Source organism: Pseudomonas sp. NMI542_15 (assembly GCF_021283425.1).
GTDB lineage: Bacteria > Pseudomonadota > Gammaproteobacteria > Pseudomonadales > Pseudomonadaceae > Aquipseudomonas > Aquipseudomonas fortuita.
This window is the reverse complement of sequence record NZ_JAJSRO010000016.1, coordinates 56,249-110,790: the sequence shown is the minus strand read 5'-3', so window position 1 is coordinate 110,790 and position 54,542 is coordinate 56,249. Positions and strand designations below refer to the sequence as shown.

Below are 54,542 nucleotides of genomic sequence, written 5' to 3'. Positions count from 1 at the left end.
GCGCCGCATCGGCGCGCTTGAGTACCTGGTCGGCGCGCTCCCCGGAGCGAAACGCAGCCAGGCCTATGGAGGTGGTAATGACCACCCGCTCGCCCTTGAAGTGGAACGGGCAGGCTTCCACCGTGGCCCGCATGACTTCCGCCACTTGGGCAGCGGCAGCCGGCGACCTCTGAGGGAGCAGCAGGACGAATTCCTCACCACCGAAACGGGCGATGAAGTCACGACCCTGCAGGCGCTTGCGTAACTGGTCCGCAACAATCTTCAGTACCTTGTCACCCGCCAGGTGCCCATAACTGTCGTTGATGCGTTTGAAGTGATCCAGGTCGAGGATAGCCATGGCCAGATGGCCGCCGTTCTCTTGCCATTCGACCATTTCGCGCTCTACCCGCTCACTCCAGGCCGCGCGGTTGGGCAGGCCGGTGAGGGGGTCAAGCAGGGCTTTCTGGCGCTGCTCTTCCAGGTGCTCGCGGTAACCGAGCGCTTCGTGCTCCATGTTTGCCACCCGCTCGGACAGGCCTTGCAGGCGCCCCGCCAGCTCTTGCTCGCGGCGATCCCGTTCGTGCTTGTGCTCGTCCATGGTGACCAGCAGGCCTTCCAGGCGGTTTTCCAGGATGTGCTTGAGGCTATCGACGTCAGCGGCGCCCTGCACACTGGTTTGCAACCCATCGACATGCTCACGCAACTGGGTATCCAGCTCGCGAGCGGCAAAGCTGTTGTCGGCGTGGCCGGCGCTGGCCTCGTGCAGGTGGCTCTGGAACCCTTCCAGGCGCTCATTGAGCTGTTGCAGATAAGTTTCGAATTCGTGCTGGCCACTGTCAGTGATCGCCAGCATGAGCACGGCAAGGTCATCCAGCACCGGGATCAGCTCGTACCAGTTCAGGCCACGGGCAACTCGCTCGCGCATTTCCAGCGCCTGAGCCTTGTGCCGTTCGGGCAGGCTCAGGTCATCGAGCAGGCCGATCAGGGTCTTTTCGATGTGCGCCGCAACCTGGCTGTACGGCGGTTCAACCGCGTAGGGCAGGGCATAGGGGCCGTCTTCGCCGAAGGTTTCTTCGAGCGTGGGTGCCGGCTGTGCTTCTGCCAGAGGTTCGCTGACGTCAGCCCCCAGCTCGGGCGCATCATCCTGCGGCGGCTGGGCGGCTGGTGTTTCAATTGTTTCGATCAGCGCCGGGCCAGACACCTCCCGATCCGGTTCGGGCAACCCGATCGCTTCGGCGGCCGAAGCGGAAAGCGGTTGCAGCGCATCCACATCGTCACGCTGCGGGGCTTCGGTACTGGCCTGTACAGCCTGGGGCGCCTCAGCAACAGGCACCGGCACCGGCACCGGCTCGCCTTGTGGGTCGTCCTCACGGCTGCCAAACAACCGTTGCAAAAAGCCGGGCCGGGCTTCGTCCGCCTGTTTGCCAAGGGCCGACAGTGCAAGCCCCTGCAGGCCGCTCAGCTCGCCCAACAGCGGCGGCAGATCGCGGGACTGGGCAACCCCACCATCGAGTTTTTTTGCCAGCTTTTTCAACGGCCGCGAGATATCGCTGGGCAGCGGTAAGCCTTGCAGCTGGCCGACCAGCGCGGCCAACGCATCGCTGACCTGATTCATGCGGGTTTCCCGGCGCTGTTCGGAGTCCAGCACCGCTCTTTCCAGGCGCGGAATCAACCCGGCGAGGCCAGCATCCATGTTGTCGCTGCGAATAACCTCGCGCATCTCCTTCATGCACGCGTCCACCACCTTGTCACTGCCTTCGGCAGCCAGGGTGCTGCGCACCAGACCACGACGCAGCAGGTCGAGACGGGCGTCCCAGCGGCGTTCGAGCTTTTCTTGCTGCTCGATGCTTTTAAGGTATTTTTCTTTCCAGCGCTCAGCGTCTTCAGTCATGCCGGGGTCCGCAAACGGTGATGGCAATTAGCTCAAGGCCGGCAGCGTATCCACAGTCAATGCATCAGGCAATCGAATCTCGACAGCAACGGGAAGGTGGTCGGAAATTGGCCGCGCCAACACCTCGACACGCTCCAGCGTGAGGCTTGGGCTGAGCAGAATATGGTCCAGGCAACGCTGCGGACGCCAGCTGGGGAAGGTTGCCTCGACTTGCGGGGCAATCAGGCCCAGATCGCGCAACGGCGAGTGCTCCAGCAGGTCGGCGGCATGGGTATTCATGTCGCCCATCAGCACCTGGTGGCGGTAACCGCCAATCAGCTCGCGGATGTAACCCAGTTGCAGGGCGCGGGTCTTGGCTCCTAGCGCCAAGTGCATCATCACCACGATCAGGGCGTCTTCACCTTCACCAAAACGCACCAGGATCGCCCCACGGCCGGCCGGGCCGGGCAACGGGTGATCTTCGAGCAGTTGCGGCTTCAGCCGGCTGAGAACGCCATTGCTGTGCTGGGCAAAACGCCCAAGGTTGCGGTTGAGCTGCTGATACCAATAAGGGAAGGCCCCCAGTTGGGCAAGGTGTTCGACCTGGTTGACGTAGCCCGAGCGCATGCTGCCACCGTCGGCTTCCTGCAAGGCCACCAGGTCGAAGTCGGCCAGCAATTCACCAATCTTCTGCAGGTTGCCGGCACGCCCGTTGTGCGGCAGCAAGTGCTGCCAGCTGCGGGTCAGGTAATGCCGGTAGCGCTCGGTGCTGATGCCGACCTGAATGTTGAAACTGAGCAGCCGCAGTCGACCATCCTCGGGCAGGCCGGAGGCCTGCAGGTGATGCTCGTTGACCTGCGGCTGGTGCAGGCCAATGCCACGCGTGGTTCTGAAGCGGGGCATGGGTTACGCCGCCTACTTGGCGGCGCGCTCCTTGGCGATCAGTTGGTCGGCGACGTCCAGCACCTCTTTCGGCCCGCCTGCGGTACCCAGGTCGAAGCGGTACTTGCCGTTGACGACCATGCTCGGTACGCCGGTGATTTCATACTTCTTCGCCAGTTCCTTGGCCTGGTTGACCTGGCCCTTGATGGCGAACGAGTTGAAGGTGGCCAGGAACTTGTCCTTGTCCACACCTTGGGTGGCGAGGAAGTCAGCCATGTCCTGCGGGTCGGTCAGGCGCTTTTTCTGGTTCTGGATGGCGTCGAACACCGCGGCGTGCACCTTGTGCTCGACGCCCATGGCTTCGAGGGTCAGGAACATCTGGCCATGAGCGTCCCATGGGCCGCCAAACATGGCCGGTACGCGCTTGAAGTTGACATCCTGTGGCAGTTTTTCAACCCAGGGGTTGATGACCGGCTCGAAGTGGTAGCAATGTGGGCAGCCGTACCAGAACAGCTCGACCACTTCGATCTTGCCAGGCACGGAAACCTGAACAGGGTTGCTCAGCTCGAAGTATTCCTTGCCAGCAACAGGCTCGGCGGCCTGGACGGCAGTCATACCAAATACGCTGGCAGCGACCAGCGCGGCGCTGAGAATCAGTTTACGCATGCTTTACTCCTGAGCAGTCATAGGTCGCCACGACCCTACCTGCACTGAGACAGGCCGGGAAGGGGTCGAGTTCTGTAGTGTAACGGCTGCGGACTGAAAAAAGGGCGGCCCGGCCGCCCTTTCATCATTGGCCTACAACATTAACCGAAAGTTAATGCAGGCCCTGGATGTAGCTGGCCAACGCCTCGATGTCGTGGTTGCTCAGCTTGCCGGCAATGGTGCGCATGGTCATGGCATCACCATCGTTGGTGCGGTTGCCTTCGCGGAAGTCCGTGAGCTGCTTGGTCACGTACTGCGAGTGCTGGCCGCTCAGGTGCGGGAAGCCGGCCAAAGCAATACCTGCGCCGTTGGGGGAGTGGCAACCGGTGCAGGCAGGCATGCCTTTCTCCAGGTCGCCGCCATTGAACAGCGCACGGCCACGTTCGACCAGCTTGGGATCGGCGGCACCCACGCTGCCTTTCTGGCTGGAGAAATAGGCGGCGATGTCGGCAAGGTCCTGGTCGTTGAACGCGGCCAGCATGCCGGTCATCTCCAGCACCGTGCGCTTGCCCGACTTGATATCGTGCAGTTGTTTTTCAAGGTAACGCTGGCCTTGGCCGGCCAGTTTAGGGAAGTTCGGTGCCAGGCTATTGCCGTCGGGGTTGTGGCAGGCGCCACAGACGGCCGTCTTGGCCTGACCGGCGGCGGCATCGCCCTTGACAGTTTGCGCAGCAGTGGCCGCACCTGCGACACCCAGGGTCAACAGCAGACTCACGACTAGTTTGTTCATCAGCTAATCCAACACGGCTAAGGGTGAAATGTTATGTATCGGGACTGCCGCTCATCCAAAGGATGACCAAACGGTAGTCCTCGGCACTGCAGTCCATGCACAATCCACGCGGCGGCATAGCCTTGAAACCCTGGGTCACGTGCTTCACCAGTACATCCATGCCTTGCGCCAGCCTTGGCTCCCATGCTGCCCGGTCACCCTGTCTGGGTGCCTGTGGCAACTGCCCGGTGTGACAGGCCGCACACGTGCGGTTGTACAACACCTCGGGATCCTGTGTAGCCTGTGCGCTGAAAACCGGCAGGAACATACCGACAGCAAGCAGCCATTTCGCCATGCGGAACGACCTTCAGGGTTGGGGGCCGCGCTGCGTTCTGATGCGCGAGCTATTGTTCGACACCCCATGCCCGTTCTCCTTCGCTGGGAGAATGAGCACACAAAAACTGGGGCATTATATACTTCCGCCATCCAAACGGAAACGACACCGCTTGCCAGGCTCGGGCCTTCAGAGTCAGGCAACACCCACATCGGATATCCCATGCAAGTCAAGAACCCCATCCTCGGCCTCTGCCAGAAAGCCACATTCGCCCTCAGCGCTGCCAAGGTCGAACAATGCCCGGACGACCAGGGTTACGAGGTGGCTTTTGCCGGCCGCTCCAATGCCGGCAAATCCAGCGCCCTCAACACCCTGACCCATGCCAGCCTGGCGCGCACCTCGAAAACCCCCGGGCGCACCCAACTGCTGAATTTCTTCAGTCTGGACGATGAACGGCGTTTGGTCGACCTGCCGGGCTACGGTTATGCAAAAGTGCCGATCCCGCTCAAGCAACACTGGCAAAAACACCTGGAAGCCTACCTGGGCAGCCGTGAGTGCCTGCGCGGCGTGATCCTGATGATGGACGTGCGCCACCCGATGACCGACTTCGACAAAATGATGCTCGACTGGGCCAAGGCCAGCCATATGCCCATGCATATTCTGCTGACCAAGGCCGACAAGCTGACCCACGGCGCGGGCAAGAACACCCTGCTGAAAGTGCAGTCGGAAATCCGCAAGGGCTGGGGCGATGGCGTGACCATCCAGCTGTTCTCGGCACCCAAGCGCCTGGGCGTGGAAGACGCCTACCGCGTGCTGGCGGGCTGGATGGAGCTGGAAGACAAGCCTGCTGTTTGAGGGCCCTATCGCCGGCAAGCCAGCTCCCACAGGTTCAACACAGGCCTCAAGGGAAGTGATACCCCTGTGGGAGCTGGCTTGCCGGCGATGAGGCCGGTACGGTCGACCCAAATTCCGGGCAAAAAAAACCCCGGACTTCGTATGGGGAGGGGGAAGTTCGGGGTCCAAGTCCGGACCGCTAGGGCGGGGTCCAGATATCTGCCAACACTTAACACAACATAGGAGCATCGAAGGGCTTCACCAGCCATTCAGTTACTCTGAGTTCCGCTTCACCGGTTTAGTTCCGAAGCCCTGAAAACTATTTGCGATAGTTTCATGAAACTTCCGTACCGACGGCACTGAGCCGTGCCAGGATCCGCGTCACTACGCCGCAGATCCTACACAGCTTTCCGCGCTCAATCAGTGAGCTTCGTCCCAATTCGCACCAATTCCTGCCTCCACCAGCAGCGGCACATCCAGTTGTGCGGCCTGGCTCATGTGCTGGCGAATTTCATCTTTCACCTGCTGCACCAGGTCCTCACGCACCTCCAGGACCAATTCGTCGTGTACCTGCAGGATCACCCGGGCATCCAGCCCGCTCTCGCTCAGCCAGTTATCCACATTGACCATGGCCCGCTTGATGATATCGGCGGCAGTGCCCTGCATCGGCGCGTTGATCGCCGTACGCTCCGCGCCTTTGCGCAGGGCCGGGTTCTTGGCGTTGATGTCTGGCAGGTACAGGCGGCGGCCGAACAGGGTTTCGACAAAGCCTTGCTCGGCGGCCTGGGCACGGGTGCGCTCCATGTAGGCCAGCACGCCCGGATAGCGGGCGAAGTAGCGGTCGATGTAGTCCTGCGACTGCTTGCGGTCGACACCGATCTGCTTGGCCAGCCCAAAGGCGCTCATCCCGTAGATAAGGCCGAAGTTGATGGCCTTGGCTTTACGGCGCTGGTCGGTGGTGACGTCTTCCAGGGCCACACCGAACACTTCCGCCGCCGTTGCCCGGTGCACATCGAGGTCGTTGCGGAAGGCGTGCAGCAGGCCTTCGTCCTTGGCCAGATGAGCCATGATGCGCAGTTCGATCTGCGAATAGTCCGCCGCCAGCAGTTTGTAACCCGGGCTGGCAATGAACGCCTGGCGAATACGCCGGCCTTCGGCAGTACGAATCGGGATGTTCTGCAGGTTCGGGTCGCTCGACGACAGCCGGCCGGTGGCTGCCACTGCCTGCTGATAGGAGGTATGGATACGCCCGGTGCGGGGGTTGATCTGGCCCGGCAGCTTGTCGGTGTAGGTGCTCTTGAGCTTGCTCAGGCTGCGGTACTGCATCAGTACCTCAGGCAGTGGATAACCGAGCAAGGCCAGCTCATCGAGCACGGCTTCGGCAGTGGATGGCTGGCCCTTGGCGGTCTTGCTCAGCACCGGCATGCCTAGCTTGTCGTAAAGGATCGCGCCCAGCTGCTTGGGTGAACCGAGGTTGAACTCTTCACCGGCCAGCGCGTAGGCGCGCTGCTCCAGTTCGGCCATCTTCACGCCCAGTTCACCGCTTTGCACATGCAGCAGCGCAGCATCGACCAGCGCTCCCTGGCGTTCGATCTTGGCCAGCACCGGCACCAGCGGCATCTCGATGTCCATCAGCACCGGCTGCAGGCTAGGCGTCTGTGCCAGGCGCGCCTGCAACGCCTGGTGCAGGCGCAGGGTAATGTCGGCGTCTTCGGCAGCGTAGGGGCCGGCCTTGTCCAGGTGGATCTGGTTGAAGGTCAGCTGCTTGGCGCCCTTGCCGGCGATGTCCTCGAAGGCAATGGTGGTGTGGTCGAGGTACTTCTGCGCCAGGCTATCCATGTCATGACGGGTGGCGGTGGAGTTCAGCACGTACGACTCGAGCATGGTGTCGTAGGCCACGCCACGCATTTCGATGGCGGGTGAGCCATTGGCGAGGATGTTGATGTCGTACTTGGCGTTCTGCCCGACCTTGGCCTTGGCCGGGTCTTCCAGCAACGGTTTCAGTGCCAGCAATACGGCCTCACGGTCCAGCTGGGCCGGTGCACCTTCATAGTCGTGGGCCAACGGCACATAAGCCGCCTCATGGGGCGCGACAGCGAAAGACAGGCCAACCAGCTGCGCCTTCTGGGCGTCAAGGCCGGTAGTTTCGGTATCGAAGGCGAACAGCGGCGCCTGGCGCAGCTTTTCCAGCCAGGCTTCAAAACGGGCTTGGTCAAGAATGGTTTCATACTGCGGCTCGACCTTGGCTGCCGGCTCTTCGACCGGCGCAACGTCATCGCCAGCCCTTGCGGCATCACGCTGCACCTCGGCAACCCAGCTCTTGAACTCCATCTCGGTGTACAACGCCAGCAAAGCCTCGCGATCAGGCTCACCGCAGACCAACGCCTCGACCTCGACATCCAGTGGCACGTCTACCTTGATGGTAGCCAGCTCGTAGGACAGGAACGCCGCATCGCGGTGTTCCTCCAGCTTGGCCGGCAGGGTCTTGGCACCGCGAATGGCCAGTGCCGGCACCTTGTCCAGATTGGCGTACAGGTCGCTGAGGCCGCCGCCGATACCGGTCAGCAGGCCCACAGCGGTTTTTTCGCCAACGCCGGGTACGCCGGGGATGTTGTCGACCTTGTCGCCCATCAGCGCCAGGAAGTCGATGATATGTTCCGGGCCGACGCCAAATTTCTCGTGCACGCCAGCCACGTCCAGCACGCTACCGGTCATGGTGTTGACCAAGGTAATGTGCCCGTCCACCAGCTGCGCCATGTCCTTGTCGCCGGTCGAGATGATCACCGGGCGGCCCTGGGCGGCGCTGCTGCGCGCCAGGGTGCCAATCACGTCATCAGCTTCGACACCCTCGACGCACAGCAGCGGGTAGCCAAGTGCCCGCACGCTGGCATGCAGCGGCTCGACCTGCACCCGCAGGTCGTCAGGCATGCTTGGGCGGTTTGCCTTGTACTCTGCGAACATGGCATCGCGGAATGTGCCGCCCTTGGCGTCGAATACCACCGCGAACAAGCTGTCCGGGTACTGCTTGCGCAGGCTCTTGAGCATGTTCAGCACACCCTTCACCGCACCGGTCGGCATGCCCTTGGATGTGGTCAGTGGCGGCAGCGCGTGGAAGGCGCGGTACAGGTAGGAGGAACCGTCCACCAGGACGAGGGGGGCTTGGCTCATGAGCAGAATCAACCTTTTCGACGGGTCCGGCGCTAGAATAGCCAGAATCATTGACGACAAAGGGACTAGGTTATCATGCGTACACTCAATCGCCTGTTACTGCTCGGCCTGTTGGCAACCACGCCAGTCGTCACCCTGGCGGCGGACGACGCCCCCTCGGCCGATCCCGAGGTGACCATTCGCACGGAAGGCGACAAAACCATCCAGGAGTACCGGCAGAACGGGTTCCTGTATGCGATCAAGATCACGCCGAAAAACGGCAAGCCTTATTTTCTGGTGCGCGCTGATGGCACTGATGCCAATTTCATTCGATCCGACCAGCCGGACATGCTGATTCCGTCCTGGAAGATTTTCGAGTGGTAATCTGACGCGCACCGTTCACATCAACCCGGCGCTTCCCGGCGGAAGTGCCCGTATGGGCAAATTTTCATCATGTCAGTCTTCACCCCCGTGACCCGGCCTGAGCTGGAAACCTTTCTGGCACCGTATGAGCTGGGCCGTCTGCTCGACTTCCAGGGCATTGCCGCCGGCACCGAGAACAGCAATTTCTTCGTCAGCCTCGAACAGGGGGAGTTCGTCCTGACGCTGATCGAGCGTGGGCCAAGCGAAGACATGCCGTTCTTCATAGAACTGCTAGACACCCTGCACGACGCTGACATGCCGGTGCCCTATGCCGTTCGTGACCGCGACGGCAACGGCCTGCGCGAGCTGTGCGGCAAGCCGGCGTTGCTGCAGCCACGGCTGTCGGGCAAGCACATCAAGGCGCCCAACAACCAGCACTGCGCCCAGGTCGGCGAGCTGCTGGCGCACATTCACCTGGCCACCCGCGAGCACATCATCGAGCGCAAGACCGACCGTGGCCTGGACTGGATGCTGGCTTCGGGTGCCGAGTTGTTGCCACGCCTGTCCGCCGAGCAAGCCGCACTGCTGCAGCCGGCGCTGCAAGAGATCAGCGCGCACAAGGCGCAGATCCTGGCTTTGCCGCGGGCCAACCTGCATGCCGATCTGTTCCGCGACAACGTGATGTTCGAAGGCACCCACCTGACCGGTGTGATCGACTTCTACAACGCCTGCTCCGGGCCGATGCTGTATGACATCGCCATCACCGTGAACGACTGGTGCCTGGACGAGAAGGGCGCAGTGGATGTACCGCGTGCCCAGGCACTGCTGGCAGCCTATGCGGCGCTGCGGCCGTTCACTGCCGCCGAAGCCGAGCTGTGGCCGGAAATGTTGCGGGTAGGTTGCGTGCGCTTCTGGCTGTCGCGCCTGATCGCGGCCGAATCGTTTGCCGGGATGGATGTGATGATCCACGACCCGAGCGAGTTCGAAGTGCGCCTGGCACAGCGCCAGCAAGTGGCCTTGCACCTCCCGTTCGCCCTCTAGACCCCGTCTGCCTCTTCGCGGGCATGCCCGCGAAGAGGCCGGTACAGGCTTACAGCTGTTCCAGGCACCCCGCCAGCTCACCACCCAGCTTCTCAAGCAAGCGCTCATACCCTTTGCCATCCACCGGGTCGGTACCGCCTAGTGCATCCAGCTCGGCCAGACGCACCGGCAGCCCGGCAGTCAGGGTCTCGGCCAGGCGCGGTCGCAATGGCGGTTCGCTGAACACGCACGTCTTGCCCACTTCCTGCAGGCGCTTGCGCATGGCCGCTACATGTTGCGCCCCAGGCTGCACCTCGGACGCCACGCTGAACACGCCGGCGTGCTTCAAGCCATACTCAGCTTCGAAATAATCGAACGCTTCGTGGAACACGAAGTACGGCTTGTCGGCAATACCGGCCACCCGCGCCTTGATACGCTCATCCAAAGCATCCAGGCGTTCGTCGAAGGCCTTGAGGTTGTTTTGGTAGCGGGCAGCATTAGCCGGGTCGACCTGGGCCAGGTCAGACGCCATTTTTGCCGCGATTACCCGCGCGTTGACCGACGATAGCCACAAATGAGCATCCAGGCTGCCCGGGCGGTGATCGTGGTCATGATCGTCGTGATCCTCTTCCTCATGGGAATGGCTGTCCTCACCAAAGTGGCGCAGCTTCATGCCGGTCAGCGACTGCACAGCCACCGTCGCCTTGCTACGGCTCGCCAGTACCCGAGGCAGGAAATTCTCCATGTCCGGGCCGATCCAGTACAGCAGGTCGGCATCACCTACCCGCCGCACATCGGAGGGGCGCAATGCATAGTGGTGCGGCGAGGCACCTGGCGGCAGCAATACGTCAGGGCTGCCTACGCCATCCTGCACGGCGGCGGCAATCTGCTGCAGGGGCTTGATACTGGTGAGCACACGCACATCGGCGTGAGCGGAAAATGCGATGAAAGCGACAAACAGAGCTAGGAATCGGGACACGGTGGATACTCGAGTCGTCAGAAACAGGTAACATAATAACGTCTCCATCCAGAACCGTCGCTGCCCATGTCCATCACGCCGCTGGCCAACCGTCCTCACGATCACTCCCATTGCGTACACAGCGCACTGTCTGAAGCCGACGCCTTGTGCACCCGCCAGGGCCTGCGCCTGACTGCGCTACGCCGCCGTGTGCTGGAGCTGGTGTGGCAAAGCCACAAGCCGCTGGGCGCCTATGACATTCTCGCCGTGCTCAGCGAGCAGGACGGCCGACGTGCCGCCCCGCCCACGGTATACCGCGCGCTGGATTTCCTGCTGGAAAACGGCCTGGTCCACCGCATCGCCTCGCTCAACGCCTTCATCGGCTGCAGCCACCCCGAGCACGTGCACCAAGGCCAGTTCCTTATTTGCCGGGCCTGCCATGTGGCCATCGAGCTGGAGCAGAGCAGCATCAGCGAGGCCATCATCAGCAGCGCCAAAGGCGTGGGCTTTGCGGTCGAGACCCAGACCGTGGAAGTGGTCGGCCTGTGCGGCAGCTGCCGGAGCGCGGCATGAGCGATGCCCTGATCCGTCTTGAGCAGGTCGGCGTCACCTATGGCGGCGAGGCGGTGCTCGACAGCATCGACCTGTCGGTCGCCCCCGGCCAGATCGTCACCCTGATCGGCCCCAACGGGGCGGGCAAGACGACCTTGGTCCGTGCCGTACTCGGGCTGCTCAAGCCGCACCGCGGCAAGGTATGGCGCAAGCCGAAGCTGCGCATTGGCTACATGCCGCAAAAGATTCAGGTCGATGCCACGCTGCCGCTGTCGGTGCTGCGCTTTTTGCGCCTGGTGCCCGGCGTAGACCGTGCAGCAGCCTTGTCGGCGCTACAGGAGGTAGGCGCCGAACAGGTCATCGACAACCCGATCCAGACCATTTCCGGCGGCGAGATGCAACGCGTGCTGCTGGCCCGCGCCCTGCTGCGCGAACCCCAGTTGCTGGTGCTCGACGAGCCGGTGCAGGGCGTGGATGTGGTCGGCCAGACCGAGCTGTACAACCTCATCACCCGCCTGCGTGATCGTCATGGTTGCGGCGTGCTGATGGTGTCCCACGACCTGCACCTGGTAATGAGCGCCACCGACCAGGTGGTATGCCTGAACCGTCACGTGTGCTGCTCGGGTCACCCCGAGCAAGTCAGCGGCGACCCGGCGTTCGTCGAGCTGTTCGGCCAGACCGCGCCAAGCCTGGCCATTTACCACCATCACCACGACCACAGCCACGACCTGCACGGTTCGGTGGTCGCCCCTGGCACCCATGTTCACGGAGAGCACTGCAAGCATGGCTGATTTTCTTCTCTACGCCCTGCTTGCCGGTTTGTCCCTGGCGCTGGTGGCTGGCCCGCTGGGCTCCTTCGTGGTGTGGCGACGCATGGCCTATTTTGGCGACACGCTGTCCCACGCGGCCCTGCTCGGCGTGGCCCTGGGGTTCGCCCTGGATGTCAGCCCGACGCTGGCAGTTACTATCGGCTGCCTGTTGCTGGCGATCCTGCTGGTCACCTTGCAGCAACGCCAACCGCTGGCCTCCGATACCCTGCTCGGCATTCTCGCCCCCAGCACCCTGTCGCTGGGCCTGGTGGTACTGAGTTTCATGCACGACGTGCGCATCGACCTTATGGCCTACCTGTTCGGCGACCTGCTGGCCATCAGCACCACCGACCTGGCCTGGATCCTCGGCGGCAGTGCGCTGGTGTTGCTGCTACTCGCCGCGCTGTGGCGGCCGCTGCTGGCGGTTACCGTGCACGAAGAACTGGCCATGGTCGAAGGCCTGCCGGTGGCCGGCTTGCGCCTGGCATTGATGCTGCTGATTGCGGTGGTGATTGCCGTGGCCATGAAGATCGTCGGTGTGCTGCTGATCACCTCGCTACTGATCATCCCTGCTGCTGCGGCGCAGCGACACGCCCGCTCCCCCGAGCAGATGGCCCTGGGCGCCAGCTTGCTGGGCGTCACCGCCGTCTGCGGTGGCCTGGCCATGTCCTGGTTCAAGGATACCCCCGCTGGCCCGTCGATCGTGGTCTGCGCGGCGGTGCTATTCTTGCTGAGCCTGGCCCTGCCGAAACGCTGAAAGACAGGGCGTGTGCAGGCACGCCTTGCAACCTTTTGCCGGGTAAAGGGTCTGTAAGACCTGTTTTCGAGCGTGCGCACCTGGGTGTAGACTTGCTCGCTTTTTGCGCAAATAGAGAGTCGCAGGAATGAAGCCGTTCGCCTCCCGTTATCTGCTTGTTGCCGCGTTTTCCCTGTTCCTGGGTGCCTGCTCCAGCGCGCCGGTCGAACAGGCCACCGCACCTGCCCAAGCCGATGCCTGGCAGCAGTTGCAACAAAACATCGCCAGCAACGAACTGGCCACCGCCGAAGACCAGCTTGCAGCCCTGCAGGCTCAGTCGCCCGACGACGCACGCCTGGAGCAATACCAGCGTCAGTTGGCCGAAGCCTACCTGCAACGCAGCCAGATCGTCTTGCAAAAGGGCGATGTGAACGCAGCGGCTACCGCCCTGGCCCGCGCCCGAGCTCTGATGCCACAAGCCCCGGCCGTGACCGGGGGCGACCCCCTGACCCAGGCACGCAAGGCCGAGCTGGAAAAAGCGGAGGCTGCCTTGAAAGCCGCCGAATCCAAGCCCCAGGCACGCCTCATTGACCCAACGGCGCCAAGTACGGTGGTGGCCTTGAAGACCACTGACAGCCGTGCCATGCGCCGCCAGCTCGATGACATTGCCGCCGATGTGGTGAGCTATGACTGCGAAGTGGTGTTTCAGGTGCCGCGTACCGACGATGCGCAGTGGCTGAAGACCTTGCTGGAGAAACGCGTGCGCAAGATCGACAGCGGGTTCGAGCTGAAGCAGAAGCATGAAATCCAGCGCTCGCTGCCGGCGCAGGTGGTTCTGGTTCCGCACCAGCATTGAGAATCTGGGGGCGCTGTGCCCCCCATCGCGACACAAGGCCGCCCCTACAGGGAACTGCTATCCCTGTAGGGGCGGCCTTGTGTCGCGATGGGGTGTCGAAGCAGCCCTTAGGCCGGCACAGCCTCCGCGGCAGCTTCACGCTCCCACACCCTATGCCCCTCGACCGCTTTGACGAAAGCGTCCAGCGTCTTCTGGTCATCGCCCAGCAACAGCCCCTTGTCTTCCTTGAGGCCCAGTGCGTCCACCAGCACCTTGCCTTCTTTGGCAAAGCCGATCGCCTTCAGGTGCTTGTAGGCCTCGAGCAGGAAGTGCTTGGCCAACCCACTTGCCCCCAGCGCATCCAGCGCGGCCTTGCCGGCCGGTACCAATACCCCGTCGAACATGATCGAAGGCATGCCCTCCATCGACGCATCCACTGGCAGTGCCTTGCCGTCAGCAGCCTTGACCGGTGCCGAGGTTGGGCCAAGCAGCATGATGCGTGCGCTATGCGCCTCAAGCGCCTTGACCAGCCGGTCGACACTTCCGGCATCCACGCCATCGGCCAGCAGCACGGCTATCTTGCGCCCCTTGATGCCCACAACCCCCGGGTGGTTCATCTGGCTCAGCGCGGGGGACTCGGCCAGTTTGCTGCCCTTCACCTGAACGGTGCCCGCCTTGGGTGCCGGCAACCCCAGGTTGGCGGCCACGGCGGCGGCCAGCTTGAGGTCGATGTTGGCTAGAATTTCATTCACCTCACGGGCACGAATGGCCTCGCGCTCCACCTTGCCCAGTTCGAAGCTGTAGGCCTTGATGATGTGCTGTTGCTCTGTCGGGCTCATGCTCTGGAAGAACAACCGCGCCTGCGAGAAGTGGTCGCCAAACGACTCGCTGCGCTGGCGAATCTTGTGCGCATCAACGCGTTCCTGATAGCTCTCGAAGCCGCCATCCTGCGCCGCAGGTGGCGTTTCCTTCGGCCAGCCGCCGTCGATGGAGTTCGGCTCATACGAGGCACGGCCCCTGTGCACGATGTGCTGGTGCAACGCGTCACGCTGGTTGTTGTGGTTGGGCGCCACCGGGCGGTTGATCGGGATCTGGTGGAAATTCGGCCCACCCAGCCGGCTCAGTTGCGTGTCGGTATAGGAGAACAGCCGGCCCTGCAGCAAGGGGTCATTGGTGAAGTCGATACCCGGCACGATATGGCCAGGGCAGAAGGCAACCTGCTCGACCTCGGCAAAGAAATTGTCCGGGTTGCGGTTCAGGACCATCTTGCCCAGCGGGGTAACCGGTACCAGTTCTTCGGGAATGATCTTGGTCGGGTCCAGCAGGTCGAAGTCGAATTTGTGTTCGTCAGCCTCAGGCACAATCTGCACGCCCAGTTCCCATTCCGGGTAGTCACCGGTTTCAATGGCTTCCCACAGGTCACGGCGCTGGAAGTCTGTATCCTTGCCCGCCAGTTTCTGGGCTTCGTCCCACAGCAGCGAATGCACGCCCTGGCTCGGCTTCCAGTGAAACTTGACGAAGCTGGCCACGCCCTCGGCATTGATCAGCCGGAAGGTGTGCACGCCAAAGCCTTCCATCATGCGCAGGCTGCGCGGGATGGCGCGGTCAGACATGGCCCACATGACCATGTGGGCCGATTCCGGTACCAGCGAGACAAAATCCCAGAAAGTGTCATGCGCCGAGCCGCCGGTAGGTATTTCGTTGTGTGGCTCCGGCTTAACCGCGTGAACAAAATCGGGGAACTTGATGGCATCCTGGATGAAAAACACCGGCATGTTGTTGCCAACCAGGTCGAAATTACCCTCGTCGGTATAGAACTTGACTGCAAAGCCCCGCACATCTCGCACCGTGTCGCCAGAACCACGTGGGCCCTGAACCGTGGAAAAGCGCACAAAAACCGGGGTGATCTTTTCCGGATCCTGCAGGAAACCGGCCTTGGTCAGTTCCGCGTGATTGCCATAGCTCTGGAAGAACCCGTGTGCACCGGTACCGCGTGCGTGCACGATGCGCTCGGGGATCCGCTCATGGTCGAAGTGGGTGATCTTCTCGCGCATGATGAAGTCTTCAAGCAGCGAAGGCCCGCGGTCACCCGCCTTCAGGGTGTTCTGATTGTCCGCAATACGTACGCCTTGGTTGGTGCGCAGCGCATGCCCGGTCGCATCACTGCGGTCGGCCTCCAGGCTTTGCAGCTTGGCATTGGTATTGGCCCGGTCAGGGGTCTGGGTGCCGGCGGCTTCACTCTGCTTGGGCGCGTCCGTTTTCTTGCTGGGCATGATCGGCTCTCCTCATCAGTCTTAAGGCTTGCCCGTTCAGGGCTTGTCCAAGTAGTGACTGGAGGGCGTGGCCGAGCGTTCAATCAGGATTACCAGTTGTCGCGATATGCCCGAAGGATTGGTGCATTACGAAATAAATGCTAAGAACAGCTATTGGAAAAGGCTAAAATGCGCGACCCCAGCTAACCGCTGACCCAAATTTCAATGCGCCCCACAAGGTTCGCTACGTGATCGAGTTCCAACAGGTACATAAAACCTACCGCGTTGCCGGTAGGGAAATCCCCGCACTGAATCCGACCAGCCTGACCATCGAAGATGGCCAGGTGTTCGGCCTGATCGGCCATTCCGGCGCCGGCAAAAGCACCATGCTGCGCCTGATCAACCGCCTGGAAGAACCCTCCGGCGGCAAGATCATCGTCGACGGCGAAGACGTCACCGCGTTCAACGCCAGCCAGCTGCGCGGCTTCCGCCAGCAGGTCGGGATGATTTTCCAGCACTTCAACCTGCTGGCTTCCAAGACCGTCGCCGACAACGTCGCCCTGCCGCTCACTCTGGCCGGCGAGCTGTCGCGCAGCGAAATCGACAAGCGCGTTACCGAGCTGCTGGCCCGCGTGGGCCTGTCGGACCACGCCAGAAAGTACCCGGCGCAGCTGTCCGGCGGCCAAAAGCAGCGTGTCGGCATCGCCCGCGCTCTGTCCACCAACCCGAAGATCCTGCTGTGCGACGAGGCCACCAGTGCCCTCGACCCGCAAACCACGGCCTCGGTCCTGCAACTGCTGGCCGAAATCAACCGTGAGCTGAAGCTGACCATCGTGCTGATCACCCACGAGATGGACGTGATCCGCCGTGTCTGCGACTGCGTGGCCGTGATGGACGCCGGCCAGATCGTCGAGCAAGGCTCGGTGGCCGATGTGTTCCTGCACCCGCAGCACCCCACCACCAAGCGCTTCGTCCAGGAAGACGAGCAGGTCGACGAAGGCGAGCAACGCGACGACTTTGCCCACGTGCCGGGCCGCATCGTGCGCCTGACCTTCCAGGGCGACGCCACCTACGCCCCACTGCTGGGCACCGTGGCCCGCGAAACCGGTGTGGACTACAGCATCCTCGCCGGGCGTATCGATCGCATCAAGGATGTCCCCTATGGCCAGCTCACCCTCGCCCTGATCGGCGGTGACATGGAAGCGGCGTTCGCCCGCTTCAAGGCAGCTGACGTACATATGGAGGTACTGCGTTGATGGACGCCCTGAATTTCTTTGCCAACGTCGACTGGGCCGAAATCTGGCTGGCCACCATCGACACCATGATCATGCTGTTCGGCTCGCTGTTCTTCACCGTGCTGCTGGGCCTGCCACTGGGTGTGCTGCTGTTCCTCTGCGGGCCGAAGCAAATGTTCGAACAGAAGGGCGTATATGCGCTGCTTTCGCTGGTGGTCAACATCCTGCGCTCGCTGCCGTTCATCATCCTGCTGATCGTGATGATCCCGTTCACCGTGCTGATCACCGGCACCTCGCTGGGCGTTGCCGGCGCCATCCCGCCGCTGGTGGTGGGTGCAACGCCGTTCTTCGCGCGCCTGGTGGAAACCGCCCTGCGTGAAGTGGACCGCGGCATCATCGAAGCTACCCAGTCGATGGGCGCTACCACCCGCCAGATCATCACCAGCGCGCTGCTGCCGGAGGCCCGCCCGGGTATCTTCGCGGCCATTACCGTCACCGCCATCACCCTCGTTTCGTACACCGCCATGGCCGGTGTGGTGGGTGCCGGTGGCCTGGGCGACCTGGCTATCCGCTTCGGTTACCAGCGTTTCCAGACCGACGTGATGGTCGTGACCGTGGTACTGCTGCTGGTACTGGTTCAAGTACTGCAGAGCGTGGGCGACAAACTGGTCGTGCATTTTTCCCGTAAGTAACCCCAATGGGGTCGGCCTGGCCGACCCGTTCGGGGGCCGTCGCGGCCCTCACAAGGAGTGATCAATGAAGAAGCTGCTTGCTGTTGCTGCCGCTGTTGCGGCCTTCTCGGCCCACGCCGATACCCTGACCGTTGCCGCCACCCCGGTGCCGCATGCCGAAATCCTCAACTTCGTCAAACCGCAACTCGCCAAAGAAGGCGTTGATCTGAAGGTCAAGGAATTCACCGACTACGTCCAGCCGAACGTACAGGTTGCCGAAAAGCGCCTGGACGCCAACTTCTTCCAGCACCAGCCGTACCTGGATGAGTTCAACAAGGCCAAGGGCACCCAACTGGTCAGCGTGGCCGGCGTGCACATCGAGCCGCTGGGGGTGTATTCGACCAAGATCAAGAAGCTGGACGAGCTGTCCTCCGGCGCCACCGTGGTCATCCCCAACGACGCCACCAACGGCGGCCGCGCCCTGCTGCTGCTGGACAAGGCCGGTGTGATCAAGCTCAAGGACAACAAGAACATCCTGTCCACCGTGAAGGATGTTGCCGAAAACCCGAAAAGCATCAAGTTCCGTGAGCTGGAAGCCGCCACCATCCCGCGTGTGCTGACCCAAGTCGATGCCGCCTTGATCAACACCAACTACGCGCTGGAAGCCAAGCTGAACCCGGAAAAAGACGCCCTGGCCATCGAAGGCAGCGACTCGCCTTACGTGAACATCCTGGTTGCCCGCCCGGACAACAAGGACTCGGAAGACATGAAAAAACTGGCGGCTGCGCTGCACTCGCCAGAGGTGAAGCAGTTCATCATCGAGAAGTACAAGGGCGCTGTGGTTCCGGCGTTCTGATCCAACATCCCCAGGGCCGCTTTGCGGCCCTTTCGCGGCACAAGGCCGCTCCCACCAAGTAAGGCGTACGCCGATCCATGTGGGAGCGGCCTTGCGCCGCGAAAGGCCTGCGCAGCAGGCCCGAAATCTCAATCCCGCTTCAAAAGCCCAGGCAACTGCGCCACCAGCTTCTGGTTGTTGAAGGGCGCCCGAATGAACCCACGCTGACTCCTGGTTGCCCGCCCGGACAACAAGGACTCGGAAGACATGAAAAAACTGGCGGCTGCACTGCACTCGCCAGAGGTGAAGCAGTTCATCATCGAGAAGTACAAGGGCGCTGTGGTTCCGGCGTTCTGATCCAACATCCCCAGGGCCGCTTTGCGGCCCTTTCGCGGCACAAGGCCGCTCCCACAAAGTAAGGCGTACGCCGATCCATGTGGGAGCGGCCTTGCGCCGCGAAAGGCCTGTGCAGCAGGCCCTAAATCTCAATCCCGCTTCACAAGCCCAGGCAACTGCGCCACCAGCTTCTGGTTGTTGAAGGGCGCCCGAATGAACCCACGCTGACGCCTGGCTGCCCGCCCGGACAACAAGGACTCGGAAGACATGAAAAAACTGGCGGCTGCGCTGCACTCGCCAGAGGTGAAGCAGTTCATCATCGAGAAGTACAAGGGCGCTGTGGTTCCGGCGTTCTGATCCAACATCCCCGGGGCCGCTTTGCGGCCCTTTCGCGGCACAAGGCCGCTCCCACAAAGTAAGGCGTACGCCGATCCATGTGGGAGCGGCCTTGTGCCGCGAAAGGCCTGCGCAGCAGGCCCGAAATCTCAATCCCGCTTCAAAAGCCCAGGCAACTGCGCCACCAGCTTCTGGTTGTTGAAGGGCGCCCGAATGAACTCACGCTGACTCCTGGTTGCCCGCCCGGACAACAAGGACTCGGAAGACATGAAAAAACTGGCGGCTGCGCTGCACTCGCCAGAGGTGAAGCAGTTCATCATCGAGAAGTACAAGGGCGCTGTGGTTCCGGCGTTCTGATCCAACATCCCCGGGGCCGCTTTGCGGCCCTTTCGCGGCACAAGGCCGCTCCCACCAAGTAAGGCGTACGCCGATCCATGTGGGAGCGGCCTTGCGCCGCGAAAGGCCTGCGCAGCAGGCCCTAAATCTCAATCCCGCTTCACAAGCCCAGGCAACTGCGCCACCAGCTTCTGGTTGTTGAAGGGCGCCCGAATGAACCCACGCTGACGCCCATCCGGCCCGACAACCGCCAGGTTGCCGCTGTGGTCCACGGTGTACCCCGGCTTGCTGGTATCGGCCGGGATGAACGGAATGCTCAAGGCATTCGCCAGCTTCTGGGTATCTTCGATCGACCCCGCCACCCCGACAAAGTCCTTGTCGAAATAGCCCAGGTACTGCTTCAGCTGGTTCGGCGTATCGCGGTTCGGGTCCACGCTCACCAGCACCACCTGCAGCCGGTCGACGGCTTCCTTGGGCAGCTCGCTCTTCACTTGGCGCAACTGGGCCAGAGTGGTCGGGCAGATGTCCGGGCAGTAGGTGTAGCCGAAGAACAACAGCGACCATTTGCCTTTCAGGTCATCCAGCTGCACGGGCTGGCCGTCCTGGTTGGTCATGGTCACGTCGGCCACGCTGCGGCTCTGCGGCAGCAGGATGATGCCGGCATCGATCAGCTCGGCGGGGTTGGCCTGGTCGCGGCCATTGAGCACCTTGTTGACGGTAAGGCCCAGGATCAACGCGACCAGGGCGACGAGGATGAAGACGGTTTTCTGGGTTCGGGTCATAGGTTCAGCAACAAGTAGTGGTCGAGGAGCAACGCGATGAACAGCGCGAACAGGTAGCCAATAGAGTACTTGAAGGTACCGATCGCCGCGTGCGGCCGGCTGCCACGGTACAGCACCCAGGCCCATTGCAGGAAGCGCAGGCCCAACGCCAGGGCACAGGCCAGGTACAGCAAACCGCTCATGTGGATGGCATACGGCAGCAGGCTCACCGCCAGCAGTATCAGGGTGTACAGCAGGATATGCAGCTTGGTGTAGCGCTCCCCGTGGGTCACCGGCAGCATCGGGATATCGGCCTTGGCGTATTCTTCCTTGCGGTGAATGGCCAGCGCCCAGAAGTGCGGCGGGGTCCAGGCGAAGATGATCAGCACCAGCAGCAAGGGTTCAGCGCTGACATGGCCGCTTACCGCCACCCAGCCGAGCAGCGGCGGAGCGGCGCCGGCCAAGCCGCCAATGACGATGTTCTGTGGCGTGGCCCGTTTGAGAAAGCCGGTGTAGAGCACCGCATAACCCAGCAGCGAAGCCAGGGTCAGCCAGGCAGTGAGGGCGTTGGTGAACACCAGCAGCAGGGCCATGCCCAGCAGCGCCAGCGCCAGAGCGAACAGCAACGCCGGTAGCGGTTCGACCCGGCCCTGGGCCAGCGGCCGCTTGTGGGTACGGGCCATCAGCGCATCGATGCGCCGGTCCACCACATGGTTGACCACCGCCGCAGCGCCAGCGCACAGGCCGATGCCCAGGTTGCCGAACAGCAGCACGCTCCAGCCGACACCCGCCCGTGTGGCCAGGAACATGCCTGCCAGCGAGGTGATCAGCATCAGAACCACCACCTTGGGCTTGGTCAGCTCCAGGTAATCGCGCCAACTGGCCCGCCGTGCGCTCAGAAGCGTCGCCACGAATCGTTCCTCATGTGATGGGAGATGCCCACACCGGCCACCGGCCGCAGGCGCCAGCCTTGGCCGACGCCCACGCGAACCTTGTCGACCACTCGAATGCGGTAGTTCACCAGCACCATGCTCAGCAGCAACAGCGCCCCGCCGGCATTGTGCGCAACAGCTACCGCCAGCGGCAGGTGAAACACCACGTTGCTGATACCCAGGCCCACTTGCAGGGCCAGCGCCAGCATTACCAGCCGCGCCAGGCCGGGGAGGCCACAGCGGTGCAGCTTCCAGCTGAGCATCAGCAGCACGCAAGTCACCAGTAGCGCGCCCAGGCGGTGGCTGATGTGGATGGCCGTGCGGGCATCACTGTCCAGTTGCCCGCCCAGGTAATTGGGGCCGACGTGCTGCGTCAGGTGGAAGCCATTGCTGAAGTCCGCCGCCGGCCACCACTGGCCGTGACACGTAGGCAGGTCGATGCAGGCGACTGCTGCGTAGTTGGCACTGACCCAGCCCCCCAAAGCGATCTGGCCGATCACCACCAACAAGGCCAGCGCAGCGATCCGCCGCAGGCTCAACGGCAGTTTCGGCAAAGGCGCAAAGGCACGGGACAGGCGCAAGGACAACAGGAACAACAAGCTCAAGGTAGTAAAGCCACCCAGCAAATGCGCCGTGACCACCTGCGGCCACAGCTTCAGGGTAACCGTCCACATGCCGAAGGCTGCCTGGGCCAGCACCACACCCAGCAGCAGCACCGGCAGGCGATACGGTTGGCCATCGCGGGCATGCCGACGCAGCGCCTGGAAGGCGAGCAGGGCAATCACCATGGCCAAGGTACCGGCGAAATACCGATGGACCATCTCGGCCCAGCCCTTGGCCTCTTCCACCGGGTGATCGGGGAAGTGCAGCTCGGCATGGGCGAGCTGGGCCTCGCTCTTGGGTACGCTGATGAAGCCATAGCAACCCGGCCAGTCAGGGCAGCCAAGGCCGGCATGGGTCAGGCGGGTATAGGCACCGAGCAGGACAACCAGCAGTGCCAGCAGGGTGGCGAACACAGCGATGCGGAATCCAGGTCTGGCCATGGCAGGCTCCTAGCCGATGTTGGACAGCTTGAGCAGGTGGCGCAGGTCATCCAGCACATGCTTGCCGTTGGCCTTGCCGTCGTAACGCAGCACCAGGTTGCCGTGGGGGTCGACGATCCACAGTTGCGGGCCAGGCTCGCCCACCTTCTGCAAATAGCGCGGGGCATCCAGCGGGTAGCGTTGCAGCTGCGGGTACTCGCGGCCCAGCAGCGCCTGGTAGTCGGCGCTCAGCGGCTGGGCTGTGGCCAGTGCATGGCTGGCACGGCTGGCGTCGCGGCCCAGGCCCACCTGGATCTGCCGGGCGAGGTACACCAGGCGCTGGCAGGCCTCGGCACAGGCTTCGGGGGCGCTGACCAGCAATTGCCAGCGCTCGTCCTCGCCTGACACGCCGATATCAGTACGGCTCTCACCGTTGCCGATCATATCGCCGTGGTAGCTGCGGCCCTCCGGCACCCAGAACTTCAGCTTGTACATGCTGGTGGCCAAAATCATCGGCCCGAGCACTACCAGCAGGATCAGCAAAAGCTGCAAACGCCCGCGGGCTCTGGGTTTGCTACGTTCAGGCACGTCCAGTGGAGTGGCGGTGGCCATGGCGTTTCTCCTTGTTGTGGTGCCAGCCGAAATAGAGGTAAAGCAGAACCAGTGCACCCGCCAGGGCAAACCACTGCACGGCGTAGCCCAGGTGTTTTTCCGGGCCCATGGCGACAACCGGCCAGTCCAGGCGATAGGCCGCCGGGCCGGGCTCCAGGCGCAACTCATGGGCATAGCCTTCGCGGGCTAGCTGCGGCCATAGCTGCGCGGCATCAACGGCGGTGAGCAGATGCGGCCATTGGCCGCCTTCAGGGTCGGGATGCAGCTGGAATGTGCTGCCGGGCGACACATACACCGAAGCGTCCAGTGCCAAGGCCTGTGGAGGGGTATTGAAATGCACCGGCACGCGGCGGTCTGGCCATGGCAGCCAGCCGCGGTTGATCAGCAGCCACTGGCCACTCGCCTGGTCATGGAAGGGTTGCAGCAGTTCGACACCGGCCTGGCCATCGCGCATGCGGTTGTCCAGCAGCACGCTGTGCTCGGCATCGAAGCGGCCGTACAGGTGCACGCGGCGGAAGGCGTTGTCGTCGTTTGATGCGAGCTGGGCCGTGGCGATCGGCGCTTCGACCCGCCGTTCGGCATAAGTGGCCAGCAGCACGCGCTTTTCCTCGGCCCGGCCGAGTTGCCAGCAGCCAAGCGCGATCAGCCCTGGCAGCAGTGCAAGCACCACCAGGGTCGGAATCCAGCCTGGGCGAAACCGCCTCACGGGCGCCTCGCTATACTTATCCACATCACCGCATCCCCCCGGAGTAGCGCCATGCTCAAGGCCGCGATTGTCCTGATGCTGTTGGCCACGATTGCCAGCCTGTTCAGTGGCCTGGTGTTTCTGGTCAAGGACGACGAAAACTCGACGCGTCTGCTGAAGGCTCTGACCGTGCGGGTGACCCTGGCGGCCCTGACAATTGCCCTGGTCGCCTGGGGTTTGCTCAGCGGTCAGCTGGTTTCACACGCCCCCTTCTGAAACTGCACTCGTTTTGCCGGCGATTGGCCCTACAGCACATACACAAAAATGAACAACCCCACCCACACCACGTCGACGAAGTGCCAATACCAGCTGGCTGCCTCGAAGCCGAAGTGTTTCTCGGGGTTGAAATGCCCGCGCAAGATGCGCACGAACATCACGATCAGGATGATCGTGCCCAAGGTCACGTGGGCACCGTGGAACCCGGTGAGCATGAAGAACGTCGCGCCATAGATCCCCGACCCCAGCGTCAGCCCCAGCTTGGTATAGGCTTCGTGATACTCGAAGGCTTGCAATGCAATGAAGCTGAGCCCCAGCAGGATGGTCAGGGCCATCCAGAATTTCAGCGGACCACGGTGGTCACGGCGCAGGGCGTGGTGGGCGATGGTGATGGTCACACTGGAACTGACCAGCAAGATCGTGTTGATCAGTGGCAGGTGCCACGGGTCGATTACTTCTTTGGGCGGCGGGAACAGTTTCGGATCCGGCGTGTGCAGCAGCGGCCAGGTGAACTCGAAAGTCGGCCACAGCATGTGTGCAACCCCTTTGGCGCCTTCACCTCCCAGCCACGGCCCGGCAAGCACGCGCACGTAGAACAGCGCACCGAAGAAGGCCAGGAAGAACATGACTTCAGAGAAGATGAACCAGCTCATCCCCCAGCGGAACGAGCGGTCCAGCTGCGGGCTGTACAACCCGGCGCGGCTCTCCTTGACCACCGCCCCAAACCAGCCGAACAGCATGTAGGCCAGGAACAAAGCGCCCACGAAGAAAATCAGCGGCCCGTGCGATTCCGGGTGGCCGGCCTTCATGTCGTTGAACCAGGTGCCCAGGCCAAACACCGTGATGAACATGCCGATGGTGGCGATGATGGGCCACTTGCTCTGCGCCGGAACGTAGTAGTGCTGATGACTTGCCATTGCTGTTCTCCTTCCCTTAACGGGCGCCCTGGACGTCCTGGGCCGCAACATGCGCGACCGGCGGGTGGCGAGCGGTGATGTCGAACAAGGTGTAGGCCAGTGTCAGGTGCTTCACGCTGGCCGGCAGGTCGCGGTCGACGATGAAGCGCACCGGCATCTCGATGCGTTCGCCGGGCTGCAGCACCTGCTGGGTAAAACAGAAGCACTCGGTCTTGTGGAAGTACGCCGCGGCCTCGGCCGGGGTGATGCTGGGTATGGCTTGCGCGCTCATCGGCCGATCGGTCGGGTTGTGCGCAACGAATATCATCTGGTTCACCGCACCCGGGTTGACCTCCAGCTGGTCGGCAGTGGAATAGAAATCCCAGACCATGTCGCTGGCATTGGTCGACATGAACTGCACCCGCACCGAACGCGACGGGTCGCTAACCTGGCTGCCCTCGTATTGCCCACCGGTCTTGCCGTTGATGCCAAAGGCCTTGCACATCACGTCGTAGATCGGCACCAGGGCGAAGCCGAAGGCGAACATCACCACCGTCAGCATCAACAGGCGCGTTACCAGGCGTTTCAGCGACAGGCCGTTCATGACAGGTTTCCTATTTCACTTCCGGTGGGGTCTGGAAGGTGTGGTAAGGCGCAGGGGAGGGGATCGACCACTCCAGGCCCTCGGCGCCATCCCAGGGTTTGGCCGGTGCCGGCGCGCCACCGCGAATGCACTTGATGACAATGAACAGGAAGAAGATTTGCGTGGCGCCGAACATGAAGGCACCGATCGACGACACCATATTGAAGTCGGCGAACTGCAGGTTGTAGTCGGGGATGCGACGCGGCATGCCGGCCAGCCCTACGAAGTGCATCGGGAAGAAGGCCATGTTCATGCCGATGAACGACAGCCAGAAGTGCAACTTGCCGAGGGTTTCGTCGTACATGTGGCCGGTCCATTTCGGTAGCCAGTAGTAAGCCGAGGCAAAGATGCCAAAAATCGCCCCGGGTACCAGCACGTAGTGGAAGTGCGCCACCACGAAGTAGGTGTCGTGGTACTGGAAGTCCGCCGGGGCGATCGCCAGCATCAGCCCGGAGAAACCGCCGATGGTGAACAGGATGACGAAGGCGATGGCGAACAGCATCGGCGTCTCGAAGGTGAGCGAGCCTTCCCACATGGTGCTGACCCAGTTGAACACCTTCACCCCTGTGGGCACGGCAATCAGCATGGTGGCGTACATGAAGAACAGCTCGCCCACTACCGGGATGCCGACCACGAACATGTGGTGGGCCCAGACGATGAACGACAGAAAGGCAATTGCGCCGGTGGCGTACACCATCGAGGTGTAGCCGAACAGCGGCTTGCGCGAGAACGCCGGGATGATCGAGCTGACCGCGCCGAACGCCGGCAGGATCATGATGTACACCTCGGGGTGGCCGAAGAACCAGAACACGTGCTGGAACAGCACCGGGTCACCGCCACCGGCCGCGCTGAAGAAACTGGTGCCGAAGTGAATGTCCATCAGCATCATGGTCACCACGCCGGCCAGCACCGGCATCACCGCGATCAACAGAAAGGCCGTGATCAGCCAGGTCCAGACAAACAGCGGCATCTTCATCAGGGTCATGCCTGGCGCACGCAGATTGAGGATGGTGGCAATCACGTTGATCGCGCCCATGATCGAGCTGATGCCCATCAGGTGGATGGCGAAAATGAAGAAGGTGACGCTGGCGGGTGCATAGGTGGTGGACAGCGGGGCGTAGAAGGTCCAGCCGAAGTTCGGCCCGCCACCCGGGCTGAACAGGGTCGAAACCAGCAGCAGGAACGCCGCCGGCAGCAGCCAGAAGCTGAAGTTGTTCATCCGCGGCAAGGCCATGTCGGGCGCCCCGATCATCAACGGGATCATCCAGTTGGCCAGGCCGACGAAGGCCGGCATCACTGCACCGAACACCATGATCAGGCCATGCATGGTGGTCATCTGGTTGAAGAACGCCGGCTCCACGATCTGCAAGCCTGGCTGGAACAGTTCGGCCCGGATGACCATGGCGAACGAGCCACCCAGCAGGAACATGATGAAGCTGAACCACAGGTACATCGTGCCGATGTCTTTATGGTTGGTGGTCAGCACCCAGCGCATCAGGCCCTTGGCCGGGCCGTGCGCATGGTCATGGCCGTGGGCTTGGTCGTCGATCACTGCACTCATGTCCTGTCTCCTGCAACCCATTGGTTGCCGCGAGTAACCCGGTTCACTTGGCTTCTGCCTGCTTCAGCGCCAGCACGTCCTTCGGCGTGACCATGTCGCCTTTGTTGTTACCCCAGGCATTGCGCTCGTAGGTGACCACAGCAGCGATGTCGACTTCCGACAGTTGCTTGCCAAAGGCGGCCATGGCCGTGCCGGGCTTGCCGTGGAAGACAATGCTCAGGTGGCCTTCCTTCGGCCCGGTGGCAATCTTCGAGCCCTTGAGCGCCGGGAACATCGGCGGCAGGCCCTGGCCTTCGGCCTGGTGACAGGCCACGCAGGTGGTGTGGTAGACCTTGTCGCCACGCGCCACCAGCTCTTCCAGGGTCCATTCCTTGCTGGTCAGCTCCTTGAGCTTGGCGGCTTCAGCCTTGCGCTCGCCCAGCCAGGTGTCGTAGTCGGCCTTGGACTTGACCTCGACCACCACCGGCATGAAGCCGTGGTCCTTGCCGCACAACTCGGTGCACTGGCCACGGTAGATGCCGGGCTTCTCGATACGGGTCCAGGCTTCGTTGACGAAGCCGGGGATGGCGTCACGCTTGACCGCAAAAGCCGGCACCCACCAGGAGTGGATGACATCCGCGGCGGTCACCAGGAAGCGCACCTTGGCACCCACCGGCAGCACCAGCGGCTGGTCGACTTCAAGCAGGTAATGCTCGTCCTTGGGGGCCTTGTTGTGAATCTGATCGGCAGGGGTGGCGAGGTTGCTGAAGAACTCCACGTCCTGACCCAGGTATTTGTAGTGCCACTTCCACTGGTAGCCGGTGACCTGGATGTCGATGTCCGACTCGCTGGCGTCGTAGATGTCGATCAGGGTCTTGGTGGCCGGAATGGCCATCACCACCAGAATCAGGAAGGGCACCACGGTCCAGAGGATTTCCACCCAAGTGTGCTCGTGGAAATGCGCAGCCTGCTGGCCAGTGGAGCGGCGGTGGACGACCATCGACCAGAACATCGCGCCAAACACCACGATGCCAATGATCACGCAGATCCAGAAGATGGTCATGTGCAGGTCGAAGACGGCGTTGGAAACTTCCGTCGCCCCCGGGTGCATGTTCACGGTCCAGGCGGCATTGGCCTGACCAAAAACCGACCACAACAGGAGGCCCATCCAGACATGTGGATGTCGCATCATTGCGGGTTCCCCTTCTAATTCTTGTTGTCCCGGAGGCGTGGCCTGCGGCAAGAGGGAACGGCGGTCAAGACTGCCTGGCTTCGACGACCGAGCCCCTGCTAAAAGCAGTCGGGCCTCATCAACGAATCACGTTCAACGGGAGTATAGACAGCGACCAATGGCACGCAATGAAGCGTGTGAAATGAACTTCACGAAATGGCTGAATGGCCTGAAAGCCGCGTGCTTGATGGGAAATGGCGTAATAATGGCACGGCTATATGCCTGATAGCGCACACGTTTGCGCGACTTATAACAAATACGTCTTAGGTATTCTGTATACCGAGCTAATTTAGTGTCTTCCGTTTGAAACGTAATGTCCCTGGAGTTGTCATGAACATCGCTGCTGTACGCGAGCAGGTAAGCCAAGCCCATCAACATGAAGGCCAGACCGGCCAATTGAAAGAGCGTCTCGAGCTGCAACTGCCCCACCTGCATCCCTCGATCCAACTGCCTGAGCAGGACGCCCAGGGTACTTTGGCGCGCTTCGTCAGCGCCTACATCGATCAGGTTCCGGAACTGCTGGAGGCCGCCCACGCGGTCGCCCGCGAAGCCGGGATCGAATCGCAGATCAAACCCGTACTGAAAATTGCCGAAGCCTACTTCCTGCAGCCGCCCAGCGTGATGCAAGGGCATGTCGGCCTGGACTGCTTGCTGGATGAGGCCTACCTGGCGCACCGCCTGGTGGAAGAGGTGAATGACTTGTACATCCGCCACTTCCAGCAGCCATTGATCCCGGTCGACACCACTGTCGCCAACCTGATTGCCCACCAGTTGATTGGCGAAAGCTTTGCCAACCAGCTGGATGAAGTGGTGCACCACTCGGTTGACGAAATGCTCAATGACGAAAGCTTTGCGGTGGAGTCGGTGGAGGCGTACCGCGAGAAGCTGAGCAGCCCGGCAACCGGCGAGGCGTGGAAGCGCTGGCCTTGCCTGTCGCGCCAGCTGGGTGTGGAGCTGGGTCAACCAGCCTGATATTCCAGTAACGGCCTCTTCGCGGGCTCGCCCGCTGCCACAGGTACTGCACAGCATTGAGTGTCTGCGCGGTCCCTGTGGCAGCGGGTTCACCCGCGAAGAGGCCAGTTCAGGCGATAGAAGTTTTCAGGCCCCAACCCCCGCCGTAGTCCGCAACCGCCCCTCGATCCGCCGCTTCAGGCGCCGCTGCTCTATCAGCAACCGTGACCCATTGGCCGAATTGCTGCGGCTCCAGTCCTCCAGCAACTCAAGGCACGAGTGATCGATATAGCTCAGGTTACCCAACGGCACATGCAGCGTAGTGCCCGCCGGTACCGTATCCAGCACCTGGGTCAGCGCCGGCACCTTGAGGAACGTCGCCGCGCCACTGAGGCGCAGTTCCATGTGCCCGGCCTTCTCCAGGCTCACCAGGTTGATCTTCAGCCGCGCCGCCTTGAACGCCAGCTTCAGCAGGGTCAGGGCAAAGCCCAGCAGCACGCCGGTCAGCAGGTCGGTGAAGATGATCGCCAGGGCTGTCGCCGCATAGGTGAACATCGGCATGCGGCCATAACGGCCCAGGCCACGAAACGCCTTGAAATCAACCAACTTCACCCCGGTAAACACCAGCACACCCGCCAGGCTCGCCACCGGAATTTGCTGCAGCACGCTGCTCAACACCACCACGAAGGCCAACAGCCACAGCCCGTGGAAGATTGCCGATGCCCGTGTCTGCGCGCCCGCCTGCACATTGGCCGAACTGCGCACGATCACGCCCGTCATCGGCAGCGCTCCGAGCACGCCACAGAGCATGTTGCCGATACCTTGGGCCGACAGCTCACGGTCGAAGTCCGAACGCTGGCCGCTGTGCATCCGGTCCACCGCCGCAGCCGACAGCAAGGTTTCGGCGCTGGCGATGAAGGCCAGGGCAAAGGCGGCAACCAGCAGGGTAGGGTCGGCCAGTTGCATCAGGTCACCCGGGCGGATCCAGTCGACGGCCTCGGACAGGTCTGCCGGCACCTGCACACGGTTTACCGGCAAGGCCAGCCACATACTGATGACGGTCATGGCTGCAACACCCAACAGGGCCCCAGGGACGAAGCGCAGCCGCTGGGGCCGCAGGCGCTCCCAGCCCCACATGATAGCGATGGTACCCAGGCCAAGCGCACCCGCCATCCAGCCGGAGCCTGAGCGTTCCTGTGGCAGGGCTGCGGCCACGGTGGACGGGAATTCCAGCAGGTTCTGCAGCCCCGAAGGCTGCGGCGCTGTATCGAACATCACATGTATCTGCGACAACACGATCAGCACGCCGATGCCCGCCAACATGCCGTACACCACCGCTGGCGCAGTGACGCGAAACCAGCAACCCAGACGCAGGCGCCCAGCCAGCAACTGCAGCAGCCCCGCCAGCAACAAGATCGGCCCGAGCATGGCCACGCCATGCTGGCGCACCAGCTCGAACACCAGTACTGCCAAGCCGGCGGCCGGGCCACTGACCTGCAATGGCGAACCGGCGAGGAAACCCACCACAACGCCGCCGATAATGCCGGTAATCAGGCCCTTGGCCGGCGGCATGCCCGATGCAATCGCGATACCCATGCACAATGGCAGGGCCACCAGAAAGACCACCACCGACGCCAGCAACTCACGCGGCAGGGCCGCTTTCAACTGTGTAATGTTCACCGTGTTTCTCCTTTCTTTGTCACACGGTCATTCCTCTGACCGTGGGCACGTTTGCCCCTGACTAGCGCGCAAGCGCGGGCCGCCAGCGGGCTTGCCGGCAGGGCAGTCAGGGAATTCAAGGCAGCCGAAGGCCGCGCCACACCCCAGCAGGGTGCAGCCGGCTATCAAGGTTCTAGCGGTGGATGGGTCGCTTAGTAGCGGCCTCTCGGAGTAGCGCAGGGGACCGGCTCGCCAGCAGCCAGGGGCAGGAAGCTGTCGCTGATGGCGTCGTAGGCTTCGATCTTGCTGGTTTCGATGTCGTAAACCCAGCCATGAATGAACAGCTCACCGGCTGCAAGGCGCGAGGCAACCGAAGGGTGGGTGCGCAGGTGATGCAACTGGGCGATCACGTTTTCCTTGGTCAGCACCTGCATGGTTTCGTGTTCGGTACCGCACGAGCAGTTGTTCTCGACCACGGTACGCGCCACTTCGGCATGGCGCAGCCAGGCAGAAACAGTCGGCATCTTGGTCAGCGATTGCGGGTTGAGTACCGCACGCATGGCGCCACAGTCGGAGTGGCCACAGACGATGATGTGGTGCACTTTCAGCGCAAGCACGGCGTATTCGATGGCGCTGGAAACGCCGCCGTTCATCTGGCCGTAGGGCGGTACCACGTTACCCACGTTACGGGTTACGAACAGGTCGCCGGGCGAGCTCTGGGTGATCAACTCGGGGACGATGCGCGAGTCGGCGCAGGTGATGAACATGGCACGCGGCGTTTGCGCAGTGGCGAGCTTCTTGAACAGCTCTTGCTGCTCGGGGAAGACGTCATGGTGAAAGCGCAGGAAGCCGTCGACGATGTGCTTCAGGGCGGCATCGGCGCCCTCGGCGGGTACATCCGGAACGACCTTGGATGGGTCCTTGACGGGCATGATTCATCCTCTTGACGGTGTGGTGGTAAATCCATTTTACCGGGGAAAGATTATGGCTATGCAGGGTTTTAGATGACACGCACGGGCCATAGATCACAGTCGGTGTGGACTGATTGCCTACGCTAGCGGGGAAAACTTAACTGAAACTTAATTCGGAGGCTCTAGAACGGGTGTTCCAGATGTAAAAGGCGGGAGCTGGATAATAGCAAAAAAACATCAACTGCCAATATGTATTAGTGCAATTATTAACTCGGATTAGTTGTATTGAGGGCTGGCAATAGGCCCCATTTGGGAACCTGAGACCTCCAAGGTACCTGTGGGAGCGGGCATGCCCGCGAAAAGGGCAACTCGGTATATGGCACCGGCTGCGCCAGTGTTCGCGGGCACGCCCGCTCCCACAAAAACCGTGATCTGTTCAAAGATCAAAATAGGGCCATCTGCCCACCGGGCGGGCAGAAGGCAGAGCAATCCAGCGTCTGTGCCTCGCGCCCTTCAAAATCCAGCCGCTTCATGGCTTTGGCAAAGCGCTGAGCCAACAACTCGGCAAATACCCCTTCACCGCGCATGCGCGCACCAAACCGGCTGTCATACAGCTCGCCGCCCCGGCTCTGGCGGATCAGGCTCAACACATGGGCCGCCCGTTGCGGATAATGGTCCTGCAGCCACTGCTCGAACAGCGGCGCCACTTCCAGTGGCAGGCGCAGCATCATGTAGGCCGCGCTCTGTGCGCCAGCTTCCTTGGCAGCCTCCAGCAAGCGCTCCAGCTCACTGTCGTTGATCATCGGAATCATCGGCGAACACAGCACCCCCACTGGCACACCCGCCTCGCGTAGCACGCGGATGGCCCTCAACCGGGCATTGGGTGACGCCGCCCGCGGTTCCAGTACCCGCTTGAGGTCGTCGTCCAGCGTCGTCAGGCTGATCATCACTCGCGCCAGTCGTTGCCGGGCCATCTCGGCCAGCAGGTCGAGGTCACGCAACACCAGCGAGCCCTTGGTCACGATGGTCACCGGGTGACGAAAACGCAGCAACACTTCGAGCAGGCGCCGTGTCAGCAACTGGTCCCGCTCGATCGGCTGGTACGGGTCGGTATTGGAGCCCAGGTTGATCGGCGCGCACACGTAGCCCGGTTTGCTCAACTGCTGCGCGAGTATCTCGGCGGCATTGGTCTTGGCGATCAGCTTGGTTTCGAAGTCCAGGCCGGGGGAGAGGTCCCAATAGGCATGGGAAGGCCGGGCATAGCAGTAGATGCAGCCATGCTCGCAGCCGCGGTAAGGGTTGATGGAGCGGTCAAAGGGCAGGTCGGGCGATGTATTGCGGGTGATGACCGATTTCGCTGTCTCGCTGCGCACTTCGGTGCCTTGGGTCTGCGGCACTTCCTGATACCAGCCGTCGTCCTCGACCACCGAATGGTTGGGGGCAAAGCGGTTATGCGGATTGTGCGCCGTGCCACGGCCCTTTAATGGTGCTGGAGGATTCATGGCTAACCCCTATACTGTATTTACATACAGTATCGCGACTACCATGAATCCACCAGCGCCTCTGATCCGACAGCCAGTGCTTACTCTGTCGGTTTCTTCAGCTTCGGATTAGGGAAGAACTGCACCGTCTGTACTTTGGCCGGCGCCGCCTTGGGTGCCAGGTGGTTAACCCGGGTACCGAGCTCCTTGGGCACCGACAAGCCCTGCTCGTTGAGGGTGTCGGTGAACCCGCAGGCGACGCACTCGCGGTGCGGTACGTCGTCTTCGCTCCACATCATCAGCTTGTCAGGCTCGCTGCATGCGGGGCATACCGCCCCGGCAATGAAGCGCTTCTTGGTCTTGTTCACAGCTACCTCGCTCACGCCGCAGCGCCTTCGGTAAGGCCGCTGTGCCGCAGCAGCGCATCAATGGAAGGCTCACGGCCACGGAAGTCGACAAACAGCACCATCGGCTCGCGCGAACCGCCACGGGCCAGGATAGCCTCGCGGAAGGCGCGGCCGGTCTCGGCATTCAGCACACCTTCTTCCTCGAAGCGCGAGAAGGCGTCAGCCGACAGCACTTCAGCCCACTTGTAGCTGTAGTAGCCCGCCGCATAACCGCCAGCAAAGATGTGCGCGAAGCTATTGGGGAAGCGGTTGTACGCCGGTGGGCGCATGACCGACACCTCGTCGCGCACGCCTTCGAGCACCTGCAGCACGCTGCGGCCGTCGCCATGGCTGGCGTGTAGCTCGAAGTCGAACAGCGAGAATTCAAGCTGGCGCACCATCATCATGCCCGACTGGAAGTTCTTCGCCGCCAGCATTTTGTCCAGCAGGTCCTGAGGCAAGGCCGCGCCGGTTTCGTAATGGCCGGAGATCAGTGCCAGGCCTTCTGGCTCCCAGCACCAGTTTTCCATGAACTGGCTCGGCAGCTCGACCGCGTCCCAGGCCACGCCGTTGATACCCGAAACACCGGCATGCTCGATGCGGGTCAGCAGGTGGTGCAGGCCGTGGCCGAATTCGTGGAACAGGGTGGTGACTTCATCATGGGTCAACAGTGCCGGCTTGCCGGGTGCGGCCGGAGTGAAGTTGCACACCAGGTTGGCCACCGGGCTCTGCAGTTCGCCACCGGCAGTACGACGACGGTCGCGGGCGCCATCCATCCAGGCCCCGCCGCGCTTGTTGGCGCGGGCGTAAAGGTCGAAGAAGAAGCGGCCGACATGCTGGCCGTTTTCCTTGATCTCGAACAGGCGTACGTCCGGGTGCCAGCTGTCGAAGCCCTTGAGTTCGGCGATTTCGATGCCGTACAGGCGCTGCACAATGCTGAACAGGCCACCCAGCACCTTATCGATCGGGAAATAGGCACGCAGGGCTTCCTGCGACACGCTGTAGCGCTGCTCGCGCAGCTTCTCGCCAAAGTAGCCGGCGTCCCAGCTGGCCAGTTCAGGGCAGCCTTGCTCAGCGGCGTAGGCCTTGAGCTGCTCCAGGTCCTGGGCTGCAAAAGGCTTGGAACGCTTGGCCAGGTCACGCAGGAAGCTCAGCACCTGGTCGCTGGACTCAGCCATTTTGGTGGCCAGGCTCAGCTCGGCGTAGTTCTTGTAGCCCAGCAGTTCGGCCAGCTCCTGGCGCAGGTCAAGGATTTGCTGCATGACCGGGCCGTTGTCGAACTGGCCGGCATTCGGGCCCTGGTCCGAGGCGCGGGTGCAGTAGGCGGCGTACACCTCTTCGCGCAGGGCGCGGTCGCTGGCGTAGGTCATCACGGCGTAGTAGCTGGGGAATTCCAGGGTAATCAGCCAGCCTTCAAGGCCCTTGGCCTGGGCCGCAGCGGCCATCTGCGCCTTGGCCGAGTCGGTCAGGCCGGCCAGCGCGGCTTCGTCGGTAACGTGCTTGGTCCAGGCCTGGGTAGCGTCGAGCAGCTGGTTGGAGAAGCGGCTGCCCAGCTCGCTGAGCTTGCTTTGCACTTCGGCATAGCGCTGCTGCTTGTCCGCCGGCAGGTCGATACCCGACAGGCGGAAGTCACGCAGCGCATGCTCGAGGATAGTTTTTTGCGCCACGTCGAAACCGGCGGCTTCAGGGCTGTTGATCAACGCCTGGTAGGCGTCGAACAGCGCACGGTTCTGGCCCAGTTCGGTAGAGTAGGCGCTCAGCGCTGGCAGGCACGACTCGTAAGCCTCGCGCAGCTCTGCGCTGTTGCACACTGCGTTGAGGTGGCTGACCGGGCTCCAGGCAGCGCCCAGGCGGTCGTTCAGTTCGTCTATCGCCAGCACCAGGCCAGCCCAGGTAGGGGCCTTGCCCTGCTTTTCGAGGATCTCGGCAATGGCTTTACGGTTGTCGGCCAGGATCGCTTCGATCGCCGGCAACACGTGTTCGGCACGGATTTGCGAGAAGGGCGGCAGATCGTGGGATTGCAAAAGCGGGTTGTTCGCAGTCACGGTTTGGATACCTTGGCAGAAGAAACACTGCCCCATCTTAATTACAATCGACGCCGACCGCAGCAGGCAGCCTGCCTATCGGCACAGATGAGAGACGCTATCATGGCCATCCGAAGCTTCCAGCAACACACTCCGAAAGTGGGACTCCGTGCCTTCGTCGACCGTTCGGCGGTGGTGCTGGGCGACGTGGAGATTGGTGAAGACAGCTCGATCTGGCCCATGACCGTGGTGCGCGGCGACATGCACCGCATCCGCATCGGTGCGCGCACCAGCGTGCAGGACGCCAGCGTGCTGCACATCACCCACGCCGGCCCGTTCAACCCGGACGGCTTCCCGCTGATCATCGGTGACGAGGTGACCATTGGCCATAAGGTGATGCTGCATGGCTGCACCCTGGGCAATCGCATCCTGGTCGGCATGGGCAGCACCATCATGGATGGCGCCATCATTGAAGACGAAGTGATCATCGGTGCAGGCAGCCTGGTACCGCCGGGCAAACGCCTGGTCAGTGGTTACCTGTACATGGGCAGCCCGGTGAAACAGGCCAGGTTGCTCAACGACAAAGAGCGCGCGTTCTTCTCCTACAGCGCCGGCAACTACGTGAAGCTCAAGGACCAGCACCTGGCCGAAGGCTACGACCAACCGGAATAAACCCGACTAACGAGACGAACATGCAACAGCAAAACATCCTCTTCGACCTCGACGGCACCCTGACCGACCCACGCCTGGGCATCACCCGCTCGATCCAGTATGCCCTGGCCAAGCTGGGCATCGACGAGCCGGACCTGACCCGCCTCGAGCACTTCATCGGCCCACCCCTGCTGCAGGCCTTCATGCAGTTCTACAGCTTCGACGAAGCAAAGGCTTGGGACGCGGTCAACTTCTACCGGGAGCGTTTCCGCGTCACCGGCCTTTACGAGAACCTGGTGTTCCAAGGTGTGCCTGAGTTGCTTGAAGCCCTTAACGGGCAGGGCCGCACGCTGTATATCGCCACTTCCAAACCGTGGGAATTCGCCCGCGAAATCGCCCGGCATTTCGCTTTCGACCAACACTTCAAGGTGATCTACGGCAGTGAACTGGACGGCACGCGTACCAACAAGGTCGAGCTGATTCGCCATCTGCTGGATGAAGAAGGACTGGACCCGGCGCAGACCCTGATGATCGGCGACCGCAAACATGACCTGATTGGCGCGCGCAGCAATGGCTTACAGGCGGTGGCGGTGGGGTATGGGTTTGGTAGCCGGGAAGAACTGATGGCAGAAGAGCCGGCCTACCACTTTGCGACCTTGGCCGAGATGCATCAGGCATTCATCAAGGCTTGAGTGCCCTAGGGGGCCGCGTTGCGGCCCCAAAATCTCACAGGCTAACCACCAGACGCTGCAGCGCCGCTTTCCTTTCTTCAATCGGCAACCGCCCCAACTGCTCGACCCGCTGGTAAAACCGAAGCCAGTCCCCACCCACCTCACGAAACACCGCCGCAAACGCCGGCACCCACTGGTCATAAAGCCCGAACGGCAACAACTTGGCATTACTCATCGGCCCATACATCCAGGCGTCATAGCGCTTGTCGCCGCCCCACTGGCCATCACGCACCTGCCGGTACTCACGCCTCAAACGCTCAAACTCGGCCTGCTTGGCCAGCCGCTTGTGTGCATCGTCCAGCGGCCCGGCATAAATCGCCTGCAACCGCTCGCGGCTGGCCAGCACCAGGCGGATGAACTGGTCACGCTGGCGCCCCTGGTTTTCGCCAATGGCAGCCAGCCCTCGCGCCGCACGCCATTGGCGTGTGCCTTCCTGCTCTACGAACGAGGCAAACGATTCGTTGAACTCGGTATCGTCCTGCACATAAAAGCGCTGGTGGGCCAGCTCATGAAAAATTAACGTCGCCAGGCGTTCATCACCCCAACCCACCATCGATGACAAGATCGGATCGTCGAACCAGCCCAGGGTCGAATAAGCCTCCACGCCACCGACATACACATCCAGGCCGTCTTGGCGCATCAACGCCGCCGCCCCGCGTGCTGCACCTTGCTGGTAGTAACCGCGATAAGCCACGCACCCGGCAATCGGGAAACAGTGCGTCACCGGCTGCAGCGACAGTTCGGGCGTGGCGAACACATTCCACACCACATAAGGCCGGGCTATGTCGGCATACACCCGATAGCTACGGTTATCCGGCAGTTTCAACTGCTCGCTGGCGAAAACCCGCGCCTGTTCAGCGTGCGCAAGACGCGAGCGTAATTGCGGTGACGTGGCCGGGTCGGCCACCACCTGCGCAACAGGCTGACGCGCACGCAGCAACTGAAACTGCCCCTCGGCCAGCTGCCCATAGTAGGCGACGCTGCTGCAACCGTTCAGCAGGATCGCCCCCAGCAGGGGAACCAAACGGGTGAAAACGCGGTCGAGTGCCCCAGGGCCTGAGCGCTGCATAAAAAAAAGTCGAAGCATCCGGGCTGTATGACTCGCTCAAGGCCAATTCGCTCCAAGACTATCTCGCCAAGGGGGAGTTTCGCCATGCGTGCATTGCTGGTCGCCGGTTCACTGTTGCTGATATCCGCCTGTTCCACGTTGCCAGCCCCGGACCCGAACCAGGCCTGGATCGACCTCACCCCCTACGACAACACTTCGCTGGACGCCGTGCAGGTCGATGAACGTGACTGGGCCGACAGCCGCTATTTCGAAGTACAGCCCGGCAGCCACGAGCTGACCGTGCGCTATCAGTTCCCGGTCACTCCCAGCAATATCGGCCCGGTCGACGAGCCGTTGTGGCGCGATTGCCAGGTCAAACTCACCTTCAAGGACTTCGGCGCCGGCCAGCGCTATCAGCTGCACGCTGGCAGTATCGGCTTCCGTCCCTGGATCAAGCTCTACGACGACCAGCAAAAAATGGTCGGCCAAGGCTTGCCGGCAGGCTGCCAACGCACCTGAACCGTACAAACGGCGCTATGCTTGTAACGTGTAAATCGCAAGTGGGAGTTTTGCCATGCGCCAGCCCATGATGCTGATCGCCCTCAGTGCACTGGGGGCTTGCGCCAGCCCCTTGCCACCCGTCGACCCCAAACAGGCCTGGGTCGATCTGTACACCATGACCCCTGGCCGGGTGATCATGGCCGACCGCCTCGATGGCAAGCGCCTGGAGGACGGCCGTTACTTCCAGGTAACGCCGGGCAAGCACGAACTGGTGGTGCGCTTTGATTACGAAATCTATTCAGGCGGCATCATGTCTGAACCCAGGGACCGAACCTGCTACCTGACCGTACGCTTTGACGACTTCAAGGCCGGCGAGCGTTACCGCCTGGAAGCGCGGGCGCCGGTGATGGAACCGCAGGTGCTGCTGTATGACGCGAGCCGCAAGGTACTGGTGAACGAGCCTAGCAACGTGTTCTGCATTCCGTGAGTCGGGGCTGCTTTGCAGCCCCACAATCCCGAATCTACTGATCATTCTTCTGGTAAATGATCTTCTTCGTGCCGCCATCGCAAGTGCCGACGACCATGTTCTGGTCCTTGACCTCACTGTTGGGCACGATCTCCAGGGTGTAGGACGGCACACCCTGAGCCTGGATCTTGGCCTCGATCTCGGCCTTGAGCTCCTCGCACGGCTTGACTGCCGCCAACGTGGATGTGGCGACCAGGGAAGCCAACACGGCGATTGCTACGCGAATCATGGAACGGCTCCTGAAAAGGCAGCGTGCTGCCGACGCTGTTTAGACTACAGCAAACCGCTGCCGTTGCGCCGCTTCAGCCCACGAGCGCCGCATCCAGGCTGATTTTGGCGTTCAGCACCTTGGACACCGGGCACCCTTCCTTGGCCTTTTTGGCAATGTCCAGGAACTGCGCCTCGCTGGCCCCAGGCACCTTGGCCCTGAGCACCAGATGCACGGCCGTAATGGCAAAACCGTCAGGCTGCTTGTCGAGTGTCACCTCGGCAGCGGTGTCGATCCGGTCCGCTGTCAGCCCTGCTTCCCCAAGCATCATCGACAACGCCATCGAGAAACAGCCGGCATGCGCCGCGCCAATCAGCTCCTCCGGGTTGGTTCCAGGTGTACCCTCGAAACGGGTGTTGAAGCCATACGGGTTCTGCTTGAGCGCCCCGCTTTCGGTAGAGAGCAGGCCCTTGCCATCTTTCAAGCCACCTTGCCAGATCGCCGATGCTGTCTTTTTCATACTGCCTCCTGGTCATTCGGTTATGTGGTTATGGATTCAGAGGCCAGCGGCTTACGGCAAGTTCAGACCAATCGCACAGCAAACATTGAATCCCCCGAATATGCCCATACAGAGTTACAAAGGCCTCTGGCCAACCACCTTTACGGAGGCTCCCATGACGCAGCTGCGTGACCTGAAAATATCCACCCTCGACCTGGTGCCCGTGCGCGCCGATGCAGGCCCGGCGCAATCGCTGCGCAACTCGCTGGACCTGGCGCAACACGTCGAGCGTTTTGGCTACAACCGCTTCTGGGTGGCCGAGCACCACAACATGGACGGCATCGCCAGTTCAGCGACTTCGGTGCTGATCGGCTACCTGGCCGGGGGTACTTCGACCATTCGCGTGGGCTCTGGCGGGGTGATGCTGCCCAACCACGCACCGCTGGTGATCGCCGAGCAATTCGGCACCCTGGCCAGCTTGTACCCGGGGCGTATCGACCTGGGCCTGGGCCGTGCGCCGGGTTCAGACCAGATGACGGCTTATGCTTTGCGCCGCGACCGTGCTGGCGGCCCGGACGACTTCCCGGACGATGTCGAGGAGCTGTCGCGCTACCTCGGCCCACGTACCGACGATCAAAAAGTGATCGCCGTGCCGGGGCACGACACTGACGTGCCAATGTGGCTGCTGGGTTCCAGCCTGTTCAGCGCCCAGCTGGCAGGCATGCGCGGCATGCCCTATGCCTTCGCTTCGCACTTTGCGCCGCGCTACATGCACGAGGCCATTCGCGTGTACCGCAATCATTTCAAGCCCTCGACCACACTGGACAAGCCGTATGTGATGCTGGGCATCCCCATGGTGGTGGCAGAAACCGACGAAAGGGCCGAATACCTGGCCACCTCGGTGTACCAGCGCATCCTGGCGCTGATTCGCGGCCAGAGCCTGATGCAGAAGCCGCCGGTAGAAAGCATGGATGGGCTGTGGTTGCCCCATGAGCGGGATACGGTAGGCAGTTTCCTCGGCCTGGCGATGATCGGCAGCCCGCAGAAGGTAAGGGCCAAGGTGGAGGTGCTGCTGGAGCAGACCGGGGCGGACGAGCTGATCTTTACCTGTGACCTGTATGAGCATGCGGACCGGATCCGGTCCTATGAGCTGTTGGCGCAGGCCCTCAAGACCGCCTGACCTTCTTCGCGGGCTCGCCCGCTCCCACAGGACTGCACGGGTGCCTGACCCTGTGTATTACCTGGGGGAGCGGGCGAGCCCGCGAAAAAGCAAACGCATCAACCGCGACGGTACACAATCTCTTTGGTACCCGCCTCGCAGCTGCCAATCACCTTGCCGGCCGGCTCGCCCTTGTTGACGATCTCCAGCTTGTAGCCAGTAACCCCTTTGGCATCGAGCTTGGCGGCAATCTCCGCCTTCAGTTCCTCGCACGGCTTGCCCGCCGCCAGCGCACCACCGGCCAGTGTCATCAGGCCAAGCGCCAGAATCAGTTTATTCATCGATCGCTTTCCTTGTGCAGATGAAATCAGAAAAGGCGCCGCCAAGGCGCCTCTCTTCTAAATACCCCATCAAGCCGGGATCATCCAGTCCCGCAATGTTTCAGCTATTAGCGATACGGAAGCCCACCTTCAACGTGACCTGGAAGTGCGCCGCCTTGTTGTCGCGGATATGCCCACGGGTATCCACCACTTCGAACCATTCCAGGTGCTTGATGCTCTTGCCGGCTTCAGCCAGGGCATTGTTGATTGCCTCTTCGATACTGGTTGGCGAGGAGCCCACCAGCTCGATCTTCTTGTACGTGTGATGGTCAGTCATGTTCACGCTCCTTGGTAACGGTGAAATTCAGCCTAGCAGCGTAGGCCCGGTTTACCTGCGAGCCGTCCGCCAAGGTGAAAGTTCGATCGCACTTTCGCGCAAGCCAAGGGTCGCAACCTTACAGCCCATACTGCAAAGGAGAGTCAACATGCACCGCAACTCGCTGCGTAAATCATCCCTGGAAAGCATGGAAGCAGAGATCGAGAGCCTTCTGAAAAGCCTGGAAAACCTCAAGCATGACGCATCGGAAGAGTCCCAGAAGTCGGTGAAGGCAATCCGCAGCAATGCCGAAAGCGCGCTGAAACATTCGCGTAGCTTGCTCAGCGATGCCTATGAGGAGGTAAAGACCCGCACTCGCCAGACCGGGATCGCCACCCGTGAGTACGCACAGGAGCACCCGGTTACCACAGCGGGCGTGGCGATTGGCGCCCTGGGTCTGCTGGCGGCCTACCTGCTGACCCGTCGCAACTAAGCCGCCTGCCGTTCCAATTCGCGGCGCAGCCACTGCGCCAACTGCTCGGCGCGCCCATCTGCGGCGCGCCGGGGCACCCACAAGGCCAGCGCTGCCCGGGTAGGGGAAAAGCCCCATGGCGCGCTGAGGCGCCCGGCCCGCAAGTCATCCGCCACCAGTGGTTGTGGCGCGATGGCCACCCCAAGGCCGGCAACCGCAGCCTCCAGCAAATAGTACAAATGCTCGAATGCCTGGCCATACTGCAACCCGGCCGGGTCCAATCCCTGTTGCCCTGCCCATGTCGGCCATGCTTGTGGCCGCGAGGTGGTATGCAACAGGGCCTCGTCCAGCAGGGCTTTGGCGGGCGCATCTCGCAAGCGATCGAAGCCGGCAAAATGCGGGCTAAGTACCGGCCCGATACGCTCCTCAGCCAGCACATGCACCTGCATGTCCGCCGGCCACGGGGGTTCAGCGTACACCAGCAATGCATCGAGCCCTGGACGACGTGGGTCGAGATCACCTTCACCGGCGGACAAGTGCAGGCGCAGCTCAGGCAAATCCGCCTTCAGGCGACCAAGCCTTGGGATAAACCAACGCGCCAGCAGGCTCCCCGAGCAGCCCAGCACAAATGGCGCCTCGCTGACATCGCGGCTGAGTTCTGTACACACGCTGCGCAACCGGTCGAAGGCCTCACCGCTGGCATCGCGCAGACGCACACCGGCATCTGTGAGTTTGATGCCACGCCCGTCCTTGACGAAAAGCGCCACCCCCAGGTGCTCCTCCAGCACCTTGATCTGCCGACTGACAGCGCCATGGGTAACATGCAGCGCTTCAGCCGCCTGGCTGACGCTGTTAAGCCTGGCGGTAGCCTCGAAGGCGCGCAGAGCATTCAGGGGAGGGAGATCGTGGGCCATTTTACCTGTGAGTTTTTCTGACAAGTTTGCGCAATCTTATCGGTTTTCAGCCGGACGTGCCGTGGTTACAGTAAAGCCCATCACTCATTCATTACGCCCTGGAGCGCCCCATGACCCAGTCCCAATACCGCCCCGGCCCCGACGCCAATGGCCTGTTCGGCTCGTTCGGCGGCCGCTACGTGGCCGAAACCCTGATGCCACTGGTGCTGGACCTGGCCCGCGAATATGAAGCGGCCAAGGCAGACCCCAAGTTTCTCGAAGAACTGGCCTACTTCCAGCGTGACTACATCGGCCGCCCCAACCCGCTGTACTTCGCCGAGCGCCTGACCGAGCACTGTGGCGGTGCAAAGATCTTCTTCAAGCGTGAAGAGCTCAACCACACCGGCGCGCACAAGGTGAACAACTGCATCGGCCAGGTGCTGCTGGCCAAGCGCATGGGCAAAAAGCGCCTGATCGCCGAAACCGGCGCCGGCATGCACGGCGTGGCCACCGCCACCGTCGCTGCCCGCTTCGGCCTGCCGTGCGTGATCTACATGGGCGCTACCGACATCGAGCGCCAGCAGGCCAACGTGTTCCGCATGAAACTGCTGGGCGCCGAAATCGTCCCGGTCACGGCCGGTACCGGCACCCTGAAAGACGCCATGAACGAAGCCCTGCGCGACTGGGTCACCAACGTCGAAGACACCTTCTACCTGATCGGCACTGTCGCTGGCCCACACCCGTACCCGGCCATGGTCCGCGACTTCCAGTCGATCATCGGCAAAGAAACCCGCGCCCAGCTGCAAGAGAAGGAAGGCCGCCTGCCAGACAGCCTGGTTGCCTGCGTGGGTGGTGGTTCCAACGCCATGGGCCTGTTCCATGAGTTCCTCGAAGAACCAAGCGTACAGATCATCGGCGTCGAAGCCGGTGGCCACGGCGTGCACACCGACAAGCACGCCGCCAGCCTGAACGGCGGCGTGCCGGGGGTACTGCACGGCAACCGCACCTACCTGCTGCAAGACTCGGACGGCCAGATCACTGACGCCCACTCGATTTCTGCAGGCCTGGACTACCCGGGCATCGGCCCTGAACACGCCTACCTGCACGAAGTGAAACGTGTCGAATACGTCAGCATCACCGATGACGAAGCGCTGGATGCGTTCCACGCCAGCTGCCGCCTGGAAGGCATCATTCCAGCTCTGGAAAGCTCCCACGCCTTGGCCGAAGCCATCAAGCGCGCGCCGAAGCTGCCCAAGGACCACCTGATGGTGGTGTGCCTGTCGGGCCGCGGCGACAAAGACATGCAAACCGTCATGAGCCACATGGCCGCCCAGGAGAAACAGGCATGAGCCGTCTTGAACAACGCTTCGCCGAACTTAAGGCCGAAGGCCGTTCGGCACTGGTCACCTTCGTCACCGCAGGTGACCCGGGCTACGACGCCTCGCTGCAGATCCTCAAGGGCCTGCCAGCAGCCGGCGCCGATGTGATCGAGCTGGGCATGCCGTTCACCGACCCGATGGCCGACGGCGTGGCCATCCAGCTGGCCACCTTGCGCGCGCTGGAAGCTGGCCAGACCTTGGCCAAAACCCTGCAGATGGTGCGCGAGTTCCGTGTGGATAACCACACCACGCCAATCGTGCTGATGGGCTACTACAACCCGATCCACCGCTTTGGTGTGGACACGTTCGTGGCAGAAGCCAAGGAAGCGGGCGTCGATGGCCTGATCATCGTCGACCTGCCGCCAGAGCACGACGCCGAACTGGCCACCCCGGCCCAGGCTGCAGGCATCGACTTCATTCGCCTGACCACCCCGACCACCGACGATGCGCGCCTGCCGCGCGTGCTGGAGCGCAGCTCCGGGTTCGTCTATTACGTGTCGGTGGCCGGTGTGACCGGTGCCGGCTCAGCAACCACCGAGCACGTGACCGAGGCCATTGCCCGCCTGCGCCGGCATACCGATCTGCCAATCAGCGTTGGTTTCGGCATTCGGACCCCGGAGCAAGCTGCGAACATCGCCCGTCTGGCGGATGGTGTAGTGGTGGGCTCGGCGCTGGTCGACAAGATTGCCCAGGCCAAAAGTGCCGATCAGGCGGTGACTGATGTATTGAGCCTGTGCTCGGCACTGGCTGAAGGCGTGCGCTCAGCTCGCAATTGATCGCGAGGGCTCCGCCCTCGTTCGCGGCACAAGGCCGCTCCTACAGGGTATTGCGATCACCTTTTAGGAGCGGCCTTGTGCCGCGAAGAGGCCGGCACAGGCAATACACATCTACCCACCAAATATCGACAGCTTCAATGGCCGCACGGCCCCCATCCAGATCGCATGATCCCGGTGGTCCGCCAGTTCATCCCCGGTTTCCGGGTGCATGAATACCACCAAACCCTTGCGGTACAGCGCCAACCAAGGCAAAACCACCCCCACCACTTCAGGCCCGAACGCCAGCTGGCAGCTCCAGTCCGGATGCGGCCCCACCGGCTTTTGATGCATGCGCCCCATGGTCACGGGAAACAGCCGCGTCGCCTCCTCGCACAGCTCCCGCGCCTGCTCCATGGTCGCTGCGTCGTAATAAACGTGGGCGTGGTAACCCTTGATCCTCTGCACGATAACTCCTGATTGCGGTCCAACCATCACCACCTGCAAAGGAAGTGATGCAGTGAAAAACGCCGAAACCCCAGTATTCAAACTGGTCCTGTTCGGGCCTGAAAGCAGCCTGGGCAAAGCCCTGATGGCCGAGCTGCTGTCGCGCCAGCACGAAGTCACCGCCGTGGTCGATGACCTCAACCGCCATACCGCACGCCCGGGCCTGCACTTCAAGATAGGCGGGCTGGACGATGCCGACCAGGCAGAGCAGGGCGCGGCAGGCGGCTCGGCGGTAATTGCCCTGTTGTCGGCGCTGGCGCCAGGTGACTTGCCGGGGCAAGCACGCCTGAGCGAGGCGCTGGTGGCGGGGCTTGAGCGTACGACTATACGCCGGCTGTTGCTGGTGGGCGATTTCGCTGTGCTGGATGAGCCGGCCAAGTACAGTGAGGTAGAGCGGGCATATGTGGACCAGGTGGTTGATGGGTTGCAGCGCAGTGCTTTGCACTGGACCTTGATCAATATGCCGCAGGCGTTGCCCGATGAGGGGTGGGCACGCGTGGCGGCGGGGATGGCGGATATGCTGGAACTGGACCTGCACCGGGGCGAGCATCTGAACTTTGTGGTCTAGATCGTCGGGGCTGCTGCGCAGTCCCAAAATCTCAAAGGCTGCGCTCATCCTCCAGCCACCCCACAAACCGCTCGATCAGCGCCCCACGCCGCTTGCGCGGCGGCAGCACCGCGTAATACCCGCGCTGCGAGCGCAAACTCCCCTGCAGCGGCCGGCACAGCAACCCTTGCTCCACCAACCCATCCACCAGGTGCCCCCAACCGATCGCCACCCCTTGCCCGGCAATCGCTGCCTGAATCAGCAACGTATAGTTATCGAACCGCAACTGCCCCGCAGGCGGTGGGCTGGCCACGCCAAACCCGCGAAAAACGCCGGCCCAGTCAAACCAGCGGCTGGCCTGCTCGCCCTTCAAATGCAGCAAGGGCAATCGTTGCAAACCCACGGCTGACAAGGGTTTGCCATCGGTCAGCCGGGGGCTGCACACCGGAAACACTTCCTCATCGAACAGCCAGCGGCTTTCACCCTGATGGAAGCGCCCATCACCAAACAGCACCGCCACATCCACGTCCGGGCGCAACATCCCCTGGCTGCGTTCACCGGTCACCAGGCTCACATCCACCTGTGGATAAGCGTCGTGAAAGCGTTGCAGCCTTGGCATCAGCCAGAACGCGGCAAAGGCAAAGTCTGTGGCCACCTGCAGCACTTCGCGCTGACCGCGCCCGCTGGCCTGGGAAATGCCGTCATCCATGGCTTGCAGGCCCTGGTGTACCTGTTCAAACAACAGCTGGCCGGCCTCGGTGAGCTCGATGCCCCGATAAATACGGTCGAATAGGCGCGTGCCCAGCTGGGCTTCCAGGCGTTTCACCTGCTGGCTTACTGCCGGTTGCGTGGTGCCCAGCTCCAGCGCCGCCGCAGTAAACCCCCGCAGGCGTGCCGCAGCTTCGAACACGCGCAAGGTATCCAGCGACAGCTCGGCAAGGTGCTCAAACATAAGCTCAGCTAATCCCAGTCATTGCCCGCCATGGGCTTTACCCATGTTATCCGCAGTCTCATCTTGGAAGGCAAGCAAATCGCATAACCCTCAACGATGGAAGCCACCATGACGCGCCCGAATATCCTGTTCATCATGGCCGACCAGATGGCCGCACCCTTGATGCCCATCTACGCCCCTTCGCCCGTCCAGATGCCGCACCTGAGCCGCCTGGCCGAGCAGGCGGTGGTGTTCGATTCAGCCTACTGCAACAGCCCGCTGTGCGCGCCGTCACGCTTCACCCTGGTCAGCGGCCAGCTGCCCAGCCGCATCGGCGCCTACGACAATGCCGCCGATTTCCCCGCCGATATACCGACCTATGCGCACTACCTGCGCCGTCTGGGCTACCGCACTGCGCTGTCAGGCAAGATGCACTTTTGCGGCCCGGACCAGCTGCATGGCTACGAAGAGCGCCTGACCAGCGACATCTACCCGGCCGACTATGGCTGGGCAGTGAACTGGGACGAACCGGATGTGCGCCCAAGCTGGTACCACAATATGTCCTCGGTGCTGCAGGCCGGCCCGTGCGTGCGTACCAACCAGCTGGATTTCGACGAGGAGGTGGTGTTCAAGGCACGCCAGTACCTGTACGACCATGTGCGCGAAAACGACGGTCGGCCGTTCTGCCTGACCGTTTCGATGGCTCACCCGCACGATCCGTACACCATTCCCAAACGCTACTGGGACCGGTACGAGGGTGTGGATATCCCCATGCCCCGTGCAGAGTTGAGCCAGACAGAGCTCGACCCGCATTCGCAGCGCCTGCTGAAAGTCTACGACCTGTGGAACAAGCCGCTGCCTGTGGACAAGATCCGCGATGCCCGCCGCGCCTACTTCGGCGCCTGCAGTTACATTGACGACAACATCGGTCAGCTGCTGCAAACCCTGGATGAGTGCAACCTGGCCGACGATACCCTGATCGTGTTCTCAGGCGACCACGGCGACATGCTTGGCGAGCGTGGCCTCTGGTACAAGATGCACTGGTTCGAGATGTCGGCGCGGGTACCGCTGCTGATCCATGCGCCCAAGCACTTTGCGGCGGCTCGGGTCAGTGCCTCGGTATCGACCTGCGACCTGCTGCCAACCTTGGTAGAACTGGCTGGCGGCATTGTGGATAACAACCTGCACCTGGACGGCCGCTCACTGCTTGGCCACCTCCAAGGGCAGGGCGGCCACGATGAAGTGATCGGCGAATACATGGCCGAAGGCACCGTCGGCCCGCTGATGATGATCCGCCGCGGGCCTTACAAGTTCGTGTACAGCGAAGACGACCCATGTCTACTCTATGACCTGAGCCGCGACCCGCACGAGCGGGAGAACCTCGCCGGCAGCCCGGACCACCAGGCGCTGCTGCAGGCATTTGCCGATGAAGCACGACAGCGTTGGGATATCCCCAGCCTGCGCCAGCAGGTACTCGCCAGCCAGCGGCGCCGCCGCCTGGTGGCCGAGGCGCTGGCTATCGGCACGCTGAAAAGCTGGGACCACCAACCGCTGGTGGACGCCAGCCAACAGTACATGCGCAACCACATCGATCTCGACGACCTCGAGCGCAAGGCACGTTATCCACAGCCCGCACCCCTGGATTGAAAAGAGAGGCCGCCATGCACAAGTTCTCCGCCGCCGTGTTCGCCCTGGCCCTGAGCGCCGCCACGGCCCACGCCGCCGACAGCGACGCGCAATGCAGTACCGTAAAAATGGCCGACCCCGGCTGGAGCGATATCGCCACAACCAATGCCGTGGCGCGGCTGTTACTGGAAAGCCTGGGCTACCAGGTGAAAATCGACAGCCTGGCCGTGCCGATCATCTACGGCGGCCTCAAGGACGGCCGTGTCGACGCCTTCCTCGGCAGCTGGATGCCCGCGCATCAAGGCTTCCATGACAAGTTCATCGCCAACGGCGATGTGCAGCAGCTGTCGCGCAACCTGGAGGGAACCGAGTTCACCCTGGCGGTGCCCGATTACGTGTGGAATGCCGGGGTAAAGGATTTTGCCGACCTGCAGAAGCATGCCGACCAGTTCGACAAGAAGCTGTACGGGATCGGCTCCGGCGCACCGGCCAACCTGTCGCTGAAGGCAATCATCGACAAGAATGAATTCAACCTTGGCCAGTGGAAACTGGTGGAGTCCAGCGAGCAGGCGATGCTGGCCCAGGTCGACCGGGCGGCGAAGAAACAGCAGTTCATCACCTTCCTTGGCTGGACCCCGCACCCGATGAACGTGAAGCTGAAAATGCATTACCTGACCGGTGGGGAAAAGTGGTTCGGCACCAAGGGCGAAGTGTACACGCTGACCCGCAAAGGTTATCCACAAGCGTGCCCGAATGCGGCGAAGCTGCTGGGCAACCTGAAATTTACCCTGGACATGGAAAACGCCATCATGGCCGAGGTTGTGGATAACAAGATCAGCTTTGATGACGCGGCCAGGGCTTGGATTAAAACGCATCCCGAGTTGCTGGAAGGGTGGTTGGCTGGGGTGACTACCAAGGCCGATGGCAATGCCCTGGAGGCCGTGAAAGCCAAACTGTAGTTTCAGACACGACGCGCCCCCTGTGGGAGCGGGTTCACCCGCGAATGCTGCATTGCATGTACCGACGCATTCGCGGGTAAACCCGCCCCACAGGGGACAGTGGACCTTTGGAAATGTGAATATCTCATGCATCGCATCATTCACCTGCTGCCCTTCCTCACCTGGCTCCCGCGCCAATCGGGCCGCAGCCTGCGCCAGGACCTGCTGGTCGGCCTGAGCGGTGCCATCCTCGCCCTGCCACAATCCATCGCCTACGCCCTGATTGCCGGCCTGCCCGCCGAATACGGCCTGTACGCCGCCATCGTGCCGGTGCTGATCGCCTGCCTGTGGGGCTCGTCCTGGCACCTGATCTGCGGCCCCACCGCCGCCATTTCCATCGTGCTCTACGCCAGCATCAGCCCGCTGGCCGTGGCCGGCAGCGCCGATTACATCACCCTGGTACTGTTGCTGACCTTGCTCGGCGGCATCTTCCAGTTGCTGCTCGGGCTTATGCGCTTTGGCGCGCTGGTCAATTTCGTCTCTCACTCGGTAGTGCTCGGCTTCACGCTGGGGGCTGCCATCGTCATTGCCTTGGGCCAATTGCCCAACCTGCTGGGCATGGACCTGCCCAGCCAGGCCACGGCACTGAAAACCGTACAGGACCTGGCCAGCCATGCAGGGGAGGTCGACCTGTCTTCCTTTATTCTGGGCCTGGCCACTGTCGTGATCGGCGTAGCCTTCAAACTGTGGCGCCCACGCTGGCCGAGCCTGTTGATAAGCCTGATGCTGGTCAGCCTGCTGGGTTGGCTGTTGCCGGGCTACTTTGGCCATGTGCAAAGGGTGGCGGCGTTTACCGGGCAACTCCCACCCTTCAGCCCGCTGCCTTTGCTGGATCTGGAACTGATGCTGCGCCTGCTGCCCAGCGCCGTGGCGGTAGGCATGCTGGGGCTGGTCACCAGCCTGTCGATTGCCCGCTCCTTGTCGGCACGTTCAGAACAACTGATCGACCCCGACCAGGAAATCCGCGCACAGGGCCTGTCGAACATCGCCGGTGCATTTTTCTCCGGTTACCTGTCTGCCGGTTCCTTCACCCGCTCAGGCCTGAGTTATGAGGCAGGTGCCCGCTCGCCCATGGCTGGGGTGTTCTCGGCGCTGTGGGTGGCGTTGTTTGCCGTTACCGGCGCCGGCCTGATCGCGCACCTGCCGATACCCGCCATGGCTGGCAGCATTCTGCTGATTTGCTGGGGGTTGGTGGACCATCGGGCGATTCGCGCGCTGTTTCGGGTCAGCCGCTCGGAGTTTCTGGTGATGGCGCTGACGGCGGCGGCGACATTGTTGCTGGAGTTGCAGACGGCCATCTATGCAGGCGTGCTGGCTTCGCTGTTCTTTTACCTCAAGCGCACGTCACGGCCACGGGTGCAGCAAAGCCGGGAAGGGGACGCGGATGTGTTGCGGGTGGGCGGGTCGATTTTCTTTGGTGCGGCGCATTACCTGCAGGTGCGCTTGCAGCGCTGCCAGGGGCCGCATGTAGTGATCGATGCCCGGCAGGTGAATTTTATCGATTACTCGGGTGTGGATATGTTGCACCGCGAAGCGCGGCGGTTGCGGAGATTGGGCGGGAGTTTGACCCTGCACCGGGCCAGGCCGCAGGTGATCGAGGAATTGCAGAAGCTGGAAGGGGTGGAGTTGTGTCCGATCCGGTTTGAGGAGTGACGCTGAGATCCTGGGGCTGCTGCGCAGCCCATTCGCGGCACAAGGCCGCTCCTACAGAGGATCGGCGTACGCAGTACTTTGTGGGAGCGGCCTTGTGCCGCGAATGGGCCGCAAAGCGGCCCCGGCAATTTCAGCCCCGAGCCAGTTGCCGGCGCAGCTCCGCCAACACCGGCGCCGTATCCGGTCGCACCCCACGCCAGATAAAGAACGCTTCAGCCGCCTGCTCAGCCAGCATCCCCAACCCATCGAGCACCTTGGCCGCACCCAGCCGGGTAGCCCACGCGCAAAACGGCGTCGGCTCCTTGCCATACATCATGTCGTAGCAAACCGTGCGCCCCGCCTCGACCAGGCTGTCGGCAATCGGCGGCATTTCTCCGGCCAGGCTTGCCGAAGTGGCGTTGATAATCACATCCACCGGCTCCTGCAACCAGGCAAACCCGCTGGCCACCACCGGCCCCAGCTCATCGAACTCACGCGCCAGCTGCTCGGCTTTCTCCACAGTGCGGTTGGCAACCACAAGGGACTGCGGGTTGTGCGCCAGAATAGGCTCCAGCACGCCTCGCACGGCGCCACCGGCACCGAGGATGAGAATGCGCTTGCCAGCCAGTTCGACCCCGGCATTTACCGTCAGGTCGCGCACCAGGCCAGCGCCATCGGTGTTGTCGCCTTGCAGGGTGCCATCAGCCAGCTTGCTTAGCGTGTTCACTGCGCCAGCGCGCTGGGCACGCGGGGTCAGGCTGTCGCACAGGCGGTAGGCCTCTTCCTTGAATGGTACGGTGACGTTGCCGCCGCTGCCTTGCTTGAAGAAGCCGCGCGCGCAATCGCTGAACTCGTCCAGCGGCGCCAGCAGGGTGGCGTATTCCAGGTCCTGGCCGGTCTGCTCGGCAAACAGGCGGTGGATCAGCGGCGACTTGCTGTGGCCGATGGGGTTACCAAAAACGACATACTGGTCCATGACGGCTCCTTGGTTATCCACAGGCTTACTGGCCCAGCCAGTCGCGGTCTTGCAGGAAGTACTCGGTCAGGCGTGCTTCTTCGCTGCCGGGTGCGGCCTTCCAGTCGTAGCCCCAGCGCACCTGAGGCGGCAGCGACATGAGGATGGACTCGGTGCGGCCACCGGATTGCAGGCCGAACAAAGTGCCACGGTCGTAGACCAGGTTGAACTCCACGTAGCGGCCGCGGCGGTACTCCTGGAACTCACGCTGCTGCGGGGTATAGGGCGTGTCCTTGCGGCGCTGTACGATCGGCAGGTAGGCGTTGATGTAAGCATCGCCGATGGCACGGATGAAGGCGAAGCAAGTGTCGAAGTCCCACTCGTTCAGGTCATCGAAGAACAGGCCGCCGATGCCGCGTGGCTCGCCACGGTGCTTGAGGTGGAAGTAGCGGTCGCACCAGGCCTTGTAACGCGGGTACACGTCGGCGCCGAACGGTGCGCAGGCCTGTTCGGCCACGCGGTGCCAGTGAATGCAGTCTTCTTCGTTGCCATAGTATGGGGTCAGGTCGAAGCCGCCGCCGAACCACCATACGGCCTCTTCACCTTCCTTTTCGGCGATGAAGAACCGCACATTGGCGTGGGAAGTGGGCACATGCGGGTTGTGCGGGTGGATCACCAGCGACACTCCCAGGGCCTCGAAGCCCCGGCCCGCCAGTTCAGGCCGGTGGGCGCTGGCCGAGGGGGGCAGACCGGTACCAAACACATGGGAGAAGTTGACCCCGCCTTTCTCGATCAGCTTGCCGTCGCCAATCACCCGCGTGCGGCCCCCGCCACCGGCTTCGCGCACCCAGGCATCCTCGACGAAACGGGCGCCGCCGTCTTCTGTTTCGAGGGCAGAGCAGATGCGGTCTTGCAGGTCGAGCAGGTAGGCTTTCACGGCCTCGGTGCGGCTAGTCATCGGGTCACCAGGAACGGGCAGGGAAGAATTCGCGCGTAGCATACCACCGCCAGCGCGCGCGCCGCAGTTGACGGCGATCACGCAAAGGCGTCCGATAGAAGGCCTTTTCCCGATCCCGACTACAGGAGTGCGAGATGGCCAAGCGTATCCAGTTCAGCCAGCATGGCGGCCCGGAAGTGCTGCAGTTTGTGGAATTCGAACCCACCCCGCCCGGGCCGCAGCAGGTGCGCGTGCGTAACCACGCCATCGGCCTGAACTTCATCGACACGTACTTTCGCAGCGGGCTGTATGCTCCGCCGTCCCTGCCTTCTGGCCTGGGTACTGAGGCGGCCGGCGTGGTCGAGGCTGTGGGCGAGGGTGTCACACGCCTGAAGGTGGGTGACCGCGTGGCCCATGCCGGCGGCCCGCTGGGTGCCTACAGCGAAGTACATACGCTGCCGGAGGCCAACCTGGTCAAGTTGCCCGACAACATCAGCTTCGAGCAGGCCGCAGCGGTGATGCTCAAGGGTTTGACCGTGCAGTACCTGCTGAAGCAGACCTATGAGGTGAAGGCGGGTGATGTAATCCTGTTCCACGCCGCAGCGGGTGGCGTCGGTTCGCTGGCCTGCCAGTGGGCCAAGGCCCTGGGCGCCAAGCTGATCGGCACCGTGAGTTCTGCCGAGAAGGCCGAGCGGGCCAAGGCGCTGGGGGCATGGGAAACCATCGACTACAGCCACGAAGATGTGGCCAAGCGGGTACTGGAACTGACCGACGGCAAAAAATGCCCGGTGGTGTATGACGGGGTAGGCGCCGATACCTGGCTCACCTCGCTGGACTGCCTGCAGCCACGCGGGTTGATGGTGAGCTTTGGCAATGCCTCGGGCGCGGTGAGCGGGGTGAACCTGGGGATCCTGGCGCAGAAAGGCTCGCTGTACGTCACCCGGCCGACCTTGGCGACCTATGCCAATAATGCCGAGAACACCCAGGCCATGGCCGATGACCTGTTTGCGATGATTGCAAGTGGCAAGCTGGTTGTGGATATCCAGCAGCGGTATCCATTGAGCGAGGCGGCCAAGGCGCAGGCAGAGCTGTCGGCGCGCAGGACTGTGGGGTCGACTGTTTTGTTGCCTTGAGAAAAGCGGGGAATTGCGTCAGGGCGGCCAGGCGCACGCCTTGAGAGTTTCAGCGCCTGTGACATCGAGCGCCGCCC

At 62.4% G+C, this 54,542-nt stretch carries 56 protein-coding genes and 7 pseudogenes (1 of these 63 cut by a window edge); 28 read left to right on the top strand and 35 right to left on the bottom strand.

The window, feature by feature from the left end; genetic code table 11:
• The 5 genes and pseudogenes from LU684_RS21220 to LU684_RS21200 all read right to left on the bottom strand — a co-directional run.
• Window positions 1–1,870, bottom strand: the 5' portion of a protein-coding gene (locus tag LU684_RS21220) for a GGDEF domain-containing protein (RefSeq protein ID WP_197889177.1). 47 nt of this gene lie to the left of the window's left edge; only the first 1,870 of its 1,917 coding nucleotides appear in the window; its start codon is at window positions 1,868–1,870; its stop codon lies beyond the left edge, outside the window.
• A gap of 27 nt (window positions 1,871–1,897) precedes the next feature.
• Window positions 1,898–2,730: pseudogene (locus LU684_RS21215) on the bottom strand (endonuclease/exonuclease/phosphatase family protein).
• A 34-nt stretch (window positions 2,731–2,764) separates the two neighbouring features.
• Window positions 2,765–3,397 carry a thiol:disulfide interchange protein DsbA gene (gene dsbA / locus LU684_RS21210; protein WP_016484278.1) on the bottom strand — a complete coding sequence of 211 codons (633 nt, stop codon included), beginning with the start codon at window positions 3,395–3,397 and terminating at the stop codon, window positions 2,765–2,767.
• 151 nt (window positions 3,398–3,548) lie between these two features.
• A complete protein-coding gene (locus LU684_RS21205; protein WP_016484277.1) occupies window positions 3,549–4,166 on the bottom strand; it encodes a c-type cytochrome in 618 nt (205 codons plus the stop codon).
• Between the two features lie 31 nt (window positions 4,167–4,197).
• Complete coding sequence (locus LU684_RS21200; protein WP_016484276.1) at window positions 4,198–4,500, bottom strand: c-type cytochrome; 303 nt, start codon at window positions 4,498–4,500, stop codon at window positions 4,198–4,200.
• A 201-nt stretch (window positions 4,501–4,701) separates the two neighbouring features.
• Between LU684_RS21200 and yihA the strand changes: the two genes are divergently transcribed.
• Window positions 4,702–5,334: a ribosome biogenesis GTP-binding protein YihA/YsxC gene (gene yihA / locus LU684_RS21195; protein WP_016484275.1), complete on the top strand. Its 633-nt coding sequence runs from the start codon at window positions 4,702–4,704 to the stop codon at window positions 5,332–5,334.
• Between the two features lie 399 nt (window positions 5,335–5,733).
• Here the strand turns inward: yihA and polA are convergent, their stop codons facing one another.
• Window positions 5,734–8,481, bottom strand: a complete 2,748-nt coding sequence (gene polA / locus LU684_RS21190; protein ID WP_016484274.1) for a DNA polymerase I — start codon at window positions 8,479–8,481, stop codon at window positions 5,734–5,736.
• A 75-nt stretch (window positions 8,482–8,556) separates the two neighbouring features.
• Here polA and LU684_RS21185 point away from each other — a divergent pair, with 75 nt between their 5' ends.
• Window positions 8,557–8,844 (top strand): DUF2782 domain-containing protein, encoded by a 288-nt coding sequence (locus tag LU684_RS21185; protein WP_003252997.1) that lies wholly within the window; start codon window positions 8,557–8,559, stop codon window positions 8,842–8,844.
• Between the two features lie 69 nt (window positions 8,845–8,913).
• Window positions 8,914–9,864 (top strand): homoserine kinase, encoded by a 951-nt coding sequence (locus LU684_RS21180; protein WP_232894993.1) that lies wholly within the window; start codon window positions 8,914–8,916, stop codon window positions 9,862–9,864.
• A gap of 49 nt (window positions 9,865–9,913) precedes the next feature.
• Here LU684_RS21180 and LU684_RS21175 read toward each other — a convergent pair whose 3' ends face one another.
• Window positions 9,914–10,870 carry a zinc ABC transporter substrate-binding protein gene (locus tag LU684_RS21175; RefSeq protein ID WP_070086751.1) on the bottom strand — a complete coding sequence of 319 codons (957 nt, stop codon included), beginning with the start codon at window positions 10,868–10,870 and terminating at the stop codon, window positions 9,914–9,916.
• A gap of 18 nt (window positions 10,871–10,888) precedes the next feature.
• On the opposite strand from LU684_RS21175, the gene zur reads away from it, so the two are divergent.
• From zur to LU684_RS21155, 4 genes are all read left to right on the top strand, one after another.
• The gene (gene zur, locus LU684_RS21170; protein WP_102689251.1) at window positions 10,889–11,374 is read left to right on the top strand and encodes a zinc uptake transcriptional repressor Zur; all 486 of its coding nucleotides are present in this window, start codon (window positions 10,889–10,891) and stop codon (window positions 11,372–11,374) included.
• Window positions 11,371–12,144 carry a zinc ABC transporter ATP-binding protein ZnuC gene (gene znuC / locus LU684_RS21165; RefSeq protein WP_016484270.1) on the top strand — a complete coding sequence of 258 codons (774 nt, stop codon included), beginning with the start codon at window positions 11,371–11,373 and terminating at the stop codon, window positions 12,142–12,144. The genes zur and znuC overlap by 4 nt, the downstream gene beginning before the upstream one ends.
• On the top strand, window positions 12,137–12,919 hold the full coding sequence (znuB, locus tag LU684_RS21160) for a zinc ABC transporter permease subunit ZnuB (protein WP_016484269.1): 783 nt from the start codon (window positions 12,137–12,139) through the stop codon (window positions 12,917–12,919). The genes znuC and znuB overlap by 8 nt, the downstream gene beginning before the upstream one ends.
• 127 nt (window positions 12,920–13,046) lie before the next feature.
• Window positions 13,047–13,754, top strand: coding sequence for a PA5502 family lipoprotein (locus tag LU684_RS21155; protein WP_232894992.1), 708 nt, complete (start codon window positions 13,047–13,049; stop codon window positions 13,752–13,754).
• 107 nt (window positions 13,755–13,861) lie between these two features.
• On the opposite strand, the gene katE is transcribed toward LU684_RS21155, so the two are convergent.
• Window positions 13,862–16,006 carry a catalase HPII gene (katE, locus tag LU684_RS21150; RefSeq protein WP_096425434.1) on the bottom strand — a complete coding sequence of 715 codons (2,145 nt, stop codon included), beginning with the start codon at window positions 16,004–16,006 and terminating at the stop codon, window positions 13,862–13,864.
• A gap of 227 nt (window positions 16,007–16,233) precedes the next feature.
• Between katE and LU684_RS21145 the strand changes: the two genes are divergently transcribed.
• The 3 genes from LU684_RS21145 to LU684_RS21135 all read left to right on the top strand — a co-directional run bounded on the left by LU684_RS21145 (window position 16,234) and on the right by LU684_RS21135 (window position 18,747).
• Window positions 16,234–17,241, top strand: a complete 1,008-nt coding sequence (locus LU684_RS21145) for a methionine ABC transporter ATP-binding protein (protein WP_016484266.1) — start codon at window positions 16,234–16,236, stop codon at window positions 17,239–17,241.
• Window positions 17,241–17,912, top strand: coding sequence for a methionine ABC transporter permease (locus LU684_RS21140; protein ID WP_012269918.1), 672 nt, complete (start codon window positions 17,241–17,243; stop codon window positions 17,910–17,912). The genes LU684_RS21145 and LU684_RS21140 overlap by 1 nt, the downstream gene beginning before the upstream one ends.
• A 64-nt stretch (window positions 17,913–17,976) precedes the next feature.
• The gene (locus LU684_RS21135; protein WP_145913509.1) at window positions 17,977–18,747 is read left to right on the top strand and encodes a MetQ/NlpA family ABC transporter substrate-binding protein; all 771 of its coding nucleotides are present in this window, start codon (window positions 17,977–17,979) and stop codon (window positions 18,745–18,747) included.
• Between the two features lie 128 nt (window positions 18,748–18,875).
• Here the strand turns inward: LU684_RS21135 and LU684_RS21130 are convergent.
• Window positions 18,876–18,953: pseudogene (locus LU684_RS21130) on the bottom strand (SCO family protein); the annotation flags it as partial.
• Between the two features lies 1 nt (window position 18,954).
• Between LU684_RS21130 and LU684_RS21125 the strand changes: the two are divergent.
• Window positions 18,955–19,083, top strand: a pseudogene (locus LU684_RS21125) (MetQ/NlpA family ABC transporter substrate-binding protein); the annotation flags it as partial.
• Window positions 19,084–19,211: 128 nt separating this feature from the next.
• Here LU684_RS21125 and LU684_RS21120 read toward each other — a convergent pair.
• Window positions 19,212–19,292: pseudogene (locus LU684_RS21120) on the bottom strand (SCO family protein); the annotation flags it as partial.
• Between the two features lies 1 nt (window position 19,293).
• Between LU684_RS21120 and LU684_RS21115 the strand changes: the two are divergent.
• Window positions 19,294–19,419, top strand: a pseudogene (locus tag LU684_RS21115) (MetQ/NlpA family ABC transporter substrate-binding protein); the annotation flags it as partial.
• 128 nt (window positions 19,420–19,547) lie between these two features.
• Here the strand turns inward: LU684_RS21115 and LU684_RS21110 are convergent.
• A pseudogene (locus tag LU684_RS21110) lies at window positions 19,548–19,625 on the bottom strand (SCO family protein); the annotation flags it as partial.
• A 1-nt stretch (window position 19,626) separates the two neighbouring features.
• On the opposite strand from LU684_RS21110, the pseudogene LU684_RS21105 reads away from it, so the two are divergent.
• Window positions 19,627–19,755, top strand: a pseudogene (locus tag LU684_RS21105) (MetQ/NlpA family ABC transporter substrate-binding protein); the annotation flags it as partial.
• A 128-nt stretch (window positions 19,756–19,883) separates the two neighbouring features.
• Here the strand turns inward: LU684_RS21105 and LU684_RS21100 are convergent.
• The 5 genes from LU684_RS21100 to LU684_RS21080 are packed head-to-tail and all read right to left on the bottom strand — an operon-like array spanning window position 19,884 to window position 23,767.
• A complete protein-coding gene (locus tag LU684_RS21100) occupies window positions 19,884–20,516 on the bottom strand; it encodes an SCO family protein (protein WP_016484264.1) in 633 nt (210 codons plus the stop codon).
• Window positions 20,513–21,406 carry a heme o synthase gene (gene cyoE, locus LU684_RS21095; protein ID WP_060519845.1) on the bottom strand — a complete coding sequence of 298 codons (894 nt, stop codon included), beginning with the start codon at window positions 21,404–21,406 and terminating at the stop codon, window positions 20,513–20,515. The genes LU684_RS21100 and cyoE overlap by 4 nt, the downstream gene beginning before the upstream one ends.
• The gene (locus LU684_RS21090; RefSeq protein ID WP_016484262.1) at window positions 21,391–22,470 is read right to left on the bottom strand and encodes a COX15/CtaA family protein; all 1,080 of its coding nucleotides are present in this window, start codon (window positions 22,468–22,470) and stop codon (window positions 21,391–21,393) included. The genes cyoE and LU684_RS21090 overlap by 16 nt, the downstream gene beginning before the upstream one ends.
• Before the next feature lie 9 nt (window positions 22,471–22,479).
• A complete protein-coding gene (locus LU684_RS21085) occupies window positions 22,480–23,061 on the bottom strand; it encodes a hypothetical protein (protein WP_016484261.1) in 582 nt (193 codons plus the stop codon).
• On the bottom strand, window positions 23,030–23,767 hold the full coding sequence (locus LU684_RS21080) for an SURF1 family protein (RefSeq protein WP_031311663.1): 738 nt from the start codon (window positions 23,765–23,767) through the stop codon (window positions 23,030–23,032). Before LU684_RS21080 ends, LU684_RS21085 begins: the two co-directional genes overlap by 32 nt.
• Window positions 23,768–23,818: 51 nt before the next feature.
• Between LU684_RS21080 and LU684_RS21075 the strand changes: the two genes are divergently transcribed.
• Window positions 23,819–24,022: a twin transmembrane helix small protein gene (locus tag LU684_RS21075; RefSeq protein ID WP_016484259.1), complete on the top strand. Its 204-nt coding sequence runs from the start codon at window positions 23,819–23,821 to the stop codon at window positions 24,020–24,022.
• A 29-nt stretch (window positions 24,023–24,051) separates the two neighbouring features.
• On the opposite strand, the gene LU684_RS21070 is transcribed toward LU684_RS21075, so the two are convergent.
• The 4 genes from LU684_RS21070 to coxB are packed head-to-tail and all read right to left on the bottom strand — an operon-like array spanning window position 24,052 to window position 28,293.
• Window positions 24,052–24,939 (bottom strand): cytochrome c oxidase subunit 3, encoded by an 888-nt coding sequence (locus tag LU684_RS21070; RefSeq protein ID WP_016484258.1) that lies wholly within the window; start codon window positions 24,937–24,939, stop codon window positions 24,052–24,054.
• Between the two features lie 16 nt (window positions 24,940–24,955).
• Window positions 24,956–25,522 (bottom strand): cytochrome c oxidase assembly protein, encoded by a 567-nt coding sequence (locus tag LU684_RS21065; RefSeq protein ID WP_016484257.1) that lies wholly within the window; start codon window positions 25,520–25,522, stop codon window positions 24,956–24,958.
• Between the two features lie 10 nt (window positions 25,523–25,532).
• Entirely contained in the window at window positions 25,533–27,122 is a 1,590-nt protein-coding gene (gene ctaD, locus LU684_RS21060) for a cytochrome c oxidase subunit I (protein WP_016484256.1), read from the bottom strand.
• A 43-nt stretch (window positions 27,123–27,165) separates the two neighbouring features.
• Window positions 27,166–28,293 carry a cytochrome c oxidase subunit II gene (gene coxB / locus LU684_RS21055; protein ID WP_016484255.1) on the bottom strand — a complete coding sequence of 376 codons (1,128 nt, stop codon included), beginning with the start codon at window positions 28,291–28,293 and terminating at the stop codon, window positions 27,166–27,168.
• A 369-nt stretch (window positions 28,294–28,662) separates the two neighbouring features.
• Here coxB and LU684_RS21050 point away from each other — a divergent pair, with 369 nt between their 5' ends.
• The gene (locus LU684_RS21050; protein WP_016484254.1) at window positions 28,663–29,304 is read left to right on the top strand and encodes a hypothetical protein; all 642 of its coding nucleotides are present in this window, start codon (window positions 28,663–28,665) and stop codon (window positions 29,302–29,304) included.
• Between the two features lie 126 nt (window positions 29,305–29,430).
• On the opposite strand, the gene LU684_RS21045 is transcribed toward LU684_RS21050, so the two are convergent.
• The 5 genes from LU684_RS21045 to prlC all read right to left on the bottom strand — a co-directional run bounded on the left by LU684_RS21045 (window position 29,431) and on the right by prlC (window position 35,801).
• Window positions 29,431–30,963 (bottom strand): SulP family inorganic anion transporter, encoded by a 1,533-nt coding sequence (locus LU684_RS21045; RefSeq protein WP_023047108.1) that lies wholly within the window; start codon window positions 30,961–30,963, stop codon window positions 29,431–29,433.
• A 191-nt stretch (window positions 30,964–31,154) separates the two neighbouring features.
• Window positions 31,155–31,874 (bottom strand): carbonic anhydrase, encoded by a 720-nt coding sequence (locus LU684_RS21040; RefSeq protein WP_016484252.1) that lies wholly within the window; start codon window positions 31,872–31,874, stop codon window positions 31,155–31,157.
• A gap of 422 nt (window positions 31,875–32,296) precedes the next feature.
• Window positions 32,297–33,355, bottom strand: coding sequence for a PA0069 family radical SAM protein (locus LU684_RS21035; RefSeq protein WP_095116360.1), 1,059 nt, complete (start codon window positions 33,353–33,355; stop codon window positions 32,297–32,299).
• A gap of 80 nt (window positions 33,356–33,435) precedes the next feature.
• Complete coding sequence (locus tag LU684_RS21030) at window positions 33,436–33,717, bottom strand: YheV family putative zinc ribbon protein (protein WP_016484250.1); 282 nt, start codon at window positions 33,715–33,717, stop codon at window positions 33,436–33,438.
• Entirely contained in the window at window positions 33,714–35,801 is a 2,088-nt protein-coding gene (gene prlC, locus LU684_RS21025; RefSeq protein WP_060519840.1) for an oligopeptidase A, read from the bottom strand. Before prlC ends, LU684_RS21030 begins: the two co-directional genes overlap by 4 nt.
• Window positions 35,802–35,867: 66 nt before the next feature.
• On the opposite strand from prlC, the gene LU684_RS21020 reads away from it, so the two are divergent.
• Together LU684_RS21020 and LU684_RS21015 are read left to right on the top strand one after the other, a co-directional pair.
• Window positions 35,868–36,416, top strand: coding sequence for a gamma carbonic anhydrase family protein (locus LU684_RS21020; protein ID WP_016484248.1), 549 nt, complete (start codon window positions 35,868–35,870; stop codon window positions 36,414–36,416).
• Between the two features lie 20 nt (window positions 36,417–36,436).
• Window positions 36,437–37,087 (top strand): HAD family hydrolase, encoded by a 651-nt coding sequence (locus tag LU684_RS21015; protein WP_016484247.1) that lies wholly within the window; start codon window positions 36,437–36,439, stop codon window positions 37,085–37,087.
• Between the two features lie 34 nt (window positions 37,088–37,121).
• On the opposite strand, the gene LU684_RS21010 is transcribed toward LU684_RS21015, so the two are convergent.
• Entirely contained in the window at window positions 37,122–38,195 is a 1,074-nt protein-coding gene (locus LU684_RS21010) for an aminopeptidase (RefSeq protein WP_016484246.1), read from the bottom strand.
• 84 nt (window positions 38,196–38,279) lie between these two features.
• Between LU684_RS21010 and LU684_RS21005 the strand changes: the two genes are divergently transcribed.
• Entirely contained in the window at window positions 38,280–38,693 is a 414-nt protein-coding gene (locus LU684_RS21005) for a PA0061/PA0062 family lipoprotein (RefSeq protein ID WP_016484245.1), read from the top strand.
• A 55-nt stretch (window positions 38,694–38,748) separates the two neighbouring features.
• Window positions 38,749–39,162, top strand: coding sequence for a PA0061/PA0062 family lipoprotein (locus LU684_RS21000; protein WP_016484244.1), 414 nt, complete (start codon window positions 38,749–38,751; stop codon window positions 39,160–39,162).
• 34 nt (window positions 39,163–39,196) lie between these two features.
• Here the strand turns inward: LU684_RS21000 and LU684_RS20995 are convergent, their stop codons facing one another.
• Both LU684_RS20995 and LU684_RS20990 read right to left on the bottom strand, forming a co-directional pair.
• Entirely contained in the window at window positions 39,197–39,430 is a 234-nt protein-coding gene (locus tag LU684_RS20995; protein ID WP_016484243.1) for a DUF1161 domain-containing protein, read from the bottom strand.
• A gap of 73 nt (window positions 39,431–39,503) precedes the next feature.
• A complete protein-coding gene (locus tag LU684_RS20990) occupies window positions 39,504–39,929 on the bottom strand; it encodes an OsmC family protein (RefSeq protein WP_016484242.1) in 426 nt (141 codons plus the stop codon).
• A 154-nt stretch (window positions 39,930–40,083) separates the two neighbouring features.
• Here LU684_RS20990 and LU684_RS20985 point away from each other — a divergent pair, with 154 nt between their 5' ends.
• On the top strand, window positions 40,084–41,088 hold the full coding sequence (locus LU684_RS20985) for an LLM class flavin-dependent oxidoreductase (RefSeq protein ID WP_016484241.1): 1,005 nt from the start codon (window positions 40,084–40,086) through the stop codon (window positions 41,086–41,088).
• A 98-nt stretch (window positions 41,089–41,186) separates the two neighbouring features.
• Here the strand turns inward: LU684_RS20985 and LU684_RS20980 are convergent, their stop codons facing one another.
• Together LU684_RS20980 and LU684_RS20975 are read right to left on the bottom strand one after the other, a co-directional pair.
• Window positions 41,187–41,408 (bottom strand): DUF1161 domain-containing protein, encoded by a 222-nt coding sequence (locus tag LU684_RS20980; protein WP_016484240.1) that lies wholly within the window; start codon window positions 41,406–41,408, stop codon window positions 41,187–41,189.
• Window positions 41,409–41,508: 100 nt separating this feature from the next.
• Window positions 41,509–41,724 (bottom strand): dodecin, encoded by a 216-nt coding sequence (locus tag LU684_RS20975; RefSeq protein ID WP_003253076.1) that lies wholly within the window; start codon window positions 41,722–41,724, stop codon window positions 41,509–41,511.
• Between the two features lie 148 nt (window positions 41,725–41,872).
• On the opposite strand from LU684_RS20975, the gene LU684_RS20970 reads away from it, so the two are divergent.
• A complete protein-coding gene (locus LU684_RS20970; RefSeq protein ID WP_016484239.1) occupies window positions 41,873–42,196 on the top strand; it encodes a DUF883 family protein in 324 nt (107 codons plus the stop codon).
• Here LU684_RS20970 and LU684_RS20965 read toward each other — a convergent pair.
• A complete protein-coding gene (locus tag LU684_RS20965) occupies window positions 42,193–43,089 on the bottom strand; it encodes a LysR family transcriptional regulator (RefSeq protein WP_060519829.1) in 897 nt (298 codons plus the stop codon). The genes LU684_RS20970 and LU684_RS20965 overlap by 4 nt on opposite strands.
• A 110-nt stretch (window positions 43,090–43,199) precedes the next feature.
• Between LU684_RS20965 and trpB the strand changes: the two genes are divergently transcribed.
• Together trpB and trpA are read left to right on the top strand one after the other, a co-directional pair.
• Window positions 43,200–44,417, top strand: a complete 1,218-nt coding sequence (gene trpB, locus LU684_RS20960; RefSeq protein WP_016484237.1) for a tryptophan synthase subunit beta — start codon at window positions 43,200–43,202, stop codon at window positions 44,415–44,417.
• Window positions 44,414–45,223 carry a tryptophan synthase subunit alpha gene (gene trpA / locus LU684_RS20955; protein WP_016484236.1) on the top strand — a complete coding sequence of 270 codons (810 nt, stop codon included), beginning with the start codon at window positions 44,414–44,416 and terminating at the stop codon, window positions 45,221–45,223. The genes trpB and trpA overlap by 4 nt, the downstream gene beginning before the upstream one ends.
• Window positions 45,224–45,334: 111 nt before the next feature.
• Here the strand turns inward: trpA and LU684_RS20950 are convergent, their stop codons facing one another.
• Entirely contained in the window at window positions 45,335–45,667 is a 333-nt protein-coding gene (locus LU684_RS20950) for a DOPA 4,5-dioxygenase family protein (protein ID WP_016484235.1), read from the bottom strand.
• 52 nt (window positions 45,668–45,719) lie between these two features.
• On the opposite strand from LU684_RS20950, the gene LU684_RS20945 reads away from it, so the two are divergent.
• A complete protein-coding gene (locus tag LU684_RS20945) occupies window positions 45,720–46,274 on the top strand; it encodes an NAD(P)-dependent oxidoreductase (protein WP_016484234.1) in 555 nt (184 codons plus the stop codon).
• Window positions 46,275–46,305: 31 nt separating this feature from the next.
• Here the strand turns inward: LU684_RS20945 and LU684_RS20940 are convergent, their stop codons facing one another.
• Window positions 46,306–47,205 (bottom strand): choline sulfate utilization transcriptional regulator, encoded by a 900-nt coding sequence (locus tag LU684_RS20940; protein WP_016484233.1) that lies wholly within the window; start codon window positions 47,203–47,205, stop codon window positions 46,306–46,308.
• A 108-nt stretch (window positions 47,206–47,313) separates the two neighbouring features.
• On the opposite strand from LU684_RS20940, the gene betC reads away from it, so the two are divergent.
• From betC to LU684_RS20925, 3 genes are all read left to right on the top strand, one after another.
• A complete protein-coding gene (gene betC / locus LU684_RS20935) occupies window positions 47,314–48,831 on the top strand; it encodes a choline-sulfatase (protein ID WP_232894990.1) in 1,518 nt (505 codons plus the stop codon).
• Window positions 48,832–48,845: 14 nt separating this feature from the next.
• Window positions 48,846–49,769, top strand: coding sequence for a choline ABC transporter substrate-binding protein (choX, locus tag LU684_RS20930; protein WP_232894988.1), 924 nt, complete (start codon window positions 48,846–48,848; stop codon window positions 49,767–49,769).
• A gap of 126 nt (window positions 49,770–49,895) precedes the next feature.
• Window positions 49,896–51,461 carry a SulP family inorganic anion transporter gene (locus tag LU684_RS20925; protein WP_232894987.1) on the top strand — a complete coding sequence of 522 codons (1,566 nt, stop codon included), beginning with the start codon at window positions 49,896–49,898 and terminating at the stop codon, window positions 51,459–51,461.
• Window positions 51,462–51,591: 130 nt separating this feature from the next.
• On the opposite strand, the gene aroE is transcribed toward LU684_RS20925, so the two are convergent.
• Both aroE and hemF read right to left on the bottom strand, forming a co-directional pair.
• On the bottom strand, window positions 51,592–52,416 hold the full coding sequence (aroE, locus tag LU684_RS20920) for a shikimate dehydrogenase (RefSeq protein ID WP_016484229.1): 825 nt from the start codon (window positions 52,414–52,416) through the stop codon (window positions 51,592–51,594).
• Window positions 52,417–52,441: 25 nt separating this feature from the next.
• The gene (gene hemF, locus LU684_RS20915; protein WP_016484228.1) at window positions 52,442–53,353 is read right to left on the bottom strand and encodes an oxygen-dependent coproporphyrinogen oxidase; all 912 of its coding nucleotides are present in this window, start codon (window positions 53,351–53,353) and stop codon (window positions 52,442–52,444) included.
• Window positions 53,354–53,487: 134 nt separating this feature from the next.
• Between hemF and LU684_RS20910 the strand changes: the two genes are divergently transcribed.
• Window positions 53,488–54,465 carry an NADPH:quinone reductase gene (locus LU684_RS20910; protein ID WP_023047734.1) on the top strand — a complete coding sequence of 326 codons (978 nt, stop codon included), beginning with the start codon at window positions 53,488–53,490 and terminating at the stop codon, window positions 54,463–54,465.
• Window positions 54,466–54,542: the final 77 nt, after the last annotated feature.

Coding starts and splice junctions, on each gene's coding strand:
- dsbA (WP_016484278.1), bottom strand. CDS start 3,397: ATGCGTAAACTGATTCTCAGCGCCGCGCTGGTCGCTGCCAGCGTATTT.
- LU684_RS20970 (WP_016484239.1), top strand. CDS start 41,873: ATGCACCGCAACTCGCTGCGTAAATCATCCCTGGAAAGCATGGAAGCA.
- choX (WP_232894988.1), top strand. CDS start 48,846: ATGCACAAGTTCTCCGCCGCCGTGTTCGCCCTGGCCCTGAGCGCCGCC.
- znuB (WP_016484269.1), top strand. CDS start 12,137: ATGGCTGATTTTCTTCTCTACGCCCTGCTTGCCGGTTTGTCCCTGGCG.
- LU684_RS21200 (WP_016484276.1), bottom strand. CDS start 4,500: ATGGCGAAATGGCTGCTTGCTGTCGGTATGTTCCTGCCGGTTTTCAGC.
- betC (WP_232894990.1), top strand. CDS start 47,314: ATGACGCGCCCGAATATCCTGTTCATCATGGCCGACCAGATGGCCGCA.
- LU684_RS21065 (WP_016484257.1), bottom strand. CDS start 25,522: ATGAACGGCCTGTCGCTGAAACGCCTGGTAACGCGCCTGTTGATGCTG.
- znuC (WP_016484270.1), top strand. CDS start 11,371: ATGAGCGATGCCCTGATCCGTCTTGAGCAGGTCGGCGTCACCTATGGC.
- LU684_RS21000 (WP_016484244.1), top strand. CDS start 38,749: ATGCGCCAGCCCATGATGCTGATCGCCCTCAGTGCACTGGGGGCTTGC.
- aroE (WP_016484229.1), bottom strand. CDS start 52,416: ATGGACCAGTATGTCGTTTTTGGTAACCCCATCGGCCACAGCAAGTCG.
- zur (WP_102689251.1), top strand. CDS start 10,889: ATGTCCATCACGCCGCTGGCCAACCGTCCTCACGATCACTCCCATTGC.
- LU684_RS20990 (WP_016484242.1), bottom strand. CDS start 39,929: ATGAAAAAGACAGCATCGGCGATCTGGCAAGGTGGCTTGAAAGATGGC.
- LU684_RS21040 (WP_016484252.1), bottom strand. CDS start 31,874: ATGCCCGTCAAGGACCCATCCAAGGTCGTTCCGGATGTACCCGCCGAG.
- LU684_RS21085 (WP_016484261.1), bottom strand. CDS start 23,061: ATGGCCACCGCCACTCCACTGGACGTGCCTGAACGTAGCAAACCCAGA.
- LU684_RS21015 (WP_016484247.1), top strand. CDS start 36,437: ATGCAACAGCAAAACATCCTCTTCGACCTCGACGGCACCCTGACCGAC.
- polA (WP_016484274.1), bottom strand. CDS start 8,481: ATGAGCCAAGCCCCCCTCGTCCTGGTGGACGGTTCCTCCTACCTGTAC.
- LU684_RS21205 (WP_016484277.1), bottom strand. CDS start 4,166: ATGAACAAACTAGTCGTGAGTCTGCTGTTGACCCTGGGTGTCGCAGGT.
- LU684_RS21050 (WP_016484254.1), top strand. CDS start 28,663: ATGAACATCGCTGCTGTACGCGAGCAGGTAAGCCAAGCCCATCAACAT.
- LU684_RS20940 (WP_016484233.1), bottom strand. CDS start 47,205: ATGTTTGAGCACCTTGCCGAGCTGTCGCTGGATACCTTGCGCGTGTTC.
- ctaD (WP_016484256.1), bottom strand. CDS start 27,122: ATGAGTGCAGTGATCGACGACCAAGCCCACGGCCATGACCATGCGCAC.
- LU684_RS21090 (WP_016484262.1), bottom strand. CDS start 22,470: ATGGCCAGACCTGGATTCCGCATCGCTGTGTTCGCCACCCTGCTGGCA.
- trpB (WP_016484237.1), top strand. CDS start 43,200: ATGACCCAGTCCCAATACCGCCCCGGCCCCGACGCCAATGGCCTGTTC.
- coxB (WP_016484255.1), bottom strand. CDS start 28,293: ATGATGCGACATCCACATGTCTGGATGGGCCTCCTGTTGTGGTCGGTT.
- LU684_RS20985 (WP_016484241.1), top strand. CDS start 40,084: ATGACGCAGCTGCGTGACCTGAAAATATCCACCCTCGACCTGGTGCCC.
- katE (WP_096425434.1), bottom strand. CDS start 16,006: ATGCCCAGCAAGAAAACGGACGCGCCCAAGCAGAGTGAAGCCGCCGGC.
- LU684_RS21155 (WP_232894992.1), top strand. CDS start 13,047: ATGAAGCCGTTCGCCTCCCGTTATCTGCTTGTTGCCGCGTTTTCCCTG.
- LU684_RS21005 (WP_016484245.1), top strand. CDS start 38,280: ATGCGTGCATTGCTGGTCGCCGGTTCACTGTTGCTGATATCCGCCTGT.
- LU684_RS21020 (WP_016484248.1), top strand. CDS start 35,868: ATGGCCATCCGAAGCTTCCAGCAACACACTCCGAAAGTGGGACTCCGT.
- LU684_RS21135 (WP_145913509.1), top strand. CDS start 17,977: ATGAAGAAGCTGCTTGCTGTTGCTGCCGCTGTTGCGGCCTTCTCGGCC.
- LU684_RS21035 (WP_095116360.1), bottom strand. CDS start 33,355: ATGAATCCTCCAGCACCATTAAAGGGCCGTGGCACGGCGCACAATCCG.
- LU684_RS21180 (WP_232894993.1), top strand. CDS start 8,914: ATGTCAGTCTTCACCCCCGTGACCCGGCCTGAGCTGGAAACCTTTCTG.
- trpA (WP_016484236.1), top strand. CDS start 44,414: ATGAGCCGTCTTGAACAACGCTTCGCCGAACTTAAGGCCGAAGGCCGT.
- LU684_RS20965 (WP_060519829.1), bottom strand. CDS start 43,089: ATGGCCCACGATCTCCCTCCCCTGAATGCTCTGCGCGCCTTCGAGGCT.
- yihA (WP_016484275.1), top strand. CDS start 4,702: ATGCAAGTCAAGAACCCCATCCTCGGCCTCTGCCAGAAAGCCACATTC.
- hemF (WP_016484228.1), bottom strand. CDS start 53,353: ATGACTAGCCGCACCGAGGCCGTGAAAGCCTACCTGCTCGACCTGCAA.
- LU684_RS20925 (WP_232894987.1), top strand. CDS start 49,896: ATGCATCGCATCATTCACCTGCTGCCCTTCCTCACCTGGCTCCCGCGC.
- LU684_RS20975 (WP_003253076.1), bottom strand. CDS start 41,724: ATGACTGACCATCACACGTACAAGAAGATCGAGCTGGTGGGCTCCTCG.
- LU684_RS20995 (WP_016484243.1), bottom strand. CDS start 39,430: ATGATTCGCGTAGCAATCGCCGTGTTGGCTTCCCTGGTCGCCACATCC.
- LU684_RS20910 (WP_023047734.1), top strand. CDS start 53,488: ATGGCCAAGCGTATCCAGTTCAGCCAGCATGGCGGCCCGGAAGTGCTG.
- LU684_RS21010 (WP_016484246.1), bottom strand. CDS start 38,195: ATGCAGCGCTCAGGCCCTGGGGCACTCGACCGCGTTTTCACCCGTTTG.
- LU684_RS21175 (WP_070086751.1), bottom strand. CDS start 10,870: ATGGAGACGTTATTATGTTACCTGTTTCTGACGACTCGAGTATCCACC.
- LU684_RS21075 (WP_016484259.1), top strand. CDS start 23,819: ATGCTCAAGGCCGCGATTGTCCTGATGCTGTTGGCCACGATTGCCAGC.
- LU684_RS21070 (WP_016484258.1), bottom strand. CDS start 24,939: ATGGCAAGTCATCAGCACTACTACGTTCCGGCGCAGAGCAAGTGGCCC.
- LU684_RS21100 (WP_016484264.1), bottom strand. CDS start 20,516: ATGACCCGAACCCAGAAAACCGTCTTCATCCTCGTCGCCCTGGTCGCG.
- prlC (WP_060519840.1), bottom strand. CDS start 35,801: ATGGGGCAGTGTTTCTTCTGCCAAGGTATCCAAACCGTGACTGCGAAC.
- LU684_RS21185 (WP_003252997.1), top strand. CDS start 8,557: ATGCGTACACTCAATCGCCTGTTACTGCTCGGCCTGTTGGCAACCACG.
- LU684_RS20980 (WP_016484240.1), bottom strand. CDS start 41,408: ATGAATAAACTGATTCTGGCGCTTGGCCTGATGACACTGGCCGGTGGT.
- LU684_RS21140 (WP_012269918.1), top strand. CDS start 17,241: ATGGACGCCCTGAATTTCTTTGCCAACGTCGACTGGGCCGAAATCTGG.